At 62.7% G+C, this 57671-nt stretch carries 50 protein-coding genes and 1 tRNA gene (1 of these 51 only partly in view); 31 read left to right on the top strand and 20 right to left on the bottom strand.

Annotated features, from left to right (window positions below; genetic code table 11):
- Positions 1-302: the final stretch of a hypothetical protein gene (locus ECTHA_RS17435; protein WP_051582611.1), read on the top strand. 394 nt of this gene lie to the left of the window's left edge; 302 of the gene's 696 nt are visible here — the last part of the coding sequence; its start codon lies beyond the left edge, outside the window; the stop codon is at positions 300-302.
- A 133-nt stretch (positions 303-435) separates the two neighbouring features.
- Positions 436-2385: a diguanylate cyclase gene (locus ECTHA_RS18955; protein ID WP_084306804.1), complete on the top strand. Its 1950-nt coding sequence runs from the start codon at positions 436-438 to the stop codon at positions 2383-2385.
- A gap of 37 nt (positions 2386-2422) precedes the next feature.
- Here the strand turns inward: ECTHA_RS18955 and ECTHA_RS0107085 are convergent, their stop codons facing one another.
- The 3 genes from ECTHA_RS0107085 to glgB all read right to left on the bottom strand — a co-directional run bounded on the left by ECTHA_RS0107085 (position 2423) and on the right by glgB (position 5474).
- Complete coding sequence (locus ECTHA_RS0107085; protein WP_203225314.1) at positions 2423-3022, bottom strand: trimeric intracellular cation channel family protein; 600 nt, start codon at positions 3020-3022, stop codon at positions 2423-2425.
- A 148-nt stretch (positions 3023-3170) separates the two neighbouring features.
- Positions 3171-3246: transfer RNA gene (locus ECTHA_RS0107080), tRNA-Ala, on the bottom strand.
- A gap of 50 nt (positions 3247-3296) precedes the next feature.
- Entirely contained in the window at positions 3297-5474 is a 2178-nt protein-coding gene (glgB, locus tag ECTHA_RS0107075; protein WP_025281571.1) for a 1,4-alpha-glucan branching protein GlgB, read from the bottom strand.
- 192 nt (positions 5475-5666) lie between these two features.
- Here glgB and glgC point away from each other — a divergent pair, with 192 nt between their 5' ends.
- Genes glgC through malQ form a run of 3 tightly spaced genes read left to right on the top strand, consistent with a single transcriptional unit; the run spans position 5667 to position 10212 of the window.
- On the top strand, positions 5667-6932 hold the full coding sequence (gene glgC, locus ECTHA_RS0107070) for a glucose-1-phosphate adenylyltransferase (protein WP_025281572.1): 1266 nt from the start codon (positions 5667-5669) through the stop codon (positions 6930-6932).
- Positions 6922-8667, top strand: coding sequence for a glycoside hydrolase family 57 protein (locus ECTHA_RS0107065; protein ID WP_084306802.1), 1746 nt, complete (start codon positions 6922-6924; stop codon positions 8665-8667). The genes glgC and ECTHA_RS0107065 overlap by 11 nt, the downstream gene beginning before the upstream one ends.
- A 51-nt stretch (positions 8668-8718) precedes the next feature.
- Positions 8719-10212, top strand: coding sequence for a 4-alpha-glucanotransferase (gene malQ / locus ECTHA_RS0107060; protein WP_025281574.1), 1494 nt, complete (start codon positions 8719-8721; stop codon positions 10210-10212).
- 67 nt (positions 10213-10279) lie between these two features.
- Here malQ and ECTHA_RS0107055 read toward each other — a convergent pair whose 3' ends face one another.
- The 10 genes from ECTHA_RS0107055 to bchF all read right to left on the bottom strand — a co-directional run bounded on the left by ECTHA_RS0107055 (position 10280) and on the right by bchF (position 20096).
- Positions 10280-11845, bottom strand: a complete 1566-nt coding sequence (locus ECTHA_RS0107055; protein WP_026623615.1) for a mucoidy inhibitor MuiA family protein — start codon at positions 11843-11845, stop codon at positions 10280-10282.
- Positions 11846-11874: 29 nt separating this feature from the next.
- A complete protein-coding gene (bchJ, locus tag ECTHA_RS0107050; RefSeq protein ID WP_025281575.1) occupies positions 11875-12477 on the bottom strand; it encodes a bacteriochlorophyll 4-vinyl reductase in 603 nt (200 codons plus the stop codon).
- Positions 12478-12486: 9 nt separating this feature from the next.
- A complete protein-coding gene (gene puhE / locus ECTHA_RS0107045; RefSeq protein WP_025281576.1) occupies positions 12487-13359 on the bottom strand; it encodes a putative photosynthetic complex assembly protein PuhE in 873 nt (290 codons plus the stop codon).
- A 230-nt stretch (positions 13360-13589) separates the two neighbouring features.
- Positions 13590-14081 (bottom strand): photosynthetic complex assembly protein PuhC, encoded by a 492-nt coding sequence (gene puhC / locus ECTHA_RS17420; protein WP_025281577.1) that lies wholly within the window; start codon positions 14079-14081, stop codon positions 13590-13592.
- Entirely contained in the window at positions 14081-14755 is a 675-nt protein-coding gene (gene puhB / locus ECTHA_RS17415; RefSeq protein ID WP_025281578.1) for a photosynthetic complex putative assembly protein PuhB, read from the bottom strand. Before puhB ends, puhC begins: the two co-directional genes overlap by 1 nt.
- Positions 14752-15576, bottom strand: coding sequence for a photosynthetic reaction center subunit H (gene puhA / locus ECTHA_RS0107030; RefSeq protein ID WP_025281579.1), 825 nt, complete (start codon positions 15574-15576; stop codon positions 14752-14754). The genes puhB and puhA overlap by 4 nt, the downstream gene beginning before the upstream one ends.
- A 366-nt stretch (positions 15577-15942) precedes the next feature.
- Positions 15943-16656, bottom strand: coding sequence for a magnesium protoporphyrin IX methyltransferase (gene bchM, locus ECTHA_RS0107025; RefSeq protein ID WP_025281580.1), 714 nt, complete (start codon positions 16654-16656; stop codon positions 15943-15945).
- 29 nt (positions 16657-16685) lie between these two features.
- Positions 16686-18275, bottom strand: a complete 1590-nt coding sequence (gene bchB / locus ECTHA_RS0107020; protein WP_025281581.1) for a ferredoxin:protochlorophyllide reductase (ATP-dependent) subunit B — start codon at positions 18273-18275, stop codon at positions 16686-16688.
- Between the two features lie 4 nt (positions 18276-18279).
- Positions 18280-19572 (bottom strand): ferredoxin:protochlorophyllide reductase (ATP-dependent) subunit N, encoded by a 1293-nt coding sequence (locus tag ECTHA_RS0107015; protein WP_025281582.1) that lies wholly within the window; start codon positions 19570-19572, stop codon positions 18280-18282.
- Positions 19569-20096 (bottom strand): 2-vinyl bacteriochlorophyllide hydratase, encoded by a 528-nt coding sequence (bchF, locus tag ECTHA_RS17410; RefSeq protein WP_025281583.1) that lies wholly within the window; start codon positions 20094-20096, stop codon positions 19569-19571. The genes ECTHA_RS0107015 and bchF overlap by 4 nt, the downstream gene beginning before the upstream one ends.
- A 410-nt stretch (positions 20097-20506) precedes the next feature.
- Between bchF and ECTHA_RS17405 the strand changes: the two genes are divergently transcribed.
- The 6 genes from ECTHA_RS17405 (at position 20507) to fni (ending at position 26685) form a co-directional block, all read left to right on the top strand.
- Positions 20507-21337 carry a cobalamin B12-binding domain-containing protein gene (locus ECTHA_RS17405; protein ID WP_025281584.1) on the top strand — a complete coding sequence of 277 codons (831 nt, stop codon included), beginning with the start codon at positions 20507-20509 and terminating at the stop codon, positions 21335-21337.
- Positions 21338-21377: 40 nt separating this feature from the next.
- Complete coding sequence (gene ppsR / locus ECTHA_RS0107000; RefSeq protein ID WP_025281585.1) at positions 21378-22802, top strand: transcriptional regulator PpsR; 1425 nt, start codon at positions 21378-21380, stop codon at positions 22800-22802.
- A gap of 127 nt (positions 22803-22929) precedes the next feature.
- Positions 22930-23814 (top strand): chlorophyll synthase ChlG, encoded by an 885-nt coding sequence (chlG, locus tag ECTHA_RS0106995; protein ID WP_025281586.1) that lies wholly within the window; start codon positions 22930-22932, stop codon positions 23812-23814.
- Between the two features lie 342 nt (positions 23815-24156).
- Positions 24157-25344 carry a geranylgeranyl diphosphate reductase gene (locus ECTHA_RS0106990; protein WP_025281587.1) on the top strand — a complete coding sequence of 396 codons (1188 nt, stop codon included), beginning with the start codon at positions 24157-24159 and terminating at the stop codon, positions 25342-25344.
- An 18-nt stretch (positions 25345-25362) separates the two neighbouring features.
- Positions 25363-25626: a hypothetical protein gene (locus ECTHA_RS0106985; RefSeq protein WP_025281588.1), complete on the top strand. Its 264-nt coding sequence runs from the start codon at positions 25363-25365 to the stop codon at positions 25624-25626.
- A gap of 3 nt (positions 25627-25629) precedes the next feature.
- Positions 25630-26685 carry a type 2 isopentenyl-diphosphate Delta-isomerase gene (fni, locus tag ECTHA_RS0106980; RefSeq protein ID WP_025281589.1) on the top strand — a complete coding sequence of 352 codons (1056 nt, stop codon included), beginning with the start codon at positions 25630-25632 and terminating at the stop codon, positions 26683-26685.
- 113 nt (positions 26686-26798) lie between these two features.
- On the opposite strand, the gene ECTHA_RS0106975 is transcribed toward fni, so the two are convergent.
- The 4 genes from ECTHA_RS0106975 to ECTHA_RS0106960 form a co-directional block, all read right to left on the bottom strand.
- Positions 26799-28289 (bottom strand): alpha/beta hydrolase, encoded by a 1491-nt coding sequence (locus ECTHA_RS0106975; protein WP_025281590.1) that lies wholly within the window; start codon positions 28287-28289, stop codon positions 26799-26801.
- Positions 28290-28352: 63 nt separating this feature from the next.
- Positions 28353-29024, bottom strand: coding sequence for a phosphoglycolate phosphatase (gene gph / locus ECTHA_RS0106970; RefSeq protein ID WP_025281591.1), 672 nt, complete (start codon positions 29022-29024; stop codon positions 28353-28355).
- Between the two features lie 3 nt (positions 29025-29027).
- Entirely contained in the window at positions 29028-29741 is a 714-nt protein-coding gene (gene ubiG / locus ECTHA_RS0106965) for a bifunctional 2-polyprenyl-6-hydroxyphenol methylase/3-demethylubiquinol 3-O-methyltransferase UbiG (protein ID WP_025281592.1), read from the bottom strand.
- Between the two features lie 31 nt (positions 29742-29772).
- A complete protein-coding gene (locus tag ECTHA_RS0106960; RefSeq protein ID WP_025281593.1) occupies positions 29773-31092 on the bottom strand; it encodes a TRZ/ATZ family hydrolase in 1320 nt (439 codons plus the stop codon).
- A 139-nt stretch (positions 31093-31231) separates the two neighbouring features.
- Between ECTHA_RS0106960 and mtnA the strand changes: the two genes are divergently transcribed.
- The 17 genes from mtnA (at position 31232) to ECTHA_RS0106875 (ending at position 50569) form a co-directional block, all read left to right on the top strand.
- Positions 31232-32287: an S-methyl-5-thioribose-1-phosphate isomerase gene (mtnA, locus tag ECTHA_RS0106955; RefSeq protein WP_025281594.1), complete on the top strand. Its 1056-nt coding sequence runs from the start codon at positions 31232-31234 to the stop codon at positions 32285-32287.
- A gap of 140 nt (positions 32288-32427) precedes the next feature.
- The gene (gene gyrA / locus ECTHA_RS0106950) at positions 32428-35031 is read left to right on the top strand and encodes a DNA gyrase subunit A (RefSeq protein ID WP_025281595.1); all 2604 of its coding nucleotides are present in this window, start codon (positions 32428-32430) and stop codon (positions 35029-35031) included.
- A 51-nt stretch (positions 35032-35082) separates the two neighbouring features.
- Positions 35083-36165, top strand: coding sequence for a 3-phosphoserine/phosphohydroxythreonine transaminase (gene serC / locus ECTHA_RS0106945; RefSeq protein ID WP_025281596.1), 1083 nt, complete (start codon positions 35083-35085; stop codon positions 36163-36165).
- A 1-nt stretch (position 36166) separates the two neighbouring features.
- Positions 36167-37330, top strand: coding sequence for a phosphoglycerate dehydrogenase (locus ECTHA_RS0106940; RefSeq protein WP_025281597.1), 1164 nt, complete (start codon positions 36167-36169; stop codon positions 37328-37330).
- 30 nt (positions 37331-37360) lie between these two features.
- Positions 37361-38452, top strand: a complete 1092-nt coding sequence (gene pheA, locus ECTHA_RS0106935) for a prephenate dehydratase (RefSeq protein ID WP_025281598.1) — start codon at positions 37361-37363, stop codon at positions 38450-38452.
- 67 nt (positions 38453-38519) lie between these two features.
- Positions 38520-39641, top strand: a complete 1122-nt coding sequence (hisC, locus tag ECTHA_RS0106930) for a histidinol-phosphate transaminase (protein WP_025281599.1) — start codon at positions 38520-38522, stop codon at positions 39639-39641.
- Positions 39638-40495: a prephenate dehydrogenase gene (locus ECTHA_RS0106925; protein ID WP_025281600.1), complete on the top strand. Its 858-nt coding sequence runs from the start codon at positions 39638-39640 to the stop codon at positions 40493-40495. The genes hisC and ECTHA_RS0106925 overlap by 4 nt, the downstream gene beginning before the upstream one ends.
- A gap of 93 nt (positions 40496-40588) precedes the next feature.
- Positions 40589-41917, top strand: coding sequence for a 3-phosphoshikimate 1-carboxyvinyltransferase (gene aroA / locus ECTHA_RS0106920; RefSeq protein ID WP_025281601.1), 1329 nt, complete (start codon positions 40589-40591; stop codon positions 41915-41917).
- Positions 41914-42606 (top strand): (d)CMP kinase, encoded by a 693-nt coding sequence (gene cmk / locus ECTHA_RS0106915; RefSeq protein ID WP_025281602.1) that lies wholly within the window; start codon positions 41914-41916, stop codon positions 42604-42606. Before aroA ends, cmk begins: the two co-directional genes overlap by 4 nt.
- A 78-nt stretch (positions 42607-42684) precedes the next feature.
- Complete coding sequence (rpsA, locus tag ECTHA_RS0106910; protein WP_025281603.1) at positions 42685-44367, top strand: 30S ribosomal protein S1; 1683 nt, start codon at positions 42685-42687, stop codon at positions 44365-44367.
- A gap of 108 nt (positions 44368-44475) precedes the next feature.
- Complete coding sequence (locus ECTHA_RS0106905) at positions 44476-44802, top strand: integration host factor subunit beta (protein WP_158407551.1); 327 nt, start codon at positions 44476-44478, stop codon at positions 44800-44802.
- A gap of 60 nt (positions 44803-44862) precedes the next feature.
- Positions 44863-45135 carry a LapA family protein gene (locus tag ECTHA_RS0106900; protein ID WP_238625184.1) on the top strand — a complete coding sequence of 91 codons (273 nt, stop codon included), beginning with the start codon at positions 44863-44865 and terminating at the stop codon, positions 45133-45135.
- Between the two features lie 6 nt (positions 45136-45141).
- On the top strand, positions 45142-46350 hold the full coding sequence (lapB, locus tag ECTHA_RS0106895; protein WP_025281606.1) for a lipopolysaccharide assembly protein LapB: 1209 nt from the start codon (positions 45142-45144) through the stop codon (positions 46348-46350).
- 81 nt (positions 46351-46431) lie between these two features.
- Positions 46432-47148, top strand: a complete 717-nt coding sequence (gene pyrF, locus ECTHA_RS0106890; protein WP_025281607.1) for an orotidine-5'-phosphate decarboxylase — start codon at positions 46432-46434, stop codon at positions 47146-47148.
- 100 nt (positions 47149-47248) lie between these two features.
- The gene (locus ECTHA_RS0106885) at positions 47249-47536 is read left to right on the top strand and encodes a ComEA family DNA-binding protein (RefSeq protein WP_025281608.1); all 288 of its coding nucleotides are present in this window, start codon (positions 47249-47251) and stop codon (positions 47534-47536) included.
- A gap of 118 nt (positions 47537-47654) precedes the next feature.
- The gene (gene galU, locus ECTHA_RS0106880; protein WP_025281609.1) at positions 47655-48548 is read left to right on the top strand and encodes a UTP--glucose-1-phosphate uridylyltransferase GalU; all 894 of its coding nucleotides are present in this window, start codon (positions 47655-47657) and stop codon (positions 48546-48548) included.
- A 122-nt stretch (positions 48549-48670) separates the two neighbouring features.
- Entirely contained in the window at positions 48671-50569 is a 1899-nt protein-coding gene (locus ECTHA_RS0106875) for a hypothetical protein (RefSeq protein ID WP_025281610.1), read from the top strand.
- On the opposite strand, the gene ECTHA_RS17400 is transcribed toward ECTHA_RS0106875, so the two are convergent.
- From ECTHA_RS17400 to msrP, 3 genes are all read right to left on the bottom strand, one after another.
- A complete protein-coding gene (locus ECTHA_RS17400) occupies positions 50570-50887 on the bottom strand; it encodes a hypothetical protein (RefSeq protein WP_025281611.1) in 318 nt (105 codons plus the stop codon).
- Between the two features lie 453 nt (positions 50888-51340).
- Positions 51341-51952, bottom strand: coding sequence for a protein-methionine-sulfoxide reductase heme-binding subunit MsrQ (locus ECTHA_RS0106860; RefSeq protein WP_025281612.1), 612 nt, complete (start codon positions 51950-51952; stop codon positions 51341-51343).
- Entirely contained in the window at positions 51952-52899 is a 948-nt protein-coding gene (gene msrP / locus ECTHA_RS0106855) for a protein-methionine-sulfoxide reductase catalytic subunit MsrP (protein WP_025281613.1), read from the bottom strand. The genes ECTHA_RS0106860 and msrP overlap by 1 nt, the downstream gene beginning before the upstream one ends.
- 214 nt (positions 52900-53113) lie before the next feature.
- Here msrP and ECTHA_RS0106850 point away from each other — a divergent pair, with 214 nt between their 5' ends.
- The 3 genes from ECTHA_RS0106850 (at position 53114) to ECTHA_RS20530 (ending at position 57661) form a co-directional block, all read left to right on the top strand.
- Entirely contained in the window at positions 53114-54058 is a 945-nt protein-coding gene (locus ECTHA_RS0106850; RefSeq protein ID WP_244875619.1) for a cytochrome-c peroxidase, read from the top strand.
- A gap of 166 nt (positions 54059-54224) precedes the next feature.
- Positions 54225-55061 carry an ammonia-forming cytochrome c nitrite reductase subunit c552 gene (locus ECTHA_RS17395; RefSeq protein ID WP_084306798.1) on the top strand — a complete coding sequence of 279 codons (837 nt, stop codon included), beginning with the start codon at positions 54225-54227 and terminating at the stop codon, positions 55059-55061.
- Positions 55062-55363: 302 nt separating this feature from the next.
- Complete coding sequence (locus ECTHA_RS20530; RefSeq protein WP_051582610.1) at positions 55364-57661, top strand: methyl-accepting chemotaxis protein; 2298 nt, start codon at positions 55364-55366, stop codon at positions 57659-57661.
- The last annotated feature ends 10 nt before the right edge of the window (positions 57662-57671 follow it).

The following is a 57671-nucleotide window of genomic DNA, read 5'->3' as shown; positions in this document are numbered from 1 at the left end:
CCCGGGGGTGGTTTCTGCCGTTCATGCTGCTCACCACCTTGGGTAATCTGGGCCTGATGGCGCTGCTCATCCGGCGTGGTTGGCAGGCGCGGCAATGGGGTGTGATCGGCCTTCTGCTGGTGAATGTGCTGGTGGTCTTCGCGTTGCAACCCATTGCCATGGCCGGGGCGGATACGCTGGCCATGCAGTGGCTGGAACAGGTGATCACTGCATCGGGTAGCTTGTGCCTTGCCGTCGCTCTATGGTTGCTGGTGCGCGCCGCTGGAGACTCAGGAGATGAGCCGAAACCCATCGGCACATAGTTCACGGCGGTGGCCGCGCCGTCCTATCATTACGGTTTGTAAGCGGATTGCGCCCATGGGTCCGTGCGACGGCAAGAGCAGATGACACATGCCGCGTACGGACCATCCGGGTCATTAACCAGATGGCGAGGCGATGCCTGAAGTACCCACCCGGATCCCGAGACCTGTTCATCACCATCGTTCCCGTTGGCCCCGACCGGATCTCGCGGTCCTGCTGACCATCGTCTCGCTGTTGCTGTTGCTCGCCCTCGGTGTCTGGATGTGGGCACCCGCGTCCTTGCCTCCCGCCTATGTCGCACCCGCTGGAGATGGGAGTGGCCACGTGGAGGATGATCAGTTAACGCCGGTGCCAATGGTGCCGCTCACTCCGGAGGAACAGGCGTACATCCAATCGATCGGACCGATCACGGTGGCTCCGGACCCCGACTGGGTTCCCTACGAATACGTGGACGAGGACGGTGACTTTACCGGCATTGCGGCCGACCTCCTGGATCTGGTGCAGGAGCGGCTCGGGATCGAGTTTACCTATGTTTTCCCCGGAGACTGGGGTGTGATTCTCGAGGAATCCCGGGCAGGGAATGTGCTGATTCTCCCGTTCCTCAACCAGACTCCGGACCGGGAAGACTGGCTGGTCTTTACCGAGCCCCTGCTGGTGGACCCGAGTGTGTTCATCACCCGCGAGGAGCACCCCTTCATCTTCGACGCCACCGGCCTTACCGATGAGAGCATCGCATTCCCGGTGGGCACCTCACTTGAGGAGCGGGTTCAGCGGGATTTTCCCAATCTGCACATCGTGCATGTGGAGCGCGAGAACGATGTCTTCCAGGCCGTTGCCAACCGTTCTGCCGACATGGCCCTGCGCCCACTCACCGTTGCAGCCTACACGATTCGCAAGGAGGGCCTGTTCAACCTCAAGATCGCCGGGCAGGCCCCCGAACACTATACCAATCACCTTCGGATGGGCGTGCTGAAAGAGCACGCCATGCTGCGCGACATCCTCGACCGGGCCATCGCCACGATCAGCCATCGTGAACGCGAGGAAATCGTCAACCGACACGTGAACATCACCGTCGTCCAGGCCTTCGATTATGGGATTCTGATGAGATTGGTCGTGGTGGCGGGGATCCTGCTCATGCTGACCAGTTACTGGAACCTGCGTCTGCGGCGGCTGAACGCCGCACTTGCGGAGAGCGAACGGAGTAAATCGGTATTGCTGGCCAACCTGCCGGGGATGGCCTACCGAGGGCTCCTGGATCGGGACTGGACCATGGAGTTCGTATCAGAGGGCGTGAAGTCACTGACTGGCTGGCAGCCCTCCGACCTCACCGGTGAATCCGCCATCCGCTATGCGTCGCTGATTCATCCTGAGGACGTGGAGGTCGTCTGGCAGGCCTGGAGCGGTGCGACCGAGTCGTGGCAGCCGGTCAGCGTGGAGTACCGGATCCGCACCCGTGATCATAAGGAACGCTGGGTATTCGACCAGGGGGTGCCCATCGGTCGGGACAGTTCAGGAACCCCCATCATCGAGGGTCTCGTGATCGATATCACGGACCGCAAGCATGCGGAGAAAGCGCTTTACGAGGTGTCCATCCACGATCAACTCACGGGCATCTTCAACCGTCGCCACATCTTCAACTGCCTGAATGACATGCTGATCAAGGCCGCGCGTGAACATACGGGGTTGTGCGTGGCAATCATCGATCTGGACCACTTCAAGACGATCAACGACACTCTCGGACACGGTGGCGGTGATACGGTGTTGCGCGGGTTCGCGCAACGATTGAAGGCGTCCGTGCGTCCCTATGACCTCGTGGGCCGTTACGGCGGTGAGGAATTCATCGTCGCCGTCAGCGACGTGGATCTGCCCACGGCAGCATCCATGCTGGAACGTTTTCTGGAGCAGATGAACGCGGACGGATTCGAAGTGGCTGGCGAGGGCCTGAAGGTCACCTTCAGTGCCGGAATTGCGGACATCGGCGAGCCTGGCACGGAGCCGCTGCTGGAACCACTGCTGGCACGAGCCGACGCACGCCTCTATGCCGCAAAGCGTGCCGGAAGAAACTGCATCGTCACATCCGATTGACGGCCGTATGGCCGGTACCAAAAGGTACGCATCTCCTCTAAACACGGATGACCGGCAGGTTGATGCCCCAACGGATGGCAATGAGGCGCAGCGCCACTACGGTGGCAAAACCTGCACCGAAGGCCATGAGGTCGTTGATGCCAGCGGCCATCGCCAGCAGGTAAACCACCACGCCACACAGGGCGGCGGTGGCATAGATCTCCTTTTGCAGGATCAGGGGTACGCGAGCCGTGATGACGTCCCGCAACATGCCTCCCATGGTGCCTGTCATCACCCCCATGATGATGACGATGAGGGGAGAATGTCCGGCGGCCAGGGCCAGCGTGGCACCGGATAGGGCGAACAACGCCAATCCCAGGGTGTCGGCCACGAGGAAAAGCGTCCCGGGTGGGGGGCGCCACTTCAGGTACAGGATGGTGGTGACGGCCGAAGCCATGATGACCACCAGATACCAGGGATCCACCACCCAGAAGATCGGATGCCGGTCCAGGAGCAGATCGCGGATGGTGCCGCCTCCGATGGCCGTCAGGGTGGCGACCATGATCAACCCGAAGATATCCAGATTCCGGTCCCGCGCGGCGAGCACACCACTGGCCGCAAACACAGCCACACCCATCAGGTCGAAGTAGTAAAGCATCAGGAGGCTCGCTGAACAGGCCGATGGGGGGAGCATCACTCGGCTCTGGGCCGTTCACATGCGCATGTTCGGTAGGATAGGTGAACTGAGGGAAACGAAAAAAGCCCTTCTATAAGTTACTGAATAAGAAGGGCTTTTTTGTTTTTTCTGGTGGAGCGGATGGGAGTCGAACCCACGACCTCAGCAGTGCGATTGCTGCGCTCTCCCAACTGAGCTACCGCCCCGTGCACGTTGAGTATAGGCCAGCGCGAGGGGTGTTCGCCAGAGGCGACGCTCAGGTGGAAACCGGTTTGAGCAGGATGCCTGCCAGCGGCGGCAGGGTGAGCACCACGGAGTAGGGGCGGCCCATCCAGGGCAGATCTTCGGCCTCGACCTCCAGGTTGCCCAGGTTGCTGCCGCAGTAGAAGTGCGAGTCGGAGTTGAAGATCTCCCGATATCTCCCCGGGGCGGGCACGCCAATGCGGTAGCCCTCTCGGGGGGCGGGGGTGAAGTTGAGGGTCGCAAGGATGAAATCGTCCTTGTCTTCCCCCTTGCGGATAAAGCTGAGCACCGATTGGGCGGCATCGTGACAGTCGATCCATTCAAAGCCCTGCCATTCGAAATCAAAGTGATGCAGAGCCTTCTCACGGGCGTAGAGGGCGTTGAGATCGGCCACCAGTTGCTTCACGCCCGAGTGGAAGGGGAACTGCAATAGATACCATTCCAGTTCCTTGGCATCGTCCCACTCATTGCCCTGACCGTATTCGCAGCCCATGAACAGCAGTTTCTTGCCCGGGTAGGACCACATGAGGGTGTACAGAAGGCGCAGATTGGCGAAGCGCTGCCACTCATCTCCCGGCATGCGGTAGAGCAGGGAGCGCTTGCCGTGCACGACTTCGTCGTGGGAGAAGGGCAGCACGAAGTTTTCGGTAAAGGCGTACAGCAGGCCAAAGGTGAGCTGGTCGTGATGGTAATGGCGGTGGATGGGGTCCTTCTTGAAGTACTCCAGGGTGTCGTTCATCCACCCCATGTTCCACTTGAGTGAGAAGCCCAGGCCCCCGAGCCAGGTGGGGCGTGTCACCTGGGGCCAGGAGGTGGACTCCTCGGCCATGATCAGGGCACCCGGATGGTTGCCTTGCACGCTGCTGTTGAGGTCCCGGAGGAACTCGATGGCGTCCAGGTTTTCCTGCCCTCCAAACTTGTTGGGCACCCATTCGCCTTCTTCCCGGGAGTAGTTCAGATAGAGCATGGAAGCCACAGCGTCCACCCGCAGGCCATCGATGTGGAACTCCTCCACCCAGTACATGGCGCTGGAGACGAGGAAGTTGCGTACCTCGTTACGCCCGTAGTTGAAGATCAGCGTACCCCAATCACGGTGCTCGCCCATGCGCGGGTCTTCATGCTCGTACAAGGCGCTGCCATCGAACCGGGCCAGGGCGTGGGCATCCTTGGGGAAATGTCCTGGAGCCCAGTCCAGTAGCACGCCAATGCCATTTTCGTGACAGTGGTTGACGAAATCCCTGAAGTCATCGGGGCTTCCAAAGCGGCTGGTGGGGGCGTAATAGCCAGTGGTCTGGTAGCCCCAGGAGCCATCGAAGGGGTGTTCGGTGACTGGCAGTAGTTCGATGTGGGTGAAGCCCATTTCCTTCACATAGGGCACCAGCGTGCGGGCCAGCTCACGATAGTTGAGGAAGTTGCCATCCTCACCAAGACGCCAGGAGCCCAGATGTACCTCATAGATGGACATGGGACGGTGCAGCCAGGCATCACCGGCGCGCTGTTTCAGCCATGCCTCGTCGGACCAGGAGAATGGTTCGGGGTCATGGACCACGGCGGCGGTCTGTGGGCGCAACTCGAAACGCTGCCCGTAGGGATCGGTCTTTACCTGGGTGGCCCCGGTATCCCGGTTGCGGATCTCGTACTTGTACAGGGTTCCGGGTTCAAGGCCGGGGATGAAGAACTCCCACACGCCACTGCCCCCGCGCACCCGCATGGTATGGCAGCGGCCATCCCAGCGATTGAAGTCGCCCACCACGGAAACGCGTTCGGCGGAGGGGGCCCACACGGCGAAGCGCACGCCCTGGATGCCGTCCACCTCGTGGGCATGCGCCCCCAGGAAGCGATAGGCATGCCAGTGCCGGCCTTCGTTGAACAGGTGGATATCGAAATCCGACACGACGGGTCCGAAGCTGTAGGGGTCGTAGCCAACGTGTTCATGGCCATGACCGTCGTTCCAGCGGATGCGATAATGGCCTGGCAGGGCATCCAGGGGGCCACGCCACTCGAAGATTCCCCGGTCGTGGACCTTTTCCATGGGGTCATCCAGCTCGTCGATGCGGGCCTGGGTGGCGTGGGGCAGGTAGGCACGCACGACTCGCTGCTCCTGTTCCACGTGACTACCCAGCAGACTGAACGGGTCATGGTGTCTGGCGTCCAGGATGCGTTGAAGGTCTTCACGGTTGGTTGCACGCATGTGGGTTCCCGTCCTGGTTCGGCGGTTGGGCCTGCCTTGATGTGGCGGCCGGAAAATGTAATAGAATCGAAACGATCGCGTACCATGATGGCATGGGGACGCGATGTACCGGTCGGATGCAGCCCGGCGGAAAAAACCTTAACATGCTCCAGGGGCCACGTCCTCCACACACCCGGGTCACAGAAGGCAGGTATGAAACCACAATCCCAACGCTTCGTCAGCCGCATCACCCGAGATACCCTGGCACTCATCCTGGCAGGAGGGCGTGGCTCTCGCCTCAAGCAGTTGACCATGTGGCGGGCCAAGCCAGCGGTGCCCTTTGGGGGCAAGTTCCGGATCATCGATTTCCCGCTCTCCAACTGTATCAACTCGGGCATTCGCCAGGTGGGCGTGATCACCCAGTACAAGGCCCACTCCCTGATCCAGCATGTGCAGCGGGGCTGGAGCTTTCTGCGCGGCGAGTTTGGTGAGTTCATCGAGCTTTGGCCGGCCCAGCAGCGCATCGAGACCTCCTGGTACAAGGGCACGGCCGATGCGGTGTTTCAGAATCTGGACATCATCCGTGACCACGACCCCAGCTATGTGCTCATCCTGGCCGGTGATCACATCTACAAGATGGATTACGGAGACATGATCGCCTACCACGTGGAGTCCGGTGCCGACATGACCGTGGGTTGCCTGGAAGTGGACCTGGAAATGGCCCGGGGATTCGGTGTCATGGCCGTGGATGCCGATGGCCGTGTGGAGCGCTTCGACGAGAAGCCCGATCACCCAAGGTCCGTCCCCGGCAAGACGGACAAGGCGCTTGCCTCCATGGGCATCTATGTGTTCAACAAGGACTTCCTCTTCCAGCAACTGGTGGCCGATTCCGACACGCCCGGTTCCAGTCACGACTTCGGCAAGGACATCATCCCCAAGGTGCTCGAGTCCAGCCGGGTGATGGCCTACCCGTTCCGCGACGTGCAGACGGGCACGCAGGCCTATTGGCGGGACGTGGGTACCATCGATTCCTACTGGAGGGCCAATCTTGAGCTGATCGGGGTGACCCCGGAGCTCAACCTCTACGACATGGACTGGCCCATCTGGACCTACCAGGAACAACTGCCCCCGGCCAAGTTCGTGTTTGATGACGAGGACCGCCGTGGCATGGCCGTGGACTCCATGGTGTCCGGGGGCTGCATCATCTCCGGATCGCTGGTGCGGCACTCCCTGCTGTTCTCCAACGTCACCGTGAACTCCCATGCCCAGGTGACCGATTCGGTCATTCTTCCCGATGTGGATATCGGTCGTAACTGTGTGGTTCACAAGGCCGTGATCGACAAGGGATGCCGGATTCCCGAGGGCATGGTCATCGGACGGGATCGCGAGCAGGATGCCAAACGCTTCTACGTATCTGATGGCGGTGTGACGGTGGTGACACCGGATATGCTCGGCAACATGCCTCATCATGGCGTCTGATCAGCCGAACGCGGTCCATCCGCCGTTACGGGTGGTACTGTGCTGGCACATGCATCAGCCCCAGTACCTGGACGGCCATACCGGTGAATACGCACTGCCCTGGACGTATCTGCACGCCATCAAGGATTACGTGGATATGGCGGCGCACCTGGAGGCGGAGCCGGGCGCGCGGGCGGTAGTGAACTTTGCCCCGATCCTCCTGGATCAGATCGAGGACTACGCCGGCCAGGTAAGTGCCTTTCTCAAGGGCGAGGGCGAGATCCATGACCCGGTACTGGCCCTGCTGGTGGCCGATCGGCCACCCCATGAACCCTCCCAGCGACTCAACCTGGCAGAGGCTTGTACACGTGCCAATCGTCAGCGTCTGATCGAGCCGTTCGGCCCCTACCGCCTGCTGGCGGACATGGTGTCCTGGCTCAAGCAGCACCCCGACTATGTGTCCTATCAGGGGGATCACTTCTTCTTTGATCTGGTCACCTGGTATCACCTGGTCTGGCTGGGCGAGACGGTGCGCCGTACCGATCCACGGATCAAGCCCCTGATGGAACAGGGGCGGGATTTCACGCCGTCGCAGCGCCGGCTGCTCCTGGAGGTGATCGATGAACTGCTGGGTGGCCTCCTGGATCGGTATCGCCGTCTGGCGGACTCGGGTCGGGTGGAACTGTCCTTCAGCCCTTATGCTCATCCCATCATGCCGCTGATGCTGGACATGGCATCGGCTCACGAAGCGGCGCCATCGGCGGAATTACCCCTAAGCGGCCAGTATCCTGATGGCCGTGCGCGGGTGCAGTGGCATCTGCAACAGGGGCTGGAGAGCTTCGAGCGGCATTTTGGGCGGCGGCCGGCCGGCTGCTGGCCGTCCGAGGGCAGCGTCAGCGATGCGACGCTGGCTTTACTGGACGAGGCGGGTATCCGCTGGTCTGCGTCGGGGGAGGGGGTGCTCACCCATTCCCTCAGGCAGGGGCGGGACGAGGAGCTGCCCGAGGACCGTGACTGGCTGTACCAGCCCTACCGTTTTCAGGACCGTGAACTGTCCCTGTTCTTCCGCGACGATGGTCTTTCGGATTCCATTGGGTTTCGTTATACCGACTGGCACGGTGACGACGCCGTGGGGGATTTCGTGCATCATCTGGAGGGCATCGGTCAACGCTGGAACCGTGTCCATGGCAGCCAGGGGCGCGGCGCCCTGGTCACGGTGATTCTGGATGGTGAAAATGCCTGGGAGTATTACCCGGCCAATGGTTACTACTTCCTCTCCGCTCTGTACCGTCGGCTTGCGGAACACCCCGACATCGAACTCGCCACATTCGCCGATTGTCTCAACGTGAGTCCGCGGGAGTCGTTGAAGCATGTGGTGGCAGGGAGCTGGGTGTATGGCAACTTCGATACCTGGGTCGGTTCCCGGGACAAGAATCGAGGCTGGGAAATGCTCATTCAGGCCAAGCAGTGTTTTGATCGGGTGATGGCCCAAGGGCGGCTGACGGAGGCGCAAGTGGAGGCAGCCACCCGGCAACTGGCGGTATGCGAGGGGTCGGACTGGTGCTGGTGGTTTGGCGACTACAATCCGGCGGGCACCGTCAGCCTGTTTGAACGCCTGTATCGCCAACACCTGGTTCACCTCTACCGTTTGCTGGGAGAGGCCCCGCCAGAGGAGTTGTCGCACGTGCTCAGCCGGGGCAGTGGCGAACCCGCCGCCGGGGGCGTGATGCGGCAAGGACAAAAAACTGACGGGTGAGCCCGTCAGTTCGCCGAAGACCCGGAATCCCACGCACAGGACGGAGGAACTGTGGCAGAACACAGCGCCCAAGCATCATCCACGCTGGACCGGCGTCGTGCCGGCATCCTGCTCCATCCCACCTCCCTTCCCGGATCAGGTCGACAGGGCGCGCTGGGGTCACAGGCCCACCGTTTCGTCGACTTCCTGGCCTCTGCCGGCGTCACCGTCTGGCAGGTGCTGCCCCTGAATCAGCCCCATGAGGGCGGCTCACCTTACCAGTGCATGTCGGTGCATGCCGGCAGCACCCAGTTGATCTGCCTGGCCGATCTGAAAGCGCGTGGCTGGTTGGTGGATGATGCCCTGCCGGATGAGCAAGGGGCGCTGGATCCCTTCAACTCCGTGACTCTGCGCAAGGCCCACGAAGGGTTCATGGATGGGGCCAACGGCGATGATCGTCAGGCCTTCGAGGATTTCAGGGCGCAACATGCCTTCTGGCTGGAGGACTATGTCCTGTATCTGGCCCTCAAGCGTGAGCACGACCTGGCCCCCTGGTGGGACTGGGCGCCGGCGCTGCGCGACCGGGAGCCCGAAGCCATGGCCGGGGCGCGGGAGCGCCTGGCGGACAGCCTGGCGCAGTATCGTTTCGAGCAGTTTTTGTTCTATCTGCAATGGGCGGCGGTCAAACAGCACGCCAACCACCGGGGTATCCTGCTGTTCGGCGATATGCCCATCTTTGTGGCCCACGACAGCGCGGATGTGTGGGCCCATCGCGAGCTCTTCGATCTGGATGATCAAGGGCGACCGGTTCACGTGGCCGGTGTGCCACCGGATTATTTCTCTGCCACGGGCCAGCGCTGGGGCAACCCTCATTACGACTGGGAACGCATGCGGGAGGAGGGTTTCGCCTGGTGGATAGAACGCATCGGTGCTGCGCTGGAAATGGTGGATTTGATCCGAATCGACCATTTCCGTGGCTTCGAGTCCTACTGGTCCATCCCGGTCGAGGACGATACTGCCATGAACGGGCATTGGACCGTGGCGCCGGGCAAGGCGTTGTTCGAGCGCCTGCGGGAGCACTTTGGCAGCTTGCCTCTGGTGGCCGAGGATCTGGGGGTGATCACCGATCAGGTGGAGGCCCTGCGGGACGATAACGGTCTGCCGGGGATGAAGATCCTGCATTTCGCCTTCGAGGGCGGGGCGACAAACCCCTATCTGCCCCATCAGCATGTTGCCAATTCGGTGGTTTATACCGGCACCCATGACAATGACACCACCCTGGGGTGGTTCGAGACCTGTGACGAGAGCCTGCAACATCATGTGCTGGACTATCTGGGGCACCCGTCAGAGCCCATGCCCTGGCCGCTGATCCGCAGTGCTCTGGCCTCTGTGGCCCGCCTGGCGGTGGTGCCCATGCAGGACGCCCTGGCGCTGGACGGATCACATCGCATGAACGTGCCCGGGACCACGTCAGACAATTGGGCGTGGCGTTTCCAGTGGGAGGATGTGCCGCAGGAACTCGCCTCCGATCTGCGCCGCCTGGTGGAGTTATACGGGCGGGATTAGCCGGGTTGCAGTGTGCCTTGATGGCGCGATCCGGAGCGGTTCAGCTCGCTGCTGGGGAGACGGACGTTCAACGCAGGGCTGTGGGTGTGTCCATGTCGTCGGGCCAGGTCACTGTGTAGGAGAAGCGCAGGGTGAGCTCCTCGCCCGCTTCGACGGTGCGGTGCCAGGCCAGCAGGCCACGGTCGTCATTCATGTCCCGTTCCGAGGGTTCACTGGCGTCTTCGGCCAGGGTGACCGTGATGCGCTCGTCGCGGGAGACTGGCAGACGGTCAAGAATGGTCATCTCCACATCGCGGCCATGACTGTTGTGAAGTGTCATCAAGTAACTGCGTTGCAGCCTGTTCTGACGCCGAAGGCGGCCTTCCTGACCCTTTTCGTCACGCTCCATCCGGTAATCAATGCCGATGCGCTCGTCCACGCCGAAAGCCATCTCCAATTCACTGTTCGGGCGCAGCCCAGCGAGCTGATGCTGCCCCACCAGTGCGCCATCCTGAAACAGGGTCAGTGGACCCGGTAGCAGCGGCGTCTCACCCTCGAATACGCTTTCGGCAAACAGGTAGGCACGCGGCGCCATTCGGGGCGCGGCGCGCACCGAAAGCCGGGCTTCCATGACCTCTTCACCCAGGTTGTGGCGATGAGGCTGGTTATCCGAGGCGATGTTCACGCGGCCGGGCACCCGATAACGGGCCGTGAAGGTCGTGCCCTCCAGTTGTGCCGTGTCGGCTTCGGCCGCCAGGGCCGCTTCCGGCAACGACCTTGAGAGTCGTGTCGTGGTGGGTGCGGGCCTGGGGACATCCAGGTACCAGGGAGGAGGTAGCGGCAGATGCCCCCCCAGTCGAGGCTGGGCCGTGGACAGGTACAAGGGGATGTCCGACCAGTCCTGGCCGGTGTTCTGACGCACCTCGGCACGCTGGATCAGGCGCAGTTCCTGGGTATCGGTGTCCAGGCGGGCCTCGTAGAGCGGAGTCCAGCGGGCGTCGCGGACGGTGTATTCCAGGGTGACCGTGGCACTGGCCGCCTCGGGGCTGTGATAGTGAATGCGTGCCTGGAGGCTGTCGCGTCGGCCACTTTGAAGTTGCTCAAGCTCGCGGCGCACACGCTGAATCTCGGCTTCCAGGGTGCGGCGGGCCCGTTCCTGTTGATGGATGGCGTCGAGAACGCTCAAGGCCCCTTCGCCCACCCGCCCCCAGGCCTTTGGCCATTCACCAGCGTCTGGCAGGGCCTCGGGATGCGTACCCAGTTGCTCAATCAGGCGCATCTGCACCTGATGGGCACGAATCCGATCGTCGATGTGGCGCTTTTCATCCTCCAGTTCCTGGAGTTGCTCTGTGAGCGCCTGCTCACGTGGATGAGCGAGATCCCGTCCCGGGATGGTTCGGGTTTCCAGGGCCCCCAGCCGCATGCCCTGTGGCCCGCTGGCCCGCACGCGAACGGTGTTCACATCCAGCCGGGCGGGCAACCCATCGATGCTGACCACGCCTTCTCCCGCCTCCAGGGTCAGTTCCTTTTCCATGATGATGCCGGCCCGATCCGGGTAGACGGTCACCTGGGTGATTTGTCCGGCCTGGGCGGGAAGGGCAATGGCCAGGGTCATCAAGGCGGTACAAACAACAGGCTGGAGAGCGCGATGCATGATGGATTCCTGTCAGGCCGTGGGGAACTTCATCGCCAACGTACCTCGAATACGCAGTGGGCGGCGCCTGCTGCGGCGCATTGTGTTTCCGTTACCCGGGTTTCGGGATGCACCAGCACCTGGAACAGACGCTGGAAGGTGCCCGCGTAGTAATCGCAGACCGGGTGCGCGGACTGCGCATCTCGGCACAGGGGGCTATTGGTGATGGTCAGCGTGAGGTTGGGGCGATGGTTGACCTGGAACTGGCCGCTGCCGGTGAAGGTCCAGGCATTGCGCTCGATGGCTTTGAGCAGTATGCGACTGGACGGGCCAGCAGGGAGGAGTTTCAGGATGGACTGCACCGGTTTGGGAATGCGGTTGGCCAGCAGGTAGTCGCCGGTGAGGTGACCTGCCTCCAAGGATACGGCGGCCGCCTGCTCCGGGGAGAGTGCTTCTCGCAGCGCCCGATGCAGGGCCGTCACGTCGCGCTCGTCCACCATGGTGGTGGGCGGGTGCGTCAGATGATCGGTGAGCCCTGCAGCCTCGAAGATGCGTGTCGTCAACGGCTCATCGTGCTGGTGGCGCAGCGCCTGGGCCATGCGAGTGATGGAGTTCGGCCCGATCCGGGCCACGGTTGGGTTGTGTTCGGTCATGGTGTGCAGTCAGTAACGAAGGCGACTGGGACTGACGGTCAGGCCCGGCGAGGGGGAATTCTTGTCCGGGTCGTTGGCCGCCTTGATGGTTGGGTAGATGGGCCTGAAATGGGCCTCATCGGGTTGGCGCGAGCGCAGCGCCCAATTCCATAGAGCCTGGGAGGGCAGGGGCAACACCAGGAACCAGTGTTCCAGGATCGCGAGGATCATGAGTATCGCCAGGAAGGTCGCGCCCGCCACCTGATGAGTGGTGGCAGATGGGTCCATGGCCGTCTGCACGATCAATACCGCGACGATGGTGGATGCGGTGACCGAGATCGGAAACAGCAGGTTCATGGGCTTCTTGCGGAAATAGCTTTCCAGATAGCGCAGATGATCGGGCAACCACTCTTCATTGAGGTTGCGAACACCCAGGAATACGTTGAGCTTGGTGCTGGTTCGCATCACCCACAGGATGAGGAAGGTGTACAGCCCCACCATGTTGGCGCCCCCCCAGGTGACCAGCACGATGGCCAGGGCTGCGATGATAAGGGCGAATTCATGGTAGAGGATGGCCTGAACGGCGTAGATGAATCGTCGCCAGCCCAGGGCACCTTCAGGGCAACGACTGCGCCTGGAGCCGGTGATCATGCCCATGAGGAAACTCATTTCCACCCAACCCCAGAGGATGATGGCGCCTGTGAAGGCCACATAGGCCCCAAACAGTGTTTCCTGATGGGCGGTCAAGGCCAGGGCGTAAAGCGCGATGCCCGCGAGCACCGAGGCGCCCAGCATGCTCCAGCGGTAGGTCCGTTGTGGCAGTCCGTCCAGATAGATGATGGCTCCGGTGCTGAACCACCAGAGGAATATCACGTAGAGGATAGGCAGACCGTATTGAATCACCGGCCCCTCACCGTGCACAGGTTATGGACACCCGGGCGGGCGTTGTCGTGGGTAGTGGGTGGGGCAAAGCGCTTGCCACGGTGCCGTTCATCGCTGAATTCTCCTCATTTTCCCGGCACGCATGGGATCCCGGGGAACTGGGTTCGACTGCGGCCTGAGTCGATGGGCGAAACTTTACCGTCTTTTGGATACCGGTGGCGAGTCCCGCGAGGCGCTGCTAAGGAGAAGGCTCAGGAATCTTGAGCCGAATCAAGTAGCTCTGCAAAAGCAGCGGCGTTGGTGGAGCCAAACGCGTTGAGCTTGTAGCGGTTGCCGGTCACGGGATCTTCAAGGCTCAGACCACCATCCGACCAACGGGTCAGCAGGAAGGGTAGATCTTCATGGTCATCCAGATGCCGACGGTCCAGGGCAATGATGCGCAGGACGGTGCGCATGAAACCACCGCCACTGGGTTCGATGAGCTTGAGCACCTGGTTGGTGTCGGCGTCGACGATTTCCATGTAGCCGCCGGGCTTCTCCCGGGGCTTCAAGCGCACGGATTGCACAACCGTCAGATCCTGCTCGGCGGGTTCCGCTGTTGTCGCGGGTTCCGTCGAAGCCGGAGGGGAGACGGCGCTGCTGGCCAGATAGTACACGCCGAAGGCGATGGCCAGGAGAATAACGCCGATTCCTGGAAACAGGAATCGGCGCGGGGAACGGGAGGAGCCGTTGGAGTCAGTCATCAGGCAGTTTCACCGGCGGCTTGTCGGTGGGTCTGGGGTGCGGATGCCGTGTCAGCTGCTTCGGCCTGATCCGGGTTTTCGGCACGGTTCTTCTGATCTTCGGCCATGGCCTTGGCGAGGATATCCGCCACGCGCCGGGCATTGGGCACTCCGCGCAGCATGGGCTGTGGAGCCATCCAGCGCCAGGGTTTCACATGCGGCCAGAGGATGATGTAGGACACGCGCTCCGGCGGAATGAGCGTCAGCGGAATATCACCTGTGCCGTCCTTGTAGAGCTTGGCCGAGGCAGACTCAATCACGGAATAGGGCAGGTTTACACTCATCTGCAGTGCCACGCCAAATCGTATGACAATGCGCTGATTGGTGATGGTGTAGACCGAGGCTCTCGCCGTGAGCCAGGCCAACAGCAACAACAGGCCGACGGCAGTCACGGACAGGGTGAGCAGGAAGCTGGTGGAAGCGAGGGCCGTCACGAGGGACTGCGTTTCACCATAGGTAAAGATGGCTCGCAGGCCGATCAGGATGGCCAGATAGAGAATGACCTTTCTGACGTGAAATGCCCGAATGGCGAAGGTGCTCCAATGAGGAGCACCTTGCCACAAGATGCGCTCCCCCGAAGGGGGGAGCTCAGGCAGACCACGTATCGGTTCAGCGGCGTGGTCGTCGTGACTCACAGCAGGGGTTCCCTACGCTCCGGGGATGCATAGAAATGGCCACCACCGAAGTAGGCCATGATGCGGTCTTCTTCCAGACGCGTCACGCTCTCCATGCTCTTCGTGGAAGGGGCATCGGCGAAGTGCTTGGCCATCACGGAAGCCACACGAACCTCATAGGGGCGGCCGTCCTTCAGGCGCTGATCCATGGGCAGCTTGGGATCGGCATACTTGGCGCGGGTCACCTTGGAGAGGAACATGGGCACCAGGATACGGCGGGAGCTACCCTTGACTTCCACTTCCAGGTAGCGGGGCATGGCCTCGGAGCGGTCCACCCACACGTCGCGAACGGTGCCGGCGGGCTTGTCGTCGGCGGCGAACACGGTCATGCCGCGGGGATCGGGATCCTTCTTGGAGATCCCGAAGCCATGCTTGGTGATGCGCATGGGCACGATGCGGGCCTCGCCGTTCATGGTTACGTCAGGCTCATCGGCACGGTTGGCCCAGGAGGAGGGACCCACGCCGTCGATCATGGGGTTGCCAGTGGGATCCAGAGGGGCGCCGGGGAAGGGCCAGGCCGGCTTGGCATTGATGTCACGGGTATCGGGGTTGCCGTTGGCAATGATGAAGGAACCGCCGTCCATGGTGGGGTATTCCTTGGGACCCGGGGCAGCCGGATAACCTTGCACGGTAATGTGGGGGGAGCGGTCGGACTCCAGCGGGTAACCTTCCCGCTTGTTCTCCCGATGTAGATACCAGATTAGACCTGCGAAGAACAGCCAGAAGACGTACAGGGTGACCTGCGCGACGTCCATATATTCAGTAATGGCACCGGTTGGCATTGCTTTTCCTCCAAGTTTCGGGTGGGTTAGCCGGGTGATTTGGCTGGACCGAACCTCGATCAAGATTGCTTTCGGGTGACGCCCCCGCCATGCATGGGCGGCCCGAAGGCGTTGGGTGATACAAACAACATCAATTTCACTAGATTTTAGACCACAACATCGCCAATTTCCGGGTCTATAGGCCCCCTCGACCCGAAAAATCTTGCTTTCCCAAACGCTCCATACCTTGGGTGACCATACGGGCACACACCAGCTCTGGAGCGCTACTTTGAGATAATGCCAGACAAACCGTCAGGGTGTTGGTGTGAGCTGGCTTGAGCATGATCTGGATCAGCTTCGTCGGTCAAAGGCCGTGAACAGGGTGGATCAGGCCGGAGCCCCTCGCTTGAGTTCAAGGGCTTGCGAGGTATAAAAGCCACGAGAGATTCGCCGGGTACGCTCCGCACGCCACTCGTCCAGGGAGGGCTCTTCCCCGATCAGGCGCAGCAGCTTTTTCTCGGCCACCGGCTCAATGGCCGGGGAGCGGTCGCTCTTGGGGAACAGCTTGCCCACGGCGTGCATGACCGACAGGGCCGGGGTGCGTGGGGCGAAGGTGAACAGGATGGCAGCATGGGTGCGGCTCGTCAGGCCGGCCAGCACGCCCACAATGTCGGGCGCCTTGTAGTGGATGAAGGAATCCATGGCCACCACATAGTCGAACTCACCCAGTTCAGGACTGAGGAAATCGCCTACGCGGAAGTCGATTCGCCCTTCGCCCAGGTCCTCTGCCTCGGCACGTTCACGGGCCATGTCCACCAGATTGCCGGCCAGGTCAATGGCCACAACCTGGGCGCCGCGCTGGGCGGCAGCCACGGAGAGCATGCCGGTTCCGCAACCGGCGTCTAGCAGCCACTTGCCGCTGAGGTCGTCGGGCAGCCAGTCCAGCAGGTTCTGGCGCATCTCTTCACGCCCGGCGCGCACAGTGGCACGTACGCGCCCCACGGGGGTGTCGGAGGTCAGCTTTTTCCAGGCATCCACCGCGGTACGGTCGAAATAGGTCTCGAGCTGACCCCGGCGTTTTTGATAAGAGGGCGTTGGCATCAGTGGAATCCGTTGGCTTGGCTAACGCGTCAGCGCCCGAAGTGGGCCTTGGCGTCATAGAGCGTGTCGATGGAGATCTCGTGGAGACCCTTTTCCTTGGCAAAGCGTTCGGTGTTGCGGCGGGCCTTGCCGCGCACGAAGAAGGGGATCTTGCGAAGCTCCTTCTCGGCATCAGCTGACCACACGGGCTCACCGTCCTGCGCGGGTTCGGGGGCGGCGTCGGTCGTCACGGCTTCCGGTTGTACTTCCGCTGGAGCGGCCGCGACGCGGCGCTCGGTGGTGCCGGTACCGCCCAGGTGCGAGGGGGCTGCCTCGGCGTGGAATTCGAAGTCTTCCCGGAACATGCCCAGCAGGTGTTCCTCCAGGCCCATCATCAGTGGATGGACCCAGGTGTCGAACAGGACGTTGGCGCCACCAAATCCCATCTGCGGGGCGTAGCGGGCCGGGAAGTCCTGAACGTGTACCGGGGCCGAGATCACGGCACAGCCCACGCCCAGGCGCTTGGAGATGTGCCGCTCCATCTGGGTGCCGAGCACAAGTTCAGGCTGCAACTCTGCCACTTGCGCTTCCACTTCAAGATAGTCGTCGGTAATGAGCGGCGTTACATCGTAGAGCTTGGCCGCCTCACGTACCTCGCGGGCGAACTCGCGGCTGTAGGTGCCAAGGCCCACCACCTTGAAACCGAACTCTTCAGTGGCCACACGGGCGGCGGCGACGGCGTGGGTCGCATCGCCGAAGATGAAGACACGCTTTCCGGTCAGGTAGTTGGAGTCCACCGAGCGGGAATACCAGGGCAGGCGCGACTGGGCATTTTCCAGGGCAGGGCCAGGATCCACCTGGGCGATCCCGGCGACTTCCTGAATGAATTCCCGGGTGGCGCCCACGCCGATGGGGATCACGCGTGTGTAGGGCTGCTTGAAGGTTCGCTCAAGCCATTTGGCGGCGGTCTGGGCGATTTCCGGGTACAGCACCACGTTGAAGTCGGCTTCACCCAGGCGGGCGATATCGGCCGGAGTGGAACCCATGGGGGCGGTCACGTGAACGTCAATGCCCAGGCTGTCCAGTAGCTGGGTGATTTCCTGGATGTCGTCCCGGTGGCGAAAGCCCAGGGCCGTGGGGCCCAGCAGGTTGCACCGGGGGCGACGGGAAGCGGCCTCATCTGCGGGGCGGGCTTCAGCATTGCCAGCCAGTGAGCGCACCAGCTGATAAAAGGTTTCGGAGGCGCCCCAGTTTTCCTTGCGTGAATAGGAGGGCAGTTCCAGGGGGATGGCCGGCACCGGCAGGCCGAGAGTCTGGGACAGACCGCCCGGGTCGTCCTGGATGAGTTCGGCCGTGCAGGACGAGCCCACCAGCAAGGCCTGAGGCTTGAAGCGCTCGTAGGCCTCAATGGCAGTGTGGCGAAACAGCTCCGCCGTATCCTGACCCAGATCGCGAGCCTGGAATGTGGTGTAGGTCACGGGGGGGCGCTGATTGCGCCGCTCGATCATGGTGAATAGCAGGTCCGCATAGGTATCCCCCTGGGGGGCATGCAGGACATAGTGCAGACGTTCCATGCCGGTGGCCACACGCATGGCGCCCACGTGGGGTGGCCCTTCATAGGTCCATACCGTCAGTTGCACGAAATCAGACCCTCAATTTGGCTCGGCGCATCAGCGGCCGGGCAAACAGTTCAGCAAGATCGGCCGCCTGATCGTAGCCCTGAATCGGGGTGAAGACCAGTTCGATCGACCACTTGGTTGTCATGCCTTCTGCCTCCAGCGGATTCGCCAGGCCCAGGCCGCAGACCACGACGTCCGGGTGTGCCTCGCGGCAGCGGTCCAGCTGCTTGTCCAGGTGCTGTCCTTCGCTCAGGCAGGTGTCCTTTGGCAGCATGGCCAGCTCCTCGGCCAGGTGCTGGCGATGCAGGTAGGGCGTGCCCACCTCCACCAGTTCCATGCCCGCTTCACGGTGCAGGAAGCGAGCCAGGGGGATTTCCAGCTGGGAGTCCGGGAACAGGAAGATGCGCTTGCCCTTGAGCTCCTCGGCAATATGAGACAGACCGCGCCGTGCCCGCTCAATACCTGGTGCGGTGACTTTATCGAATAGCGCCGGATCCACACCGAAGGCATCGGCTGCGGCCCGCAACCACCCGGTCGTGCCTTCCACCCCAAGCGGGAACGGGGCTGACAGACGTGTGGCACCCAGCCCCTCCAGGGCGCGCGCCGCCTCATTGAGGAAGGGCTGGGCCAGGATATAACGTGTGTTCGGCCCCACCGCCGGCAATTGATCGGAACGCCGGGCCGGCAGGTAGCGCACGTCATGGATGCCCATCTCCGCGAACAAGCGGGTGAACTGATCCTCGACGATATCCGCCAGCGAACCCACCACCAGCAAGGAGGCGGGATCGGCGTCGGTCTCCCGGGGGAGTTCCGGCACCAGGGCGGCGAGGCAGGTGTCCTCGCCCTGGGTGAAAGTGGTCTCGATGCCGCTGCCGGTGTAGTTGAGTACCCGTACCTGGGGCATGTGCTGCTGGGACAGGCGGGAGGCGGCCCTTTCAAGATCCAGCTTGATGACTTCGGAAGGGCAGGAACCCACCAGGAACAGCATGCGGATATCCGGGCGACGCTCCAGCAGCCGCGCCACGACGCGGTCCAGTTCCTCGTTGGCATCCGCCAGCCCGGCCAGGTCGCGCTCTTCGATCAGCGCCGTGCCGAAGCGGGGTTCGGCAAAGATCATGACGCCGGCCGCCGATTGCATCAGGTGGGCACAGGTGCGCGAACCCACCACAAGGAAAAAGGCATCCTGAATCTTGCGATGCAGCCAGATGATGCTGGTCAGACCGCAGAAAACCGCATGCGGGCCGCGCTCGCGGATGATGTTGAAGTCCACCGTCTGCTCAGGACCGGCGCTGCTGGAAGGTTGCACTGGAACGGTCATTTGGAAGATTCCCCGCCGGAAGCAGCGGCTTGTGCCCGTTTCGCCTCGGCTTCGCCCAGGCGCGCAGCACGCAGCTTGATCAGGAACTGGGCGGCATTCACCACATACACGGCATAGGCCACCAGTGCCAGATACATCTGCTGCTCCACGGTCAGGAAGCTCCAGAACAGGGATGCCATGTAGATTGTGTGCAGGGCAATCACCATCATGCTGACCATGTCTTCCCAGAAGAAGGCCTTGGCGAACAGGTAATGGCCGAACACCACCTTCTCCCAGATGGCACCGGTCACCATGATGGTGTAAAGGATGAGGGTTTTGATGACGATGGAGGCGTGCGCCAGCCAGAGACCTTCTCCGGTCATCAGGTAACGCAATACCAGCCAGGTACTGACGATGAAGACCAGGAACTGCAACGGTGCCAGTATGCCTTGCACGAGGGTCCACGGGGTTTCATCCCGCCGCCGACGCTCCTCGGGGGTGTACAGGGGGCGGGTCTTGCGATCCCCGGCTCCGGCGTGCTGCATCGGGTATTTCTCCAGTCAACTCAACGTGGTGCGCTGAGTTTGTACAAGCCCCCCGGCTTTGTCAATCAAGCTGGACGTAAGGATTGGTTGACAATCCCGGGTGTCGTAACCATGATTTTCGTAGGTGAAAACGTTCGCAGGCCTGCTAAACTGCCTCCGTTGATGATGTCCGGACCGGTGGTTGGGTTTTCCGGGCAAATGGGAGGCCGCGTCGTTCCGGGCGGTCCGCTTTCAGCCTTTGGGGGAGATGTATGGTCACTGCGAGACGTCAGCTTGGTCGCGAGGGTGGGGAGTCCTCGCCGAACCCGAGACGGGAGGCCGACCGAAGTGCTGCGACTCGGCGTGATGCAGGAGCGGATGGGGCCTCTCGGTCGGCGGTGCCAGGCACCCACGGAATGTGTCCAGAGTCCATGCGCAAGGAACTCTCCCATGTGATCGAAGGCGAGATCATTCCGCGCCTGATGATGGCGCATCGCTCGGACGAGAGGACCCCGGCAGGCAGCACAACCCAGGACGCCCCCTCGGAAGGCGGCCACACCGGGGCAGTGCCCATTGGCGCACCGGTGGTGGAAGAGTTTTCGCGGATGGTGATCGAGCACGATGCCGCCGCAGCGCTGGCTTATGTGGAAACCCTGAGGACACAGGGTACGGCGCTTGAAAGTGTGTTCGTGCACCTGCTGGCCCCCACCGCGAAGCGGTTGGGCGAGTTGTGGGAAGAGGATCAGGCCGATTTCACCGAAGTGACGGTGGGGCTCTGTCGCCTGCAGCACGTTCTCCGGGAGTTGGGAGGGGCGTTTGAAGGGGAATTGGCCCTGCAGCAATCGGGTGGCAAGCGCATTCTCATGTCTCCCATTCCCGGGGAGCAACATACCTTCGGCCTGATGATGATTTCCGAATTCTTCCGTCGGGAGGGCTGGGACGTGACGTGCGACCCATCCCTGTCCACGCGGGACCTGAACCATCTGGTGCGCCAGGAATGGTTTGACGTGGTGGCTCTTTCGGTGAGCTGTCAGACCTTGCTCGATAAGGTCACCGCCACCGTGCGCGGGGTGCGGCGCGTTTCCCGCAATGCCTCCGTGGGGATCATCGTGGGGGGGCGCCTCTTTACCGAGAACCCGCAACTGGTTTCAGTGGTCGGTGCAGATGAAACGGCCGCCGATGGTGCCTCCGCAGTGCGCCGGGCAGAAGCCATGCTGGCGCGACGCGCGGGGTGTTTCTCGCAAGGCCTCGGCCCGATGTGATGTTTTCAACCAGGATTTGAAACCGATAAGCGTGGAGCTCGTGAAGCCGTTCAAAGCCCCAAAGCAGGTGCTCGGGGATCTGGAGCCCGACGAAGTCGCCTCCCTGGTGGCTACGGCGGCCGATGTGTCCTTGGTGCTCGACGAGACGGGGATCATCCGGGATTTGGCCCTGGGAAGTGACGACCTCACCATGGAGGGGTATGGGCAGTGGGTGGGCAAGCCATGGGTGGATACGGTCACTGTGGAGAGTCGGGGCAAGATCGAGGCCTTGCTTCGTGATGCCTCCTCGCCGGCCAATGTGCGCTGGCGCCAGGTCAATCATCCCTCCAGCCGTGGCCACGACGTACCGGTCATGTACTCTGCCATTCAGGTGGGGGAGGGCGGGCGCGTGGTGGCCATGGGGCGGGATCTGCGAGGCGTGGCGGCGCTGCAACGCCGCCTCGTGGAGGCGCAACAGTCCATGGAGCGGGAGTATGCGCGCCTGCGCCACGCCGAAACCCGCTATCGCCTTCTGTTTCAGGTGTCTTCCGAGGCCGTGCTGATCATGGATGCGGCCACCCACAAGGTGGTGGAAGCCAATCCTGCGGCGGGGGAGCTCCTGGGGGATTCGCCCCATAAACTGGTCGGACGGGTCTTTCCGGAAGGTTTCGACCTGGAAAATACGCAGGTGGTTCAGGACATGCTGGCAACCGTGCGTGCCACCGGCCGGGCTGAGGATATCCTGGTCCACTCGTTGGGTGCCGAGCGGGAATTCATCATCTCTTCCTCCTTGTTCCGCCAGGATAACGCCTCGCATTTCCTTGTACGCCTCCGGTGTCCTCGTTCCGAGGCCCTGGCCTCCGTGGGGCCACAGAGTGCCTCCCGCGTGCTCCAGATGGTGGAGCGGGCGCCGGATGGCTTCGTTGTCACCGATATGAGCGGCCGTATTCACAGTGCCAACCCGGCCTTCCTCGAAATGGCGCAACTACCCACCGAGGAGCAGGCCCGTGGGGAGTCCCTGGGTCGCTGGCTCGGGAGGCCAGGCGTGGACCTGGGGGTGCTCATTGGCAACCTGCGTGAGCACGGTGCAGTGAGATTGTTTGCCACGGCCCTGCGCGGTGAATACGGGTCTGCCTCCGAGGTGGAGATCTCCGCAGTGGCCGTGCTCGGCCTGGATGAGCCCTGTCTGGGCTTTACCATTCGCAACGTGGGCGCGCGCCTGGCTCGCGAGACCATGGTGAATCGGGATGGGCCGCGCTCCGTGGAACAGCTCACCGAGCTGGTGGGCCGGGTACCTCTCAAGGACCTGGTGCGCGAGAGCACCGACATGATCGAGCGCTTGTGCATTGAGGCAGCCCTGGAACTGACCAACGACAATCGGGCCTCGGCGGCGGAGATGCTGGGGCTGAGCCGGCAGAGTTTCTACGTGAAATTGCGCCGGTACGGGCTGGGTCACCTGGCTCACGAGAACGAAGAAAAGCTCTGAAACTTGACCTCCGTCAAGACGCCTTGCGACGCCCTTTCATTGGTGTCTATCTGACATTACTTATGGTGCTTCCTCGGGGTGTAAATGGTGCTTGACGAAAGGGGGGGGCGCGTATAATTTACCCGCCATGTCGCTCCCTCAGCCCCGTGCCATTCTCGAAGTCACTCACCCGGTCACCTGGTTTCCGCCCATGTGGGCCTACGCCTGCGGCGTGGTCTCCGCCGGCGTGGCGCTGGGAGAACGGTGGGTCCTGATCATCGTCGGTGTCATGCTGGCCGGCCCGCTGATCTGCGGTACCAGTCAGGTGGTGAACGACTGGTTCGATCGTCACGTGGATGCCATCAACGAGCCCCACCGACCGATCCCCTCAGGACGTATCCCGGGTCAATGGGGGCTTTGGCTGGCCATCATCTGGACGCTGGCCTCGCTGGCTCTGGCGACCGTGCTGGGTGTGTGGGGCTTCCTGGCTGCCGTCTTCGGCCTGATCCTGGCCTGGGCCTACAGCGCCCCGCCGACCCGACTCAAGCGTAATGGCTGGTGGGGTAATTCCGCCGTGGCCATATGCTACGAAGGTGTTCCCTGGTTCACGGGTGTCGTGGTCATGGCGGGCGTCTTCCCCGACTGGCGCATCATTGCCGTGGCTCTCCTTTACAGCATCGGCGCCCATGGCATCATGACCCTCAACGACTTCAAATCAGTGGAAGGCGATCGGCAGATGGGCCTGGGCTCGTTGCCGGTCAAGCTGGGCGTGGATCGCGCCGCCAAGCTGGCCTGCTGGGTGATGGCCATTCCTCAATTGTTCGTGGTTGCCTTGCTGCTGCTCTGGGGGGCTCCCATCTACGCCGCTGCCGTGGCCGCGTTGCTGGTGGTTCAGATCGGCCTGATGGTGCGCCTGCTCAAGCGGCCCAAGGAACTGGCTCCGTGGTATAACGCCACGGGGATCACGCTCTACGTCAGTGGCATGATGGTGACCGCCTTCGCCCTGGGCAGCATGGACCTGATGGCGTCGTGAGGGCCGATTGGGCAGGCGAACGGAGCTTGATTCAGGCGCCGTTCCCGGTCCCCGCCGCCTATCTGCAGGCGGCGCGCCCCGCTTCAGCGAGGGCCATGCCCGTCTCCCGTGACGACCGTTCGTCCATCAGGGCCCCGCAACCGGGCTCGGTGCATGCCCCACATGTCCTTGATCATCTTTCCTTGATCCCGTCCCTGATACCCTTTCGCGCGGGTAACAGAGACCGTGCGGGTGACCGGAAAGGCGGCACCCTCAGGTACAGTCTCCATCGTGGCGCTCCCCGGGGCGCACTCTTCCCTGCGGCGACCCTGGGCGTCGTGGCAACCGGAACAGGTGAATGTAATGGCTGAAACACAGACCTTTGATATTGTTGTCGTGGGCGGTGGCCCTGCGGGGGCGACCGCGGCCAACGATCAGGCCCGCGCGGGCCGCAAGGTATTGCTGCTGGATCGTGGTGGGCGTATCAAGCCCTGTGGCGGGGCCATCCCGCCGGTAACCATGACCGAGTTCGATCTCCCCGAGTCGGTGCTGGTGGCCAAGATCCGCTGCGCCCGCATGTTCTCGCCCAAGGACCGCAAGGTGGACATGCCCATCCAGGGAGGTTACGTGGGCATGGTGGATCGCAAGACTTTCGACGAGTGGCTGCGCAAGCGTGCCGCCGAAGGTGGCGCCGAGCGACGCACCGGCACCTATGAGCGGATCGATCGTGACAGCGATGGCACGGCCATCGTCCGGTATAAGGATGAGTCGGGCGAAGAGGTGGGTGTGCGCGCCCGGGCGGTGATCGGCGCCGATGGCGCACGCTCCACGGTGGCCCGCCAGGAGGTTCCCGGTGCCGACAAGATCCCCCATGTGGCTGCTTATCACGAGATCATCAGCCGTCCCACCGCCAACGACGCGGAATTCGATCCTGAGCGTTGTGATGTGTATTACCAGGGCAAGCTGTCACCGGACTTCTATGCCTGGGTGTTCCCCCACGGCGACACGGTGAGCGTCGGCGTGGGCTCGGCCCACAAGGGCTTTTCCCTCAAGGGGGCTGTGGCGGATCTGCGCAAGGCTTCGGGCATGGAGGATTGCGAGACCCTGCGTCGTGAGGGCGCGCCAATTCCCTTGTACCCCATGAAGTGCTGGGACAATGGCAAGGACGTGCTGCTGGCAGGTGATGCCGCCGGTGTGGTGGCACCCGCCTCCGGTGAGGGCATCTACTATGCCATGCTCGGCGGGCGTCTGGCTGGCGAGGCGGTGGCGTCCTTCCTGGACTCCGGCAACCCGGCCATGCTCAAGCAGGCACGCAAGCGCTTCATGAAGGCCCACGGGCAGGTGTTCTGGATCCTGGGAATCATGCAGCGCTTCTGGTATAGCAGTGACAAGCGCCGCGAACGGTTTGTGGCCATCTGTCAGGACAAGGACGTACAGGAACTCACCTGGCAGGCCTATATGTACAAGAAGCTGGTCAAGGCCAAGCCTCTTGCCCACATCCGCATCTTCTTCAAGGACATGGGGCATCTGCTCGGGTTGTCCCGGGTGTGATCCGGCCTTGAGGCGCGCATGTCGGAACTCTTCGCCAACGGTCGCATTGTTGATTTCATCCTGCTGGCGATGCTGCTGGAGGGGGCCTTGCTCCTCTGGTGGCATCGTCGCACGGGGCGCGGACTTCCTGCGGATGTGATTGTGACCACGCTGCTGGCCGGGGGCTTTCTGTTGCTGGCGTTGCGTGCGGCCCTGACCGGTGCCGACTGGCCCTGGATATCCTTGTGGTTATCTGCAGGTCTGCTGGCCCATCTGGCTGACCTCTGGCGCAGGCTACGGTGATGCATGGGGTTTGAAACGCACGAACCCGCTGGCGACGATTGCCGGGATCCCGAATCCAAGGGGCGCCATCTGGACGTATGCCTCTCGGGACCGGTGGGCTATCGCAAGTCCACTGGACTTGAGTGCTATGACCTGCTCAACCAGGCCTTGCCTGAATTGTGCCTGGACGAGATTGACCTGTCCGTCTCGCTGGCCGGTCGCATCCTGCGGGCCCCCCTGATGATTGCCCCCATGACGGGGGGCGATGCGCGTACCCATGAGCTCAACCGCATCCTGGTGGCAGCGGCTCAGCGTTGGGGGTTGCCCATGGGTGTGGGCAGTCAGCGGGTGGCCATCGAGGATCCGTCCCGTGCTCGCTATTTCCAGCTTCGGGAGGAAGCCCCGGATGCGGTGCTCTTCGCCAATATTGGCGGGGCACAACTGGTCAAGGGCTGGGGGGGCGCCGAGGCCCGACGGGCTGTGGAGATGATCCGGGCCGATGCCCTATTCGTGCATCTCAATCCCATGCAGGAGGCAGTGCAGGGGGGCGATCTGGATTTTCGCGGTCTGGCCGGCCGGCTGGCCCGGCTCTGTGAGGAGCTGGCTGCTGATGGCGTCCCGGTGTTTGCCCGTGAGGTCTGTTTCGGGCTGAGCGAAGGCGCCGCCCGGGAGCTGCTGGCCTGTGGCGTGGCCGGCGTGGATTGCGCGGGTGCCGGCGGCACGTCGTGGGCCCGAGTGGAGGCCCTGTGTACCGATGGCGAGGGGGAGAGACACCTGGGCCAGGTCTTTGGTGAATGGGGGATTCCCACCGCCGAGAGTATCGTCAATGTCCGGCGGGTGGCGCCAGACCTCCCTCTGATCGCCTGCGGTGGCCTTCGTACCGGGCTGGACGTAGCCAAGGCTCTGGCCCTGGGGGCGGATGTAGCCGCCATGGCGAGACCGTTTCTGATCAAGGCCGCCCAAGGGCCCGAAGCACTGGACGCATTCATCGCGCAGGTGCTCAGGGAGTTGCGGGCGGCCATGTTTGCCAGCGGCGCCGGGGATGTGTCGGCCCTGCGCGGTACCCTGACTCCCCGCTGAACCAAGCCCTGTCCTCCTCTGTGCGAGTCCTGATGGCGGGAGCCGGCCTTGCCGGCGAATGGCGGTGTCCGCCGTAGCCGGGCTCTCGCGGCCAGGGTCGCTCCCACGGGGGGTCAGATCAGGGGGAACATCACCGTCAATGTCCACCCCAGGAAGGCAGCCAGGGCGAAGCCATCCGCCCAGGGCCGCTGAACCGGTCGGCTGACCAGCAGGGGCAGGGCCAGCATCACCGGCAGCAGGGGCAGGATGATCAACAGGAACATCATGCCATCCACCAGGGCGGCGGCGACTCCCACCGTGACCATGGTGATCAGGGCCACACCCAGACCAACACCCAGTCCTCGCCAGCCGGCGCGTCCCTGCAGCGCCGTGGCAAACGCGATGGCCCAGGGCAGGATCAGCAGGGTCAGGATGGGCAGATACGGCAGTCGATGCAGGGGCGGCCACCAGGCCAGCCAGAGCGCGGCCCCCATCACGCCAAAGCCCAACACCAGCACACCCAGCATGATGGGACCCCACGCCAGGTCAGGCCATTCCGGCCGGGGTGGCCGGGTACCCAGCGCCAGCCAGATGCCCCCGGCCAGGGCCAGCCACAGGGCAAACTGGGGGCTGACCAGGATTCCGCCGATCCCGTCCAGATAGATGATCTCCCCAATGCCGATGAGCAGCAGGGTGGCCAGCGCACCACTGATGGCGGCGCGTACCAGGGGGCGTCGGGTGCGCCCATGGGCCTGTGCCTGAGCCGTATCCAGGCGCAGCCGATCGTCATCCACCCAAAGCGGGGCCAGGGCACGCCAGAGGACGATGATGCCCACCAGGTTCAGCAACCACCAGAGCATGGGGCTGACCCTGGTGGCCGGCTGTGGGGAGATTTCCGATACCTGCGCCAGCCATTGAATGGAGGCTGCGTGCGCCTGGGGGCTGAACAGCACACCGATATGTTCCACGCCGGGAACCACTTCAAGGGCCCGGGCAGTGCCTGTGGTGGGGTCCCCCCCTGGGCCACCCGCTTTTTCCAGCAGGTTCTGTGCTGCTTCCAGGAATGGTCCTTCCCAGGCCCCGGCCATCAGCAGCAGATTGGGTGGGCTGGACGGGGTGACCTCGCTCTGGCCTGGGGAGACTGCCACCACGGCCTGGATTGGCTGGACGGTGTCCATGGCCGCGTCGATCACCGCACCAGCACCCAGGGAGTGCCCCAGCAGGGACAGTCGCCTGGCATCCACTTCCGGCTGTTCGCCCAATAATGCCAGGGCCGACTGTACGTCACGCTGGAATTGCTCGGGGTCGTTCCACCAGTCCAGTGGTGCTCGGTTGCGCCCGTGCCCGCTCAGGTCGGGCAGGGCCACGACGAAGCCCGCGTCGGCGAGCGCCAGGCCCCAGCTGCGCATGAGCTGGGCGGAGCCCGCAAAACCATGGGCGACCACGACGCCGGGGGCATGGCTGGCATCGTTCGGCAGCAGCAAGGTGACGGGCACTCCATCGCGCTGCAGCTGGCGCTGCTCCACACCCTGTCCGGTATCGATGACCATGATCCAGGCCGTGATGATCACCGCGAGGGCGAGCAGGGCGGTGATGATCCTGAGAGCGGGACGGCTTGTGAGCATGGGTTGGATGTTCCTTGTGAGCGTGTGCCTGCTAAGCCCTGAGGCCCATTTCGTTATGCGTGGTCACGACGCCTGTCCGAGTCCCACCGGTGCCGGTAGCCAGTCCATGATGTCAACGGGGTGCTGGATGAAGCCATCAGCGCCCCAGGCGTCCGGATTCTGGGTGGCATCGATATAGCCGTAGCGGGCCACCAGGGTGCGCATGCCCGCGGCCCGGCCCGCCTCGATATCCCGGTGAGCATCGCCGATATACAGACACTGCTCGGGCGTGCTCCCGGACTGCTCGCAGGCCAGCAGCATGGGCATGGGGTGGGGCTTGCGTTCAGCGGTGGTGTCGCCACTGATGACCGTGGCAGCGCGATCATACAGACCCATGGAGCGCAGCAGGGGGTCGGTCAGAAAGGCCGGCTTGTTGGTGACGATCCCCCAGTTCATGCCTCGGGATTCAATGGCTTCCAGGACCTCTTGCATGCCGGGGAAAAGTCGGCTTTCCCGATGGAGGTGGGCTGAGTAGATCTCCAGAAAGCGCTCACGCAGGCCATCGAATACCGCCCCGGCGGCTTCGGGGAACCCCAGGGTCACCAGGGCCGCACTGCCATGGGAAACATGATCCCGCACCTGCTCGAAGGGCAGGGGCGTGAGGCCCCGTTCCTGTTGCAGGCAGTGCAGGGCGTGGTGCAGGTCCGGCGCGGTGTCGGCCAGTGTGCCGTCCAGATCGAACAGGATGGTGCGCAAGGGTCACGCTTCCCGCACGGCGTGGGCCAGGTAGTTCACGTCCACGCCCGGACCCAGGCGGTAGCTGCGATTGATCAGGTCGTAGTGCATGCCCGTGAGATTGCGCATGGATAACCCGGCCTGCCGCATCCAGGCCTCCATTTCGGAGGGCCGGATGAATCGGGCATATTCATGGGTGCCCGGCGGCAGCATGCGCATCAGGTATTCAGCACCGAGAATGGCCATGGCAAACGACTTGGGCGTGCGATTCAGGGTGGCCACGCACAGATGGCCGCCCGGCTTGAGCAGACGCGCACAGGCATCGAGCACCGAGCCCGGATCGGGGACGTGTTCCAGCATTTCCATGCAGGTGACCACGTCGAACTGGCCCGGCATTTCCGCAGCCAGTGCCTCGGCGGAACTTTGCCGGTAGTCCACTTCCAGGCTGGATTCCAGCAGGTGCAGGCGGGCCACCCCCAGGGCGTTTTCACCCATGTCGATACCCATGACCCGGGCGCCACGTCGCGCCATGGCCTCCGACAGCAAACCGCCGCCGCAGCCCACATCCAGCACCTTCTGGTCCTGCAGGCCACCGGTGCGTTCGTCGATATAGTCCAGCCTGAGCGGGTTGATCTCGTGCAAGGGGCGGCATTCGCCCTCAGGATCCCACCAGCGGTGGGCCATCTCGTCGAACTTGGCGATCTCGGCGGCGTCGACGTTCGTGTGTATCTCGGACATGGGAGTTGTTATCACGGGTCAGGTGGGCGGCTCAGTCGGCCTCTGCAATACGGGTTTGCCAACTGGATATCCGTTGGCGCAGCTGAGTGTCATCAATGGTGGTGAGTTGGCGATCCCGCAACAACGGGCGGCCTGCCACCCACGTATCGCTGACCTGGTGACGACCCACGGCATACACCAGATGGGAGACGGGGTCATACACGGGCTGACTTTCCAGTTCGCCCAGATTGACGGCGACCATGTCCGCGCTCTTGCCGGGGGTGAGGGATCCGATTTCATCGGCCAGGCCCAGGGCGCGAGCACCGTTGAGGGTGGCCATGCGCAGTGCGGTATGGGCAGGTAGTGCGGCGGCGTTGCCGCTGACGCCCTTGGCCAGCAGGGCGGCGGTGCGCATCTCGCCGAACATGTCCAGGTCGTTGTTGCTGGCTGTGCCGTCGGTGCCCAGGGCCACATTCACCCCCGCTTCCACCAGGGCCTGTACCGGGCAGAAACCGGAGGCCAGCTTCAGGTTGGATTCAGGGCAATGTACTACGTGGGTGCCGGCACCGGCCAGGTGCGCGATCTCGCCGCTTTCCAGCTGGGTCATGTGCACGGCCATGAGGTTGGGACCGGACAGCCCCAGTCGGGCCAGACGTTCCAGGGGGCGCACGCCAAAGCGGGCCTTGGATTCCTCCAGCTCGTGAGCCGTCTCATGCACGTGCATGTGCACGGGAATGTCCAGTTCTGCCGATAGGGTGGCCAGGCGCTTGAGGGGTTCATCGGCCACGGTGTATGGCGCATGCGGAGCAAAGCAGAACGACAGCAGGCTTTCGCCCTTGTGGCGGTCGAAGATGTCCAGCCCTTTCTCGATGTACTCGGATGCCTGCGACGCCCAGGCGCTGGGGAAGTCGATCACGATCAGGCCGATGGCGGCGCGGATGCCCACCTGGCCGCTGACCTGGGCGGTGGTCTCCGGGAAGAAATACATGTCGTTGAAGCAGGTGGTGCCACCGCGCAGCATCTCCGCTGCCGCCAGCAGGGTGCCGTCATGGACAAAGGCCTCACCCACGAAACGTCCCTCGGCGGGCCAGATATGGTTCTGCAGCCAGTCCATCAGCGGCAGATCATCGGCCAGGCCGCGCAGCAGGGTCATGGGAGAGTGGGTGTGGGCGTTCACCAGGCCGGGGATCAGGGCGTGCTGAGCCAGGCGACGATGGGTTTCACCGTGATAACGTGCTTCCGCCTCTGCGGTCGGTAGCAGGTCCAGGATGCGACCCTCGTGAACCACCAGGCTGTAGCCTTCCAGCACCGTCTCGTCCGGCTCCACTGGCACGATCCAGCGGGGGGTGATGATCTTGTCGACGCTTTGCATCCGCGCAAGATAACGATTACGCGGGGGTTGGACAAGTATTCAGCCCGCTGCAGAGCGGTGGGGTCGGGGTAGGGGGCTGTGGCACGGGGCGACATATCCTGGCAAAGTACCGGGCCTCCCACCGGCAACCCGACACGTCATGAGCACACACACGCACGACTCCATCCGCGCGGTCCAGTGGACCGGCACCCAACTCAGCCTGCTGGATCAGCGCCTGCTGCCCCATGAGAGTGTCTATCTGGAGATGGACACGGCGACCGCGGCGGCCGATGCCATCCGTGACATGGTGGTCCGCGGGGCGCCGGCCATCGGTGTAACCGCTGCTTATGCCGTGGTGCTGGCAGCTCGGCGCGCCTGGGCGGCTGATCAGCGTGGCTGGCGCGCCGGCATGGCGCCCGATCTCAAGGCCCTGGCCGATTCCCGCCCCACAGCAGTGAACCTGTTCTGGGCCCTGGCACGCATGGGGCAGGTGATGGAGGGGCTGCCCGATGATCAGGATCCGGAGCCCGCCCTGCTGGCGGAGGCCGAGCGCATTCATCAGGAGGATGTGGATGGCAATCGGCACATGGGGGATCTGGGGGCGGCCCTGCTGCAGGATGGCCGGGATGTGCTCACCCATTGCAATACCGGGTCGCTGGCGACCGGTGGCTATGGGACGGCCCTGGGCGTGATTCGCAGCGCCTACGCCCAGGGCCGGGTCAAGCATGTGTATGCCGATGAGACCCGCCCCTGGTTACAGGGGGCGCGCCTGACTGCCTGGGAACTGGTGCAGGACGGAATTCCCGTGAGCCTTTTGTGCGAAGGGGCGGCCGCCAGTCTGATGCGCGAGGGTCGCGTAGGGTGGGTGATCGTCGGTTCTGATCGCATCGCTGCCAACGGTGATGCTGCCAACAAGATTGGCACCTATGGGCTGGCGGTGCTGGCCCGTCATCATGGGGTGAAGTTCATGGTGGCGGCACCCACCACCACCATCGACATGGAAGCGGCCACCGGGGCGGATATCCCCATCGAGCAGCGCGGCCAGGAAGAGGTGCTGGAACTGGCCGGGCGCCGCGTGGCCGCCCCCGGGGCGAATGCCTGGAATCCGGCCTTCGATGTGACCCCGGCAGAGTTGATTGACGCCATCGTCACGGAGCGTGGTGTGGTGGAGAATCCCGACCTGCAGAAGATGAAGGCGCTGTTCGCGGCTGACTGAGCCGAGCCGGCCCGGCAGAGGCCGCAACCGTTCGCGGGCCGGTCATCCCGGCCCGCATCACTGCTGCCCCCTTCGTCGATGTGGTATCATCCGGCGTTTGTTTCAGTCCTTCCATGTCAACTACAGCGCCCTGAGACTGAATGGTCGAATTCGCCAAAGAAATCCTGCCGGTCAACCTGGAAGACGAGATGCGTCAGTCCTATCTGGACTACGCCATGAGCGTCATCATCGGTCGAGCCCTGCCAGACGTGCGCGACGGGCTCAAGCCCGTGCACCGCCGGGTGCTCTTCGCCATGCGGGTGCTGGGCAACGACTGGAACAAGCCGTATAAGAAATCCGCCCGCGTGGTGGGTGACGTCATCGGTAAATACCATCCCCATGGTGATTCGGCCGTGTACGACACCATCGTGCGCATGGCTCAGTCCTTCTCCATGCGCTACATGCTGGTGGATGGGCAGGGCAACTTCGGCTCGGTGGACGGTGACGCCCCGGCGGCCATGCGGTACACGGAAGTGCGCATGGCGAAGATTGCCCATGAGCTGCTGGCGGACATCGACAAGGAGACCGTGGATTTCGTCGATAACTACGACGGTTCCGAAACCGAGCCCTCCGTCTTCCCCACCCAGCTGCCCAACCTGCTGATCAATGGATCGGCGGGCATTGCCGTGGGCATGGCCACCAATATCCCGCCTCACAACCTCACCGAGGTGGTCAACGCCTGCGTGGCGCTGATCGACGATCCGGGCCTGGGTGTGGAAGGCCTGATGGAGCACATGCCGGGTCCGGACTTCCCCACCGCCGGCATCATCAACGGTGACCGGGGTATCCACGAGGCCTATCGCACCGGGCGGGGGCGCATCTATGTGCGGGCCCGCTCCCATGTGGAGACCGACGAATCCACCGGGCGCAACAGCATCGTGGTGACGGAGTTGCCCTACCAGGTGAACAAGGCGCGCCTTCTGGAGCGTATTGCCGAACTGGTCAAGGACAAGAAGCTGGAGGGCATCAGCGAGTTGCGGGACGAGTCCGACAAGGACGGCATGCGCATGGTGGTGGAGCTCAAGCGCGGGGAAGTCCCCGAGGTCGTGCTCAACAACCTCTACCTGCAAACCCAGATGCAGAATGTATTCGGCATCAACATGGTGGCCCTGGTGGACGGGCAACCCAGGTTGCTGGATCTCAAGCAGATTCTCGAGGCCTTTTTGCGCCACCGGCGCGAAGTGGTGACCCGCCGAACCATCTTTGAACTCCGCAAGGCCCGTGAGCGGGCCCACGTGCTGGAAGGCCTGGCCGTGGCCCTGGCGAACATTGACGAGATCATTGCCCTGATCAAGGCATCGGGCAGCCCGGCAGAGGCCAAGGAAGGGCTTCTGGGTCGCGTATGGGCCCCCGGTGTGGTGCAGGACATGCTGGATCGTGCCGGCGCCTGGGCCTCGCGACCGGAGGATCTGGCCAGCGACTTCGGGCTGCAGGAGGGCGGCTACCGGCTTTCCGAGGCCCAGGCCCAGGCCATACTGGACCTGCGCCTGCACCGCCTGACCGGTCTTGAACAGGACAAGATCGTCAATGAATACCGGGAACTGCTGGGGCGCATCGAGGAGCTGCTGGAGATTCTGTCCAGCCCCGGGCGCCTGATGGAGGTCATCCGTGAGGAACTGGTCGCCATGCGCGAACAGTACGGCGATACGCGCCGCACCGAGATCCTCAGCAATCACGTGGATCTCACGCTGGCAGATCTGATCACCGAGGAAGATGTGGTGGTCACCCTCTCCCACGCCGGTTACGCCAAGTATCAGCCCCTGACCGCTTACCGGGCACAAAAGCGCGGCGGGCGTGGCAAGACGGCCACCACCTTCCGCGACGAGGACTTCATCGACCGTCTGGTGGTGGCCAATACCCACGACACCATCCTGTGCTTCTCCAGTCGCGGCAAGGCCTACTGGCTCAAGGTGTATGAGTTGCCCATGGGCAGTCGCGCCGCGCGCGGGCGGCCCATGGTGAACCTGCTGCCCCTGGAAGAGGGCGAGCGAATCAATGCCATCCTGCCGGTACGCGAGTACCGGGAGGATCTGTTTGTGTTCATGGCCACCAGCAGTGGCATTGTCAAGAAGACCCCCTTGGTGGACTTCTCCCGCCCCCGTTCGAACGGCATCATCGCCGTGGGCTTGCGCGAGGACGACTGGCTGGTGGATGTGAAGGTGACCGATGGGCATCAGGATGTGATGCTGCTCAGCTCCGCTGGCAAGGCAGTGCGGTTCAGCGAAGACACCGTGCGAGCCATGGGGCGCACCGCCAGCGGTGTGCGCGGCGTGCGTCTGGGGCCGGACCAGCAGGTGATTTCCCTGATCATCGTCGATCAGGGCAACATCCTGATCGCCACCGAGAATGGCTACGGCAAGCGCACATCACCCGAAGAATTCCCCTTGCATGGCCGCGGCGGCCAGGGTGTGATCGCCATCCAGACGGGAGGCCGCAACGGTGCGGTGGTAGGGGCTACCCTGGTGGGTGATGAGGATCAGGTGATGCTCATCACCAACGGCGGCACCCTCGTTCGCACCCCGATCGGGGATATCCCGGTGTTGGGGCGCAACACCCAGGGCGTGCGTCTGATACGCCTTGCCGATGACGAGAATCTGGTGGAACTGGCGCGCGTCGAGGGCCTCAATGGCGACGACAACGAGAGCGGTGATGGCAACGGCGATGAAGCCGACGACGGTGGGTCGCTGCCGGAAGACGCCTCCTGACCCGATTCGCCCCGTAATCAATCTGTCCGTGATCCAAACCAGGAGTGAAACATGACACGTGTCTATAACTTCAGCGCCGGCCCTGCCGTGCTCCCCGAACCGGTGCTGGAGCGCGCCCGCGCAGAGATGCTCGACTGGAATGGCACCGGCATGTCGGTGATGGAGATGAGTCACCGCGGCAAGGCCTTCGTGTCCATCGCTGCTCAGGCAGAGCAGGATCTGCGCGACCTGCTCAAGGTGCCGGACAACTACAAGGTCCTGTTCCTTCAGGGGGGCGCCTCGGGTCAGTTTGCTGCCGTGCCCATGAACCTGCTGCGCGGCAAGAAACAGGTGGATTACGTGAACACCGGGTCGTGGTCCAAGAAGGCCATCTCCGAGGCCAAAAAGTATGCAGACGTTAACGTGGTCGCCACCAGCGAGGCAGACAACTTCACACACATCCCCGCATTCGACTCCTGGCAGTGCAATGGCGAAGCCGCCTACCTGCACTACACCCCCAACGAGACCATCGGTGGTGTGGAGTTCCACTGGGTGCCCGAAACCGGTGACGTGCCCCTGGTGGCGGATATGTCTTCCAACATCCTCTCCCGCCCCATCGACGTCTCCAGATATGGTGTGATCTACGCTGGCGCCCAGAAAAACATCGGCCCTGCCGGTCTCACCCTGGTGATCGTGCGGGACGACCTGATCGGTAACCCCATGCCCGGTCTGCCCAGCATCCTGGACTACAAGATCCAGGCAGATGCGGACTCCATGTCCAACACCCCTCCCACCTATGGCTGGTACCTGGCCGGACTGGTCTTCCAGTGGCTCAAGGAACTGGGTGGTCTGGAAGCCATGGAACAGATCAATCGCCGCAAGGCCGAGAAGCTGTACACCGCCATCGATAACTCCGCCTTCTATCACAACCCGGTGGAGGTGTCCGCACGGTCACTGATGAATGTGCCCTTCACTCTGGCAGATGCCGAACTGGATGGGCTGTTCCTCAAGGAGGCCGAGCAGGCCGGGCTGACCACTCTCAAGGGTCACCGCTCCGTGGGTGGTATGCGGGCCAGCATCTACAACGCCATGCCGGAGGCGGGCGTGGATGCACTGGTGGAATTCATGGTGGACTTCGAACAGCGCAAGGCCTGACATGTACAAGATTCTCACGCTCAATAATATTTCCCCCAAGGGCCTGGACCAGTTCGGGCACGAGCACTATGAAGTGGCCTCGGAGATGTCTCAGCCGGATGCCATCATGGTGCGCTCAGCCAACATGCACGACATGGATATCCCCGGTAGCCTCAAGGCTGTGGGCCGTGCCGGTGCCGGTGTGAACAACATCCCCATCGATGCCATGAGCGAACGGGGCGTGGCCGTTTTCAATGCCCCGGGCGCCAATGCCAATGCCGTCAAGGAGATGGTGCTGGCAGGGATGCTGCTGGCAGCACGCAATATCCCCCAGGCCTGGGACTACGCGCGGCAACTGGAAGGGGATGATGCCAGTGTTCACAAGCAGGTGGAGGCGGGCAAGAAAAAATATGCCGGCTTCGAACTGCCCAGTCGCACCCTGGGTGTGGTGGGCCTGGGTGCCATCGGTGTGCAGGTGGCCAACGCCGCCCGCTTGCTGGGCATGCGGGTGGTGGGCTACGACCCCCACATGACCGTGAACCGGGCCTGGCAACTCAATGCCGGCGTGGAGCAGGCGGTGAGCGTGGATGACCTGCTCAACCGCTGCGACATGGTGACCTTCCACATACCCCTCAATGATCACACCCGTCACCTGATCAACAGTGACCGGCTGCACAACATGAAGCGTGGCTCGGTGGTGCTGAATTTCGCTCGGGACGAAATCGTTGACGAGCAGGCAGTGCTGGCGGCACTGGCCTCCGGGCAATTGCACGCTTATGTATGCGATTTCCCAAGCAATGGTCTCAAGGGGCAGGACAGGGTGATCGCACTGCCACATTTGGGCGCCTCCACCAGCGAGGCAGAGGAGAATTGCGCCATCATGGTGGGGGAGCAGCTGCGCGACTACCTTGAGAACGGCAACGTGCGCAATTCCGTGAACCTGCCCGAGGTCATTCTGCCGCGCGCGGGCAAGTCGCGCCTTGCGGTCATGAACCGCAACCGTCCGGACATGGTGGGGCAGATATCCCACGTGCTGGGACAGAGCAACATCAACATCGTGCACATGGTGAATGAATCCCGCAACGGCATTGCCTACAATCTGATCGACGTGGAGGATGAGATTGATGAAGAGGCGGCGCGGGGTATCGCAGGTATTGATGGCGTGTTGCGTGTGCGCGTCCTCTGACGGGGCCGAGACGGCGGGGCAGATTGATTGATGAGTGCCGGGGACGAGACAACGCTCGCTGATATCCGTCAGCGTATTGATTCGCTGGATGCGCAGATCATGGCACTGATCAGTGATCGTGCCGCCTGTGCCCAGGAAGTCGCCCGCATCAAGCGGGAGGCCGATGAGCAGGCGGAGTTCTATCGCCCGGAGCGCGAGGCCCAGGTGCTCCGACGTATCCATCAGTCGAACCCCGGCCCCCTGGATAGCGAGGAGATGACGCGGCTGTTCAGGGAAATCATGTCTGCCTGTCTGGCCCTTGAGCAGCAACTGTCGGTGGCCTTCCTGGGGCCGGAGGGCACCTTCACCCAGGCAGCGGCCCTGAAGCATTTTGGCCATTCCGTGAAGACGGTGGCCATGAGCGCCATCGACGAGGTGTTCCGGGAGGTGGAATCCGGCAGCGCCCACTATGGTGTGGTGCCGATAGAGAACTCCACCGAGGGCGTGGTGACCCACACCCTGGACCGCTTCATGCAGTCTCCGCTGAGTATTTGCGGTGAGGTGGAGCTGCGCATTCATCATCACCTGCTGTCCACCGAGAGGGACCTGGCTCAGGTGGAGCGGGTCTACTCCCATCAGCAGTCCCTGGCCCAGTGCCGGGAATGGCTGGATGCGCGCCTGAGCCATGTGGAGCGGGTCGCCGTGAGCAGCAACGCCGAGGCCGCACGCCGCTCCGCACGGGAACCGGGCACGGCGGCCATCGCCAGTGAGGCGGCAGCGGAGTTGTACGGCCTGGGTGTGCTCTCTGCCAATATCGAGGACTCCCCCGATAACACCACCCGTTTTCTGGTCATCGGGCCGCGCTCCAGCGGCCCTTCCGGCCATGACAAGACCACGCTGCTGCTGTCTGCGCGCAACCGTCCGGGCTCCCTGTTTGCTCTTTTGTCACCGTTTGCCAATCACGATGTCAGTCTGACCCGCATCGAATCCCGACCCTCCCAATGTGTGAACTGGGAGTATGTCTTCTTCATCGACATCGTCGGGCACGCCGCCGATCCTCCGGTGGCCGGGGCCCTGAAGGAATTGCGGGAGGCGGCAGAGTTGGTGAAGGTGCTTGGCTCTTATCCCAAGGCAGTGCTGTAGTTCTGGCCATCGATGGCCGGACCGCTCCCAGGGGACGGGGCGCCCATCGACACAAACAGGAGAGAGTATGAGTTGTGATTTCCAGGCCCTGGCCAACGCCGGGGTGCAGAAACTGATGCCCTACCAACCCGGCAAGCCGGTGGAAGAACTTGAGCGTGAGCTGGGTATCTCCGAGAGCATCAAGCTGGCCTCCAACGAGAACCCCCTCGGCCCCAGCCCCCGCGCCATCCAGGCCCTGGGAAGCCTGCTGGATCAGCTGGCGCAGTACCCTGATGGCAACGGTTTTGCGCTGCGTAACCGCCTGGCAGAAAAGCTCGGCGTGGAGGCTGAGTGCATCACCCTGGGTAATGGCTCCAACGATGTGCTGGAGCTCATCGCCCGCGCCTATCTGGCGCCTGGCCGCAGCGCGGTGTTTTCCGCCCACGCCTTTGCCGTTTACCCGCTGGCTGTGCAGGCCGTGGGCGCAGAGGCCCGGGTGGCCGCCGCTCATGCGCCAGACCATGCCATGCCCTGGGGGCATGATCTTGCTGCCATGGCGGACCAGGTGACCGCTACCACCCGGGTGATCTTCGTGGCCAATCCCAATAACCCCACGGGCACCTGGGTGGATGGTCAAAGCCTGCATGATTTCATCGCCGCCCAGCCGGCCGATACCCTGGTGGTGGTCGACGAGGCCTATTGCGAGTATGTGGAAGAACCGGATTACCCGGATGCCACGCGCTGGCTGGCCGAATTCCCCAACCTGATCGTGACCCGGACCTTCTCCAAGATCCACGGTCTTGCCGGGCTGCGCATTGGTTATGCCGTCTCTCACCCGCAGGTGGCAGACATCCTCAATCGGGTGCGCCAACCCTTCAATACCAATGCCCTGGCTCAGGCGGCGGCCCTGGAGGCCCTGGATGACGACGCCCACGTGAGACAGTCGGTACAGGTGAACCGCGAGGGCCTGCAGCAGCTCGGTCAGGCCTTCGACGAACGCGGTCTGGGTTACATCCCTTCCGTGGGTAATTTCATCTGTGTGGACGTGGGTGGCGAGGCCGAGCCGGTCTATCAGGCACTGCTTCACCAGGGGGTGATCGTCCGGCCTGTGGGCGGCTATGGCTTGCCCCGTCATCTGCGCGTCACTGTGGGGCGTGCCCATGAGAACCGGCGTTTCATCGACGCCCTGGACCAGGTGCTGAAGCGGTGATACGTCGTCTGACCATCTTTGGGGTGGGCCTCATTGGAGGCTCACTGTCCCTGGCCCTGCGGGCCGCGGGCACCTGCCAGGAAGTGGTGGGTTGCTCCCGCTCGGAAAGCCATCTGCGCGAGGCAAAGGATCTCGGCGTCATCGACCGCTACACCCTGGACCCGGTGGAGGCCGTCAAGGGTGCGGATATGGTGGTGCTGGCCGTACCACTGGGGGCCATGCGAGGGGTTTGCGAGGCCATCCGCGGCCATCTGGAGCCGGATGCCTCCCTCACTGATGTGGGCAGTGCCAAGGCCAGCGTCGTCGAGGCTGTTCGTGAGGGGTTCGGCGAAATGCCGTTGGGGTTCGTTCCGGGGCACCCCATCGCCGGCACCGAGAAGAGCGGCGTATCGGCTGCCTTTCCCACCCTGTTCCATGAGCGACGAGTGATCCTCACTCCCCTGGAGACCACGGATCTGGGTGCCCTGGCCCGGGTTCGGACCATGTGGGAAGAAGCCGGTGCGGTGGTTGAGACCATGTCGGTGGAACACCACGACGAGGTTCTGGCCGCCACCAGCCATCTGCCCCATCTGCTGGCCTTTGGCCTTGTGGACAGTCTGGCGCGCATGGGTGAGCGAGAGGAGATCTTTCGTTATGCCGCTGGCGGTTTTCGGGATTTCACCCGCATTGCATCCAGCGACCCGGTCATGTGGCGGGATGTCTGCCTGGCCAATCAGGAGGCCATCCTCAAGGTGATGGGTCGTTACCAGGAAGATCTGGGCATGATCACCCGGGCCATCGAAGCGGGTGATGGCGATTCCCTGCTGGAGATTTTCCAGCGTGCCAAGGGTGCTCGTGACCGTTTTTGCCCATGAGGGCGGCATCCAGCACCGTTTTTTGTTTTCAAGACCGAAGGCTACCTGATATGTCCGAGATGACCCGGCTGACCGCTGCCGAGGAGAGCATGCATGACTGACCCACAGGAGGTGATACTGCAGGTGGAGCCTGGCGGTCGGCTGCATGGCCAATGCCGGGTGCCCGGAGACAAGTCCATTTCCCATCGGGCCATCATGCTGGGTGCCCTGGCCGAAGGTGAAACCCGCATTACGGGATTTCTCGAAGGCGAGGATTGCCTGGCCACCCTGAAGGCTTTCCGTGCCATGGGCGTGGAAATCGATGGCCCTGAAAAGGGGCAGGTGCATGTGCGGGGCGTGGGCCTGCATGGCCTCAAGGCGCCCGAGGGCGCCCTGGATGTCGGTAACTCGGGCACCTCCATGCGCTTGATGGCCGGGCTGCTCTCCGGCCAGGCCTTTGACTCCACCCTCACCGGCGATGCCTCCCTGACGCGTCGCCCCATGCGCCGGGTCACCGAGCCCCTGGCTCGCATGGGCGCACGCATCCGTACCAGCGATGATGGCACGCCGCCTCTTTGCATCGAGGGTGGTGCGCTGCTCCAGGGGATCGACTATCGCATGCCTATCGCCAGCGCCCAGGTGAAGTCCAGCCTGTTGCTGGCGGGGCTGTACGCGCAGGGGCAGACCTGCGTGACCGAACCGGCCCCCACCCGAGACCACACGGAGCGTATGCTGGCCGGCTTTGGCTACCGGGTGCAGCGTCATGATGGGTGTGTGTGCCTGCGCAGGGGAGGCCAGTTGCAGGGGGGCGTCATTGATGTCCCGGCAGATATCTCCTCGGCAGCGTTTTTCCTGGTAGGGGCGAGCATTGCCCCGGATTGCGAGCTGCGCCTGGAACACGTCGGCATGAACCCCACGCGCACAGGCATCATCGACATCCTCAAGCTCATGGGCGCCGATATTCAGGTGGAGAATCCGCGTGAGGTAGGGGGCGAGCCGGTGGCGGATCTGCTGGTGCGCTCGGCGCCACTGCGCGGTGTGCGCATCCCTCCTGAACTGGTGCCCCTGGCCATTGACGAATTCCCGGCGCTGTTCGTGGCAGCGGCCTGTGCCCAGGGCGAAACCGTGCTCACCGATGCCGAGGAATTGCGAGTGAAGGAGAGTGACCGGATCCAGGTGATGGCTGAAGGCCTGACCACGCTGGGCATTCGGGCTCGTCCCACGCCGGATGGGATCGTGATCGAAGGTGGGCAGTTCACCGGGGGAACCGTTGACAGTCACGGCGACCACCGGGTGGCCATGTCCTTTGCGATGGCCGCCCTGCGGGCCCAGACACCGATCCGGATACGCCACTGTGCCAATGTGAACACTTCCTTCCCCGGTTTTGTACAACTGGCGGGGCGCATGGGGCTCAATATTCAGCAGCAGGAGGGTGGGGCATGAGTGCGCCTGTCATCACCGTGGACGGGCCAAGTGGTTCGGGCAAGGGCACCATCAGTCGCCAGGTGGCCGAAAGGTTGGGGTGGGGCTTTCTTGATAGTGGTGCGCTGTATCGTCTGGTGGCCCTGGCTGCACTGCGCCGCGAACTGCCCCTGAATGATGCGGATGCCCTGTTCGATCTGGCCCGTAACCTGGATGTGCATTTTGAAACCGGGGGTGAAGAGGGTCCGCAGGTCTTTCTGGACGGCCAGCGCGTCGCCTCGGAACTGCGCACCGAGGCCTGTGGCGACGCTGCCTCCCAGGTGGCAGCCCTGCCGCCGGTTCGCGAGGCCCTGCTGGCCCGCCAACGGGACTTTCGCGTGGCCCCGGGATTGGTAGCCGATGGCCGCGACATGGGTACGGTTGTCTTCCCCGATGCACAGTTGAAGGTCTTTCTTACAGCCAGTCGTGAAGAGCGCGCCCAGAGGCGTTACAAGCAGTTGATGGAACAAGGACTTAGTGCTAACCTTCAGTCCCTTTTAGACGAGCTTGCCGAGCGTGACCGGCGTGACACCGAGCGGGCCGTGGCCCCGCTCAAACCGGCGGAGGATGCCGTTGAGGTGGACTCCACCCACATGAGCATCGACGCGGTGCTCGATGAGATATTCTCATTGGCGGCCAAGCGCGGCTTAAATACCGTCCCCGGCAGGTAAGCCAGGGATTCTTTTAAAAACAACCGGTTTGCAAACGGACTTATTGCAGGCCTTAATCAATGCAGGTTCAACTAACCCATGACAGAAAGTTTCGCGCAAATGCTCGAGGAGAGCATGGCCAGCACCCAGATGCGGCCCGGCTCCATCCTTCACGGCACCGTCATCGACATCCGCAACGACATGGTTGTGGTGAACGCCGGTCTGAAATCCGAAGGTGTGATTCCGATCGAGCAGTTCTATAACGACAAGGGAGAAGTCGAAATCCAGGTGGGTGACGAGGTTGAAGTCGCCCTGGAAACCCCCGAAGACGGCTTCGGCGAGACCCGCATGTCCCGCGAGAAGGCCAAGCGGGCCAAGGCCTGGGAACGCCTGGAAGAAGCCATGGAGAAGGACGAAACCATCTCCGGCATGATCAGCGGCAAGGTCAAGGGCGGCTTCACTGTCGAACTGGGCGATATCCGCGCATTCCTCCCCGGCTCCCTGGTGGATGTTCGCCCCGTGCGCGACACCGCCTACCTGGAAGGCAAGGAGCTGGAATTCAAGCTCATCAAGCTGGATCGCCGCCGCAACAACGTCGTGGTGTCCCGCCGTGCCGTGGTGGAAAAGGAATACAGTGCCGAGCGCGAGGCCCTGCTGCAGAACCTGCAGGAAGGCATGATGCTCACCGGTATCGTCAAGAACCTCACCGACTACGGTGCGTTCCTGGATCTGGGTGGTATCGACGGCCTGCTGCACATCACCGACATGGCCTGGAAGCGGGTCAAGCACCCCTCCGAGGTGGTCAATATCGGTGACGAGATCAACGTCAAGGTGCTCAAGTTTGATCGCGAGCGCAACCGTGTGTCCCTGGGCCTCAAGCAACTGGGTGAGGATCCGTGGGAGAACATCACTCGCCGCTACCCCGTCAGCACCCGCCTGTTCGGCAAGATCACCAATATCACCGACTACGGCTGCTTCGTGGAAGTGGAAGACGGCGTCGAGGGTCTGGTGCACGTCTCCGAAATGGATTGGACCAACAAGAACGTCAATCCCGCCAAGGTGGTGACCGTGGGCGAGGAAGTGGAAGTGATGATCCTCGATATTGACGAGGAACGTCGCCGCATTTCCCTGGGCATGAAGCAGTGCCAGCCCAACCCGTGGGACGAATTCGCCGCCATGCACAACAAGGGCGAGAAGGTCACTGGTGTGATCAAGTCCATCACGGACTTTGGCATCTTTGTGGGCCTGGACGGCGGCATCGACGGTCTGGTTCACCTGTCCGATCTGTCCTGGAACATGCCTGGCGAAGAAGCCGTGCGCAACTTCCGCAAGGGCGAGGAGATCGACGCCGTGGTTCTGTCCGTGGACCCCGAGCGTGAGCGTATCTCCCTGGGCCTCAAGCAGCTGGACAAGGATCCCTTCTCCAACTTCGTGGCCGAGCACAGCAAGGGCAGCATCGTCAAGGGTGTGATCAAGGAAGTGGACGCCAAGGCAGCCATCATTGATCTGGGCGATGGCGTCGATGGCGTGCTGCGTGCTTCCGAACTGTCCCGGGATCGCGTTGAAGACGCCCGCACCATGTTGAATGTGGGTGAGCAGATTGATGCCAAGTTTGTCGGCGTGGACCGCAAGAACCGCACCGTGAGCCTGTCCATCAAGGCCAAGGAAACCGATGAAGAGCAGGAAATGATGCAGGACTACAGCAGCTCCTCGGTGGCCACCACCTCGCTGGGTGACATCCTCAAGGAACAGCTGGCCGGTAACGATTCGGATAAGAAGTAATCGGGAGGGCACCAAGCACGCTGGAGCCAGGGATGGCTCCATCGGGCCGCTGACTCCGCGCTCGAAGGCACCCGGCGAACCAGCCAGGGATTGTCATGGTGGTGTAACGTGCAACAGGGCAGAACGATGACGAAATCGGAACTCATCGATATACTAGCTCGCAAACAAAGCCATCTCGCGTACAAAGATGTCGAGCTGTCTGTGAAGACCATCCTCGAACAGATGAGCCAGGCCTTGGCGACTGGGGATCGCATCGAAATCCGTGGTTTCGGAAGTTTTTCCTTACACTTCCGCCCGCCACGGGTGGGGCGCAACCCGAAGACGGGCGAGACCGTGTCTCTTCCCGGGAAGTACGTGCCCCATTTCAAGCCTGGCAAGGAACTGCGGGAGCGGGTGAACGAGCCGGAAAAGCCTGACAAGGTGGCGATCCGCTGACGTGGCAACAACCAATGTCCACAATCGGGAATGCAGCCCATGAGTCGATTGATACTTATCTTGTTTGTTATCGTAGCCGTTGTGCTGGGAGCCAGCTTCACGGTCATCAACGCAGGGGACGTGGATGTCAACCTGTACCTGGAGACCTACCAGGTGCCCCTGTCCATCGTGGTGTTCGTGAGTCTGCTGCTGGGGGCCATCCTTGGGGGGTTGGCCACGTCCGGCATGGTGATGAGTCGGGGCCGTGAGGTGCGTCAGATGCGCAAGCGCTGCAAGCGTGCCGAAGACGAAATCGCCAGGCTGCGCCAGTTGCCCAGTAGCGGGAAGGTGTAAGCCTGCATGCTCGAACTCCTGTGGCTGCTGCTACCCGTAGCAGCAGCTTCGGGATGGCTCGCAGCGCGCCGTGCCCAACAGGGGTCCGAGGCCCCGGGTCGGGGCGCTGCCTTTTCGTCCGAGTACATCCAGGGCCTCAATTATCTGCTCAGTGAGCAGTCTGATCGTGCTCTGGAGGTCTTCATCGATATGGTGGAGGTGGATCCAGAGACGGTGGAGACCCACCTGATCCTGGGCAGCCTGTTCCGGCGAAGGGGCGAGGTGGACCGGGCCATCCGGATACACCAGAACCTCATGGAACGCCCCGGTCTTGAACCGGCCCAGCGGGCCAACGCCTTGATGGAACTGGGGCGTGACTACATGAAGGCCGGCGTACTGGACCAGGCAGAACATCTGTTCAAGGAACTGGTCGAGCTTGGCTACCTCCAGGCCGATGCTTACAAACGCCTCAGGTCCCTTTACGAACAGGAAAAGGACTGGTCGCAGGCCATCTGGGCCAGCGAGCAACTCTGCGAATTCTCCAGCGAACCCCAGAACCAACGCATCGCCCACTATCATTGCGAGTTGGGCGAAATGGCGCGTGGGCGGGGCGATCGCGAGGAAGCGGGGCGCTGCGCCCGCAGGGCGCTGAGCTTTGATCAGCATTGTGCCCGGGCCAGCATTCTCATGGGAGATCTGGCGCGGGAGGAGAATCATCCCCACCTGGCCATCGAGCACTACAGTCGGGTGATGCGTCAGGATGCGGGGTTCGTCACGCTGGTGCTGGAGCAGGCCCGGGAGGCATTCCAGACGCTGGGCGATACAGCGGGCTATGAGAATTTCCTGCAATCAGTGCGCGAGAATGATGCCTCGGTCAGTTCAGCCCTGGCGTTGGCACGACTGCTCCACGACAAGAACCAGAGGGAGCCCCTGGATCAGCTGTTGACTGAAGAGATGGGGCGGGATCGGGTGCCTTTGCGGCTGGTGAAGGAATACCTTCTCATCATGTCTGCCCGCGGCGAAGCCGCTGATGTGGATGCGCTCGACAAGGTGGCCAGGGCTCTGGGCGCCTTCCTGAAAGAGCGCCCTCAATTTGGCTGTGTGCGTTGTGGCTTTCAGTCCCGTAACCATTTCTGGCATTGTCCAAGCTGCCATGCCTGGGGCAGTATCCGGCCCCTGGAACGGCCTCAGGTAGCCCGTCCGGAAACCTCCCTCACACCTCCGGCAGGTAGCTGAAGAGGCGGTGTGCACCCAAGCCTCCGTGCGTTGACCTCGCCTCTATCCATTTCATCCCTCACCCGAACTTCCGTTGCCCACATGCTGATCCAAAACTCTGAACCACGCATCATCATCGCCCTGGACTTTCCCGACGCCGATACGGCACTGTCGTTCGTGAAGTCCCTGGATCCTGCCCAATGTCGTCTCAAGGTGGGCTTCGAGTTGTTCGTGGCCGCTGGTCCGACGCTGATCGAAGCCTTGCAGACCCGCGGTTTCGAGGTCTTTCTGGATCTGAAATTCCATGATATCCCCAACACCGTCGCAGGCGCCTGCCGCACGGCCGCAGCCTTGGGTGTGTGGATGATCAACGTTCACGCCAGCGGTGGCCGACGCATGATGGAAGCGGCGCGGGAGGCGCTGGAAGGGGAGGGCAAGCGTCCTTTGCTGATCGCGGTGACCGTGCTCACCTCCATGGATGATGCGGAGCTGGAGGCCTGTGGCATCGGGCGGGGTGTGGATGGGCAGGCCCGTTTCCTGGCTGGTTTAACCCAGGAAAGTGGCCTGGATGGAGTGGTGTGTTCGGCTCGGGAGGCCCCCGTTCTGCGACAGGAACTGGGTACCGAGTTCCTCAAGGTGACCCCGGGTATTCGCCCTCGCGGTAGTGAGGCGGGGGATCAAAAGCGCATCGTCACGCCCGCAGATGCCATCCGCGATGGGGCCACGCACCTGGTCATTGGTCGTCCCATCACCCGGGCGCAGGATCCGTCTGCCGTGCTTGCCGCCATCCATCAGGAGTTGTTGGGCCTGGAGACTTGAAGAACCCGCAGACTTGGGTAAGATAGCGGATGTGGGCCACAGGATGGCAGGACAGACTGGCTCACGACACACCATGGATATGCCAAGGAGGCAATTGGTCATGAAGCATCTCTCCGTTTTGATCCTGTTTTTTCTTTGCACCTTCACCGCGGCTGGTTTGCAGGCCGGCGGCCCGGTGGATATCAACCGGGCGGACGCCCAGGCCCTTTCACAAGCCCTGCAGGGTGTGGGGCCTGCCAAGGCTCAGGCCATCGTGGAGTATCGCGAAGCGAATGGCCCGTTCCGGTCAGTCCACGAGCTGACACAGGTGGGGGGTATCGGCGTCCGGACTGTGGAAATCAATCTGGACGTCATTACGCTGGATCAGGATGTGGCAGCCAACCAATAGACGTCGGGAATATTGACCTGGCGACGAGGACCAAGGGGCAGCAGCGCTGCCCCTTGTCTTTTTGTGGGGCGGTCGCGCATGCTTCCACTACCACTCAACTGGACGCTGAAGACTCATTATGCACAAGAAGATTCGCAAGGCCGTCTTTCCCGTGGCAGGGATGGGAACGCGTTTCCTTCCGGCCACGAAGGCCAATCCCAAGGAAATGTTGCCGGTGGTGGATAAGCCGTTGATCCAGTACGCCGCCGAGGAGGCTGTGGCGGCCGGGATTGATGTTCTCGTGTTCGTCACGGGCCGTAACAAGCGCTCCATCCCTGACCACTTCGACAAGGCCTATGAACTGGAAACGGAGCTGGAAGAACGTGGCAAGGAGAAGATGCTGGAGATCGTGCGAAATATCCTGCCACCCCACGTGACGTGTGCGTATATCCGTCAGGCCGAGGCCCTGGGCCTGGGGCATGCGGTGGGCTGTGCCCGTCCCGTGGTGGGAGACGAGCCCTTTGCGGTGATCCTGGCCGATGACCTGATCGACGGCGAAGGAGGCGGTTCCGCCCTCAAGCAGATGGTGGACGTCTACGAGGAATATGGCTGCAGCATCCTGGGGGTGGAAGATGTGCCCAAGGACGAGACGCACAAATATGGTGTGGTCAGCCCCGAGCGCGTGACCGACAGGCTCTGGGATGTGAAGGGTATCGTGGAGAAGCCGGCCCCCGCCGACGCACCATCCAACATGGCAGTCGTGGGTCGTTACATCCTCACGCCCCGCATTTTTGACCTGATCGAAAACACCGGCAAGGGGGCCGGGGGGGAAATTCAATTGACGGACGCCATCTCCGATCTCTTGGGAGAGCAGCGTGTGTTGGCCCAGCGCTTCCAGGGGACCCGTTACGACTGTGGCAGCAAGCTGGGTTACCTGCAGGCCACAGTGGAATATGCCCTCAAGCACCCGGAACTGGCTGATGATTTCCGTGGTTATCTACAAAACGACGTGTGTAAGCGCATCCTGGGCTGATGATTCGATAGCTGGTCCGTGTCTCTTGTGCCATGGCGTTGTCCGCGGGCGGTCGTCGCCCGCGAGGCGGTGCACTGCCTCCCTGAGGACAGTCCCCGCAGGCTCCCACGGAATGACTTGAAGTGAAATGGAGCCAGTTCAGTCGTTTTAGGCGCCCCCGACAGCAGGACGGTGTTTCCCTGGGGCGGGCGGAAAACGAGAAGATGGAACGCGTGACGCGGGCCGTCAGGCGTGTGCGCGTCTCCCGTAATCTCCTGAAGCTTGTCTGGACCGCCGGTCCGGTCACCGGCCTGGGCCTCTACGGTGGCTACTACATCGGCTACGGACAAGCTCCGTCTCCCCAGCTTCTCACCTATTTCATCAGCTTTACCATCCTCTCGGGCCTGATCGGTCTGCTTGCCACGATTGTTTACGACAGCACCCACGGCATGTCCAAGGAGCAGGCCCGGGCGGATGTGCTGGAAACCATTGATATCCTCGGTGACCTCATTCTGGCTGTTCGTGATCTCTCCATGGAGGGTTTTGAAGTGGATGTTCGCCGCCGGGAGGCGGCTGTCCAGCTGCTGCAGCGCGTGGATCTGTCGCCGGATGGGGTGGCCTTTGCCTGCGAGGAGCTGATCGGAGACCCGGAATTGGGCCAGACACTGGCCCATATTGATCATCTTCGTCGGGCGGGCCTGTACAGCCGTATCCGGGATCTGCATCTGGAGCATGGGAAGCGTTTCGACAAGGCCCTTTCGGAGCTTCAGCCCGTGGCTCCCATCGCTGCCTCCATCCTGCGCGAGCGTTACATGGGTGGGGCGCCCAAACTGCAGCATGGTACGCCCAGGGACGAGTTCTTCGTGGAACGCGTGATGGCCGCCATCGAGCAGGACAATCCCCTGTTGATGACGGCAGCCGACGTGGAGGCCATGCTGGTATTGGCTTTCGAACTGATCAATGGTCGCGAGATTCCCCTGCTGCTGTTCAGTTACAGGGGAAAGTGGCGTCTGGCCGCAGCACTGGACCGGCTGGAGGAGCAGCGCAGTCGCTACCGCATAGCCCAGGCCGCGGGGGGCAACCGGATCCGTGCGCTGGCCTCCTGGCTGGTGGAGGCCGAGGCCCTACCCTACGAGGAGGTGCCGGAAGGATTGTCGACACCCGTGCTGGTGGAACGTGTGCTCCAGGCACTGGATGGCATGGCACGGGATCTTTCCGAACTGAGCGGGCGGGTCGGCGATCTTCCTGACGGCGTCACCTCGGGTGATATACGGCGCCAAGGCGATATCCTTGCCAATGCCGTACGGCTTTACCGCATGGCTCATGAGGCCTTCAAGGATATCGGTCGCGTGCACGCGGAGTTTCTCAAGGCAGCGGAGGATTGGGAGCGGTTCGTTTCTGCGTTTGGCGAGGAAACCGGTCAGTTGCGCCTGGGGCCAGGCAGCAAGGGCCTGCGGATTGTCGAGAAGGTGGTCAGCCTGGATGAGGATGCCCGGGAGGCTTTTTGCAGCCACATCGTCAATTACCTTCACGGTGAACATCTGGAGAAACGTGGTCGGCGCTTTTTCACGCGTCAGGACGGGCGTCGTCGTGCGCTGACCCTGGAGGGGGCCCGGCAATTGGCCGTGGAAGTGGCCCTGGCGCTGGAGCCGCATGTGCAACTGTCCCGGGCGGAGGTGCAGCGGGGTGTGGGTGCCACCAATGCCAGTTACCTGGGGGGGCTGGAGCCGGGGATGAGCGCTCAGGATAAGCGTGCCCTGGGCGAGGCGATGGCTCAGGACGTGGAACAGGATATGAGCCAGCCGGCAGAACGGCTGGCCCTGGTCCTGGTGAAGCACTACCGGGTGCAACTGACAGAGGATGCGTGTGAGTTTCTCAAGGAGACCTACGGGGCCAGAGAGCAGGTGTTGAGCATGATTTCCCAAAGTCAGGCCGAGGAGATGCCCCGAATGAACCTGCTGAGTCAGCGTCCCCCGGTGGTTCCCGCGCCCCGACGCAAGTGGTACCGGGCGCTGGCCCAGGCCCGCCGGGTCCTGCCGTGATCAGGGCTGGGGTGGGCGGCTCTTGGCCTGCTCTGGCATGTGTCGATTCAGGCGGGCCAGTGTGCTCTCCGGCAGCCCCCGGGTGAGGCGTCGCGCCGTGTGGTCATCCAGGCTGCGTAGCACAAGGATCTGCGACTTTTCCGCCAGTTGCAGGAAGTTCAGGCGGGCGGAGCCGAATTCACCGTGGCAACAGGCGCGATAAACGACCTTCGGGCTGACGGGGCGGCCAGCGGGGCTGGTGCCGGGTGTGTTGGGAAAATCCACCGACAGCATGGCGCGATTCAAAAGACGGGTGAGGTTATGGGCAATCCGGTTCATGGGCCTCTCCTGGCTGCCGGGGGCAGCACGGGTTGACGATGCATGGGGTACGTGACGGCCTTGTTGGCCGTGTGGGCATGCACGAGAGGACCTCGAAGAGCGGTCGAGAGGAAACACAGGCAGACACAAAACCCGAGGCGCGAACCTGAGTTGAGGTCACGCGTCTGGGTGAATGCCTGCGGGGATTTCAAGCTCCCTGACTGCGCCGACGGCGGCGACACATCAGGAAGCCCTGGAGCGGCAAGGGGTTACCGCGCGGAGGACTGACCCTGACGGACGTCGCGGCATGTCGGTCGCGGGCCAGCGAGGGCCTCGGCGCGCATGCATCTACAACAACTGTCCATCGTTGGAAAACGCCTCTGTTGCTAGACAAGTGCCGTGCGCACAAGGGCGCGACAACGTACACAGTTTACCGCGGGGTGCGCCCCATGTGAAGCCGGCAGGGTGGTCACCTCAGGAACGGGATAACAGCCCATCGCCCAGGCGAAAGCCGATCAGCCCCATGAGAACGATGGCGCTTACCAGTACCTCGGGACGGTCCCCCCGGTCCACCAGGGCGAAATGCCAGATGCCACCGGCCGCAGATAGATACCCCAGCCGATGCAGCCATTGCCATCGGCGGGGACCGAGTAATGCCTGGGCGCGCCGCACGGATGTGAGCACCAGTGGCACAAGCAGCAGCAGACTGATCAACCCCACCTGCAGGTGCAGCATGCGGGCCATCTCCTCGACGATGAAGTCCCAGAACCAGGCCTGCTCCAGGCCGAGCCAGACCAACAGGTGCAGGCTCAGGTAGGTGAAGGCCCAAAGGCCCATCTGCCGGCGCACGGCCATGAATGCCGTCCACCCGGTCAGGCGAAACGCGGGCCCCAGGGCCAGGGTGGCCAGCAGCCAGTAGAGCCCCCAGCGACCCAGGTGATGCAGCAGGGTCTCCTCCGGGAACACCCCCAGATGATCCGTATGCCAGGCCCACGCCATCCAGAACAGTGGTGTCAGCGCGGTGGCCAGTACGGCCAGGCGCGCCAGGGTGTGCCAGGGAAACGAGCGCGTGCGCTGTTGCTGCATCAGAAATGCTTCTCCAGATCCATGCCGGTGTACAGGGCGGCCACCTGTTCCTCGTAGCCGTTGAACATCAATGTACGCCGGCGCCCACGTTCGCCCAGGCGACGTTCCGTGGCCTGGTGCCAACGTGGATGGCGCACGTTCGGGTTCACGTTGGCGTAAAAGCCGTATTCCCTGGGTTGGCTGGCCTCCCAGGATCCTACCGGCTGATCCTCCACCAGGCGGATGGCGACGATGGATTTGATGCTCTTGAAGCCGTATTTCCAGGGGACCACCAGGCGCAGCGGCGCGCCATTCTGGTTCGGCAGCACCTCGCCATACATGCCCACCGCCAGCAGGGTAAGGGGATGCATGGCCTCGTCCAGACGCAGGCCCTCCCGATAGGGCCAGTCCAGGATGTCGCGACGCTGGCCCGGCATCTGCTCGGGGTCGTGCAGGGTCTCGAATTCCACAAAGCGGGCGCGGGAAGTGGGTTCAAAGCGCCGGAGGAGGTCCCCCAGGGGAAACCCCACCCAGGGGATGACCATGGACCAGGCCTCCACGCAGCGTAGCCTGTAGATGCGTTCCTCCAGGTCATGGGGCTTGAGAATGTCCTCCAGGGTGTAGACACCTGGCCGGTCCACCTCGCCTTCGATACGCACCGACCAGGGATCGGTACGCAACTGCTGGGCATGCCTCTTGGGGTCTTCCTTGCCGGTGCCGAACTCGAAGAAATTGTTGTAACTCGTGGCCGTCTCACGATCGGTGAGGGCTTCATCGGTGTTAAAACGCCCTGGTGCGACGTCGGATACCCGGTCGCGCCAGGCCAGGGCGCTGCCCGGGAACAAGCCGGGGAGAGCGGCGGCACCCAGCACGACCGCAGCCTGCTTCATGAAACGTCTGCGTTGGGCGTATAGCTCCCTGGGGGTGATCTCATGACTGGGTGGAACGGGATAGCGGTAACGGGCCATGCAGGCACCCCTCGCATTGTAATGGGTGGTTAGTTGATCAGGCTCATGGCTTTGACCATTACTGGACTGAATACGTTGAACAGCCCCGAGGTTCGTCGTAAAAAGGTATTTAGAATTAGTCTAATTCAATGAGACGCAACAGGTGAAGTAAAAGGAGATCATGATGAAAACATGGGCACGTACGATGGCTGGCGTTCTTCCAGCAGCGTTATTGATGGGGGCTGCGACCCTGCAGACGGCCACTGCACAGGATTTTGAAAGCTACAGGGACTATTTTGAACCACTGCCGGCGTTGCCGCCGATCCCGGCCGACAACTCCCTGACCCCTGAGAAGATCGAATTGGGCAAGATGCTGTTCTTCGAACCACGCATCTCCGCCAGTGGCGTGATCAGCTGCGCCTCCTGCCACAACCCCGCCCTGGGCTGGGCAGACCGCATCCCCCTGGCCGTGGGGCATGAAGGGCAGGTGGGTGAACGCAACACTCCCACGGTGCTGAACTCCGGCTTCCTGGAGGCTCAGTTCTGGGACGGTCGCGAGCCCGACCTGGAAGGGCAGGCCCTGGGGCCCATCGAGGCGGACGTGGAAATGGCCATGGACCTGGGCGATGCCCTGAAGGAGCTGGCGAAGTTCGATGAGTATGTGGAACGCTTTGCCGAGGCCTTCCCCGAAAAGGACGAGCCCCTGGAGGCCGACAGCGTGGCCCAGGCCCTGGCCAGCTTCCAGCGCACCCTGAACACGCCCAACTCACCCTTCGATCGCTACCTGCGCGGCGACAACCAGGCCATGAGCGAACAGCAGAAGCGGGGCATGGTGGCCTTCGTGAACAGTGGCTGCATCGCGTGTCACCGGGGGCCCAACATGACCGACAGCCGCTTTCACCGCTTCGAGTTGCCGGGCTCCACGGATGAGGGACGTTACGTGATCACCGGCGAGGAACGGGATCGGTTTGCCTTCCGTACCCCCACCCTGCGAAACGTAGCGGTCACCTATCCCTACTTCAACAACGGCAGTGTGGATAATCTGCACGATGCCGTGCAGTTGATGGGTGAGCAGATGCTGGGCCGCAAGCTGGAAGAGGATGCAGTGGACGACATCGTGGCCTTCCTGCATGCCATGACTGGCGAGATGCCGCAGGTGACCTTCCCGGCGCTGCCGTGATCATCCTCTGATCATCGGCCACCTCGTGGTGCCCGGCATGGTCCGGGCGCCACGACTTTCGGGCATGTCAATGACCGGGGTTCGGGAAAAAACCGCACTGCCCGTCTATTCTCGGTGGAGAGACAGATCACCCGGGTCACGGCCCGGCGTGAACCGGGAGGGCACCATGCGTCGGATCTTCACCCTGGTCACCATGTTACTCGTGGCGACGGCCACGGTTTCCGCCTCGTCCGAGGAGGCATCATCCCTGGGTGAGGGGAATGCTGCCTTCAGGCATCTACCTCAGTACGAGTCCTATCTGAAAAACAACGATGACACGGTCATGACCGAGTTCGGTGGGTCGGTGCCCCATCGCAAGCATGACGACTTCAACCCCCTGCCCATCGGCTACAAGCACGCCCAGCCCTATCTCAAGAATCTCTGGCTGGGCTATCCCTTCATGTATCACTACGACCGGGCCCGGGGACACACCTTTGCCCTGACCGACGTGACCAAGACGGACCGGGTGAACCGGTTCAGCGAGCATGCCGGCCTGCCGGCCACCTGCTGGAACTGCAAGACCAACACCATGCCGCAGTTGCTGGAACGCCACGGCGATGATTTCTGGTCGCAAAATTTTCATGACTTTCGGGAAATGCACGATCCCGTACACCACACCGTGGGCTGCACCAACTGCCATGACCCCGCCGACCGGATGCGTCTGACCCTCACCAGTGTGCCCCTCAAGGAGGCCCTGGCGCGTCAGGGCCGCGATTGGCGAGAGGCATCCCGGGACGAGATGCGTTCCCTGGTGTGTGCGCAGTGCCACGTGGAGTATTACTTCGAGACCGGCGAGCACGGCGTGGCGGCCAAGCCGCACCTGCCCTGGGCCAAGGGCATGAACCCGGAGGACATCTACCGCTTTGCGGCGTGTCATGAACGCTACATGGAGGCAGCCGAATTCTGCATGGCCTGCCATGAATTGGGGCACGTGCTCAGCGTGAGGGCACAGCGGGATCGCTGAGCGCACCGATGTGTCCGGACCCTCATCCCCACCCGTGATGGTACTGAAATGACCCGGGTTCCAGCCGATTCCGAGGCTCGTCTGCGCGAGCGCGAGGAACTCCTGGCTCAGTCCACAAGGTGCTTCTCAGGTGGCTGGAGGCAGACGACCTGTCGGATCAGGGCCTGACTTGATGGATGCCCCCGGCGCGGGGCTTCAGAGAGCGGCTCGAATGCCGATATATCAGAAACGTCCTTTTCGGCACGGCCCAAAGCCTGTTGTGCAGCGCGATTACCCAGGCACGATCATCCGGAGAATAACAGGTGCTCAAGAATATCAGTCTCAAAGTGCGTTTGATTGTGGTGATTGCCTTCCTCTCTGCGTTGCTGATGGTGATCGGTGGCATGGGTTTGACCGGGATGCAGGCTGCCAACGATGGTCTCGAGACCGTCTACGATGATCGGCTCATCCCTTCCCAGCAGATTGCCGAGATCGAGAGTCTGATGCAGGCCAATATCATCCAGCTCAACCTGGCGGCCATGCACGACCCGCGGCTGGAAGAGAGCCGACTGCATGACCATCCCATTCAACTGCACACCAACCAGGTGAGGGAAAACATCCGTCGGATCGACCAGGTCTGGAGTGCCTACATGGAGACCTTCCTCACCCCGGAAGAAGAGCGCCTGGCTTCGCAGTTCGCGGATCGGCGAGGGCGCTTCGTGCGTGAGGGCCTGTTGGAGAGCGTGCGGCTTTACGAGGAAGGTCAATACGCGGAAGCCAACATTCGCATGATCGAGGTGACCAATCCCCTGTTCGGGGAGGCGACTGAGTTGGCGCGGGCGCTGCTACAGCTGCAGTTGAATGTGGGCAGTCAGGAGTTCGAGTCGGCAGTTTCTGCCTATGAGACCACCCGCAACCTGGCCGTGATCATGATTGCGGCGGGCGTACTGATTTCGGCCTTGATGGGCTTCCTGCTGATCCGCGCCATCGTTACGCCGCTGAACCGGGCGGTGGGCTATTTTGAGGCCATTTCGGACGGCAATCTGGATAACGAAATCGTCATCACCCGCAACGACGAGATCGGCAAGGTCCTGGGCAATCTCGCCGACATGCAGGGCAAGCTGAAGGCGGATATCACGGAAACACGTCGTGTGGCAGCGGAGAATCTGCGGGTGCGCTTTGCCCTGGACAATGTGTCCTCAAGCGTCATGGTGGCGGCACCCGACATGAAGATCATCTATACCAACCGGGCCCTCGAAACGATGTTCCAGGAGGCCGGTGAGGATATCCGCACCGAGTTGCCGGGCTTTGACGCCGGGGCCTTGCTGGGGGCAAAGCTGGACGTCTTCCGTGACAAGCTGGGCGAGGCGCGCCAGAAGATGGAAAACACCCGCACACTGGTGCGCACGGAGCTGGACATCGGCGGTTGTATATTCCGCTTGATCGCAAGCCCGATTGTGGACGCCCAGGGTCAGCGTGTGGGTACCGTGATGGAGTGGGTGGACCGCACCAGCGAGGTTCATGTGGAGACCGAGGTCACCTCGCTGGTGGATGGGGCGGTCAAGGGCGACTTCAGCCGTCGGGTGGATACCGAAGAGCTGGAAGGGTTCTTCAAGCGCCTGGGGGATGGCGTGAACACCCTGATGGCGACAACCTCCGCCGGTTTGTCCGAAGTGGCCGCCGTGCTGGAAGCCGTCTCCGAGGGCGACCTGACCAAACAGGTGACCGGCGACTATGAAGGCACTTTCGGCGAGCTCAAGGACGATACCAACAAGACCGTGGCCCGCCTGCGGGATCTCATCGGTCAGATCAAGGAATCCGTGGATGCCATCAACACCGCCTCCCGGGAGATCGCCGTGGGAAATACGGACCTGTCCCAGCGCACGGAAGAGCAGGCCTCGAGTCTTGAGCAAACCGCCTCGAGCATGGAGGAACTGACCTCCACCGTGAAACAGAATGCTGACAATGCGCGCCAAGCCAGCGAGATGTCCAATCAGGCCAGTTCCGTGGCCCAGCACGGCGGCCAGAAGGTGGATGATGCGGTGGAATCCATCAAGGCGATCACTGCCAGTTCAGAGAAGATCAGCGACATCATCACCGTGATCGACGGCATCGCCTTCCAGACAAATATCCTGGCCCTGAACGCTGCCGTGGAGGCGGCACGTGCGGGTGAACAGGGGCGGGGTTTTGCGGTGGTTGCCGGGGAGGTGCGCAACCTGGCGCAACGTTCTGCCTCGGCTGCCAAGGAGATCAAGGATCTGATTGCAGAGAACGCCGAAACCACGGAGAAGGGCAGTCGGCTGGTGCTGGATGCCGGCAAGGCCATGGAAGAGATGGTCGGGCAGGTGAAACGCGTGTCGGACCTGATCAACGAGATCGCCGCCGCCTCGGACGAGCAGACCACGGGCATCGAGCAGGTGAACAGCGCCGTCACTCAGATGGACGAGGTGACCCAGCAGAATGCCTCGCTGGTGGAAGAAGCCGCGGCAGCAGCCGAGTCGCTGGAGGAGCAGGCCCAGGGTCTGGCCAGGGCCGTGAGTGTGTTCCGGGTGGATGACCTGGGCAGCGGCGGCAAGCTGGTGGGCGGCAACACCCCCGCACCGGCGCTGCCGAAGCCCTGATGGTCACGTG

Source organism: Ectothiorhodospira haloalkaliphila ATCC 51935 (genome assembly GCF_000633935.1).
Lineage (GTDB): Bacteria > Pseudomonadota > Gammaproteobacteria > Ectothiorhodospirales > Ectothiorhodospiraceae > Ectothiorhodospira > Ectothiorhodospira haloalkaliphila.
The sequence above is the reverse complement of the archived record's forward strand: the minus strand, read 5'-3'. Positions and strand labels throughout refer to the sequence as shown.

Bases quoted from the DNA above. Each gene is read 5' to 3' on its own strand.
- ubiG (WP_025281592.1), bottom strand. From the start codon at position 29,741: ATGTCCGAGATACACACGAACGTCGACGCCGCCGAGATCGCCAAGTTC.
- bchM (WP_025281580.1), bottom strand. From the start codon at position 16,656: ATGCCAACGCCCTCTTATCAAAAACGCCGGGGTCAGCTCGAGACCTAT.
- hisC (WP_025281599.1), top strand. From the start codon at position 38,520: ATGAGTTGTGATTTCCAGGCCCTGGCCAACGCCGGGGTGCAGAAACTG.
- puhC (WP_025281577.1), bottom strand. From the start codon at position 14,081: ATGACTGACTCCAACGGCTCCTCCCGTTCCCCGCGCCGATTCCTGTTT.
- ECTHA_RS0106940 (WP_025281597.1), top strand. From the start codon at position 36,167: ATGTACAAGATTCTCACGCTCAATAATATTTCCCCCAAGGGCCTGGAC.
- ECTHA_RS0107015 (WP_025281582.1), bottom strand. From the start codon at position 19,572: ATGACCGTTCCAGTGCAACCTTCCAGCAGCGCCGGTCCTGAGCAGACG.
- ECTHA_RS0106975 (WP_025281590.1), bottom strand. From the start codon at position 28,289: ATGCTCACAAGCCGTCCCGCTCTCAGGATCATCACCGCCCTGCTCGCC.
- rpsA (WP_025281603.1), top strand. From the start codon at position 42,685: ATGACAGAAAGTTTCGCGCAAATGCTCGAGGAGAGCATGGCCAGCACC.
- glgB (WP_025281571.1), bottom strand. From the start codon at position 5,474: ATGCGTGCAACCAACCGTGAAGACCTTCAACGCATCCTGGACGCCAGA.
- puhA (WP_025281579.1), bottom strand. From the start codon at position 15,576: ATGCCAACCGGTGCCATTACTGAATATATGGACGTCGCGCAGGTCACC.
- aroA (WP_025281601.1), top strand. From the start codon at position 40,589: ATGACTGACCCACAGGAGGTGATACTGCAGGTGGAGCCTGGCGGTCGG.
- ECTHA_RS17395 (WP_084306798.1), top strand. From the start codon at position 54,225: ATGCGTCGGATCTTCACCCTGGTCACCATGTTACTCGTGGCGACGGCC.
- ECTHA_RS0106850 (WP_244875619.1), top strand. From the start codon at position 53,114: ATGGGGGCTGCGACCCTGCAGACGGCCACTGCACAGGATTTTGAAAGC.
- lapB (WP_025281606.1), top strand. From the start codon at position 45,142: ATGCTCGAACTCCTGTGGCTGCTGCTACCCGTAGCAGCAGCTTCGGGA.
- ECTHA_RS0107055 (WP_026623615.1), bottom strand. From the start codon at position 11,845: ATGCATCGCGCTCTCCAGCCTGTTGTTTGTACCGCCTTGATGACCCTG.
- mtnA (WP_025281594.1), top strand. From the start codon at position 31,232: ATGAGCACACACACGCACGACTCCATCCGCGCGGTCCAGTGGACCGGC.
- ECTHA_RS0107065 (WP_084306802.1), top strand. From the start codon at position 6,922: ATGGCGTCTGATCAGCCGAACGCGGTCCATCCGCCGTTACGGGTGGTA.
- chlG (WP_025281586.1), top strand. From the start codon at position 22,930: ATGTCGCTCCCTCAGCCCCGTGCCATTCTCGAAGTCACTCACCCGGTC.
- ECTHA_RS0106985 (WP_025281588.1), top strand. From the start codon at position 25,363: ATGTCGGAACTCTTCGCCAACGGTCGCATTGTTGATTTCATCCTGCTG.
- ECTHA_RS17405 (WP_025281584.1), top strand. From the start codon at position 20,507: ATGCGCAAGGAACTCTCCCATGTGATCGAAGGCGAGATCATTCCGCGC.
- ECTHA_RS0106990 (WP_025281587.1), top strand. From the start codon at position 24,157: ATGGCTGAAACACAGACCTTTGATATTGTTGTCGTGGGCGGTGGCCCT.
- galU (WP_025281609.1), top strand. From the start codon at position 47,655: ATGCACAAGAAGATTCGCAAGGCCGTCTTTCCCGTGGCAGGGATGGGA.
- msrP (WP_025281613.1), bottom strand. From the start codon at position 52,899: ATGGCCCGTTACCGCTATCCCGTTCCACCCAGTCATGAGATCACCCCC.
- gyrA (WP_025281595.1), top strand. From the start codon at position 32,428: ATGGTCGAATTCGCCAAAGAAATCCTGCCGGTCAACCTGGAAGACGAG.
- ECTHA_RS18955 (WP_084306804.1), top strand. From the start codon at position 436: ATGCCTGAAGTACCCACCCGGATCCCGAGACCTGTTCATCACCATCGT.
- bchF (WP_025281583.1), bottom strand. From the start codon at position 20,096: ATGCAGCACGCCGGAGCCGGGGATCGCAAGACCCGCCCCCTGTACACC.
- ECTHA_RS0107085 (WP_203225314.1), bottom strand. From the start codon at position 3,022: ATGCTTTACTACTTCGACCTGATGGGTGTGGCTGTGTTTGCGGCCAGT.
- fni (WP_025281589.1), top strand. From the start codon at position 25,630: ATGGGGTTTGAAACGCACGAACCCGCTGGCGACGATTGCCGGGATCCC.
- pyrF (WP_025281607.1), top strand. From the start codon at position 46,432: ATGCTGATCCAAAACTCTGAACCACGCATCATCATCGCCCTGGACTTT.
- pheA (WP_025281598.1), top strand. From the start codon at position 37,361: ATGAGTGCCGGGGACGAGACAACGCTCGCTGATATCCGTCAGCGTATT.
- ECTHA_RS0106885 (WP_025281608.1), top strand. From the start codon at position 47,249: ATGAAGCATCTCTCCGTTTTGATCCTGTTTTTTCTTTGCACCTTCACC.
- bchJ (WP_025281575.1), bottom strand. From the start codon at position 12,477: ATGACCGAACACAACCCAACCGTGGCCCGGATCGGGCCGAACTCCATC.
- ECTHA_RS0106860 (WP_025281612.1), bottom strand. From the start codon at position 51,952: ATGCAGCAACAGCGCACGCGCTCGTTTCCCTGGCACACCCTGGCGCGC.
- cmk (WP_025281602.1), top strand. From the start codon at position 41,914: ATGAGTGCGCCTGTCATCACCGTGGACGGGCCAAGTGGTTCGGGCAAG.
- glgC (WP_025281572.1), top strand. From the start codon at position 5,667: ATGAAACCACAATCCCAACGCTTCGTCAGCCGCATCACCCGAGATACC.
- ECTHA_RS0106960 (WP_025281593.1), bottom strand. From the start codon at position 31,092: ATGCAAAGCGTCGACAAGATCATCACCCCCCGCTGGATCGTGCCAGTG.
- ECTHA_RS17400 (WP_025281611.1), bottom strand. From the start codon at position 50,887: ATGAACCGGATTGCCCATAACCTCACCCGTCTTTTGAATCGCGCCATG.
- serC (WP_025281596.1), top strand. From the start codon at position 35,083: ATGACACGTGTCTATAACTTCAGCGCCGGCCCTGCCGTGCTCCCCGAA.